Genomic DNA, 47530 nt, shown 5'->3' on the forward strand with positions numbered 1-47530 from the left:
TTTTATAAAGCTGCATAGAATTCGATCCCCCCTAGCCCCCCTTATAAAGGGGGGAACCAGAAAAACATATCAAAGTCCCCCTTTTTAAGGGGGATTTAGGGGGATCTAGATATGTGTAACTTCACATTAAATTGGTATTAACTAATTACTATTAAATTTACTTACTAATAGTTTAGCAATGTAATTATTAATTACTGTCATATCAAAACGCTGACTAGCACTAATCCTAGCATTCTTAGCTATAGTTGCAGTTATTTCCGTCTCCTGTAAACAAGTGATAATTACTTCTGCAAGTTCCTGGGGTTCTCCTGGTGTGACTAAAAAACCATTAAGTCCATGTTCTACTAACTCCATTGCACCTCCAGCTTTGGCTGCAACTACAGGTTTTCCACATAGCATTGCCTCTACAATCACTCTACCAAAGGGTTCTGGCGAAGTAGAGGTATGTGCCACTAAGTTACAAGCTGCCATTAACTGGGGAATATCAGAACGAAATCCTAAGAATTTGACGCGGTTTTCTAATCCCAGTTCGCTAACTTGTTGGTTTAACTTGTGGGCATAATCTTGTTCGCCAAACAGTGCATCACCCACTAAAATTGCTATCACATTATGCGGACATTTAGTAAGGGCATCAATTAAAATATGCTGCCCTTTCCAAGGTGCAAGACGGCTAAAGTGTCCAACGACAAATTTTCCTTTGAATCCTAACTGTTGCTGTAATTGTTTAATATCAGACTCGTCAGTTTGATAAATTTTTGGATTAAAGCCGTTATAAACAACTTCGATAATATTTGAGCGTCCTCCTGCTTGTATAAAGGCAGATTGACTAGCTTGAGAATTAGCAATTACTAATGATGCAAAATGATTAGCTAAGTTAACAGCAATGCGAAGATTAGTTGTGCTAAAATGTTCTGTGGAAAGAATATCATGTAAATGATAAACCAGAGGGCGACGACTGAAAAAACTTGCCAATGCACCGACAACTAATGCTTTTTGGGTGTTGGCATAGATTAAATCGTATTCACGCGCTTTTTTAACTACCTTAGTAATCAGAGGTACAAGTTGTCCCAAACTCTTGAATCCTTGTAGCAAACTGCTTTCTTTGCGAACTTGGATTGCTTGAGTTGCAAGGACTTCTACTGGGATATGATTTTGCTGTAATAAATGTTTAAACGATCCATCTGCAAATAAACCTACTAAAGCGCGATCGCCATAAAATTTAGCAATATCTATTAAACATAATTCTGCACCGCCTGGTTTACCGCTTTGATCTAAAAAAAGAATTTTCATTAAATTTCCTTATAATGCAATACGATCTCAGTAGAGATGCAAAATTTTGCCTTTCTACTTCTTTAATTTAATAAAACATTCCGTACTTGCTGGGCAATTTGATTCCAGTCGTAGTATTTTGTGGCATACTTACGACAGGTGGAGCGTGAAGGTATACGGATATTTCCCAAAAGCACTTGTTCTAATTTATTAGCAATAGCTAAGGTATCTGTTGAAGTCGTAATTAAATCGGGTGAAAATCCTGATAAAATTTCTGGCATACCCCCAACTGGAGTACATAAAACAGGAGTACCACAGGCTAGAGATTCAACTATTACTAATCCAAATCCCTCGAAAGATTGACTAGGCATAATAGTCAATTCAGCAGCTTGGTAAGCTATAGGTAATTGTTCATCAGGAAGAAAACCTAAAAATTTAACGTTGTCTTCTAGTCCTAATTCTGTAGCCTGTTGTTTTAGTGCAGCTTGAATGTGACCGCGACCTGCGATCGCCAGCCAAACATCTGGTATTCTGGGCTTAATTATAGCTAGAGCTTGCAATAATTTGTCAACTCCCGTTCGATGTACTAAGCGGCGTGATGTAAATATAATCCGGCGATTAGTAGGCCAGCCTAGCTTTGCACAAGCCTCTTGGGGTGATAAATTTGGTTGAAACCAATTAATATCAACTCCACCGGGAATAACATGAATTTTGCTCCACGGTACTTGATATCGATCGTGTAAAATTTTACCAAATGCTTTGCTCAAAACAATGAAGCGATCGCAACGATTATAAGTGTTTTGTTCTATTAACCAGTGCTTGATTAAAAGACTGAAATTTTTATTAACTACCTCTTGCTGACTCTCAGAAGCCCAAGGGCCATGAAAGTTAAAAGTAACTGGTACTCCCTTTGGTAAAATATCTAAAATCGGAAAGCTGTATAATGCAAAGTGCAAATTAATAGCATCTGGTTTGCTAGTTCTTGTTTTCTGGAAATTCGTGCGAATTGACCATAATCTTTGCCAAATAGCACTATCGGGGCTCGCCAAGTTAGTCAGCTTAATGGGCGAATTTATCTCAGCCTCTGGTAGACCGACTCCACATAATTCAATCTGGTCTTGATTTGCTGCTAATTTATGAGTTAGTTCGTAAATATACCTTTCTAGTCCTCCGGGACTTTTAGGAAACCAGCCTAATCCCAGAGTGAGAATAGATGCAGATGATGAAGTAAAGTTTTCTAGTTTATTTTCCACTATGTATCGCCTATAAATATACTAAAACAAGCGCATATCTGTACGCTTTTACATCTGTATTTAAACCTGAATCAATAGAATTTATGAGTACACATTACCAATAATAACTTTTGTATATAAAACCAATTTATAAACTATTTATATATCAACGTCAACAAGGATTTAAACCTGTATTTTTATTAACCAGATAACACTGATATAGCTATATATAATACCTATTAATTCAGAAATATGAATGCTATATAGGGAGAAAGCAAAGCTGATATAAAGCAAAAAACATAGAACATTTTTGTATTAATGCTTACCATTGTGATGTAAAAATAAGTAAATATTAATACCTTAACTCGACTATATTCATTTTTGTTGCAACCCAAACATAGACTGGATATTAACCACTTAAAAATAGTTGTATTTTTTTACGGATTTCATAAACAATGATTGTATATAAATAATTAAAACCTGAAAATTATATGACAAATAAATTACTGACGCAGTTCAAAAAACTCCGTTATTATCTCAATCACTACATCAAAAAATTATCTAATACTAAATATTTACAAAGAAATAAAACTTTCAACTTTTTACTCAGTCTGACTATTGGAGTTATTGTTACTACCCTTGGAATTACAACAGACTGGGCGACAACTGGAACACGCACGCTTACACATAATACTATTGGCAGCGAAAATATTCGGGTAGAAAATAATACTGAAATACACCCGCTTAAACATAAAATCTCGTCAACAAATAAGACTATTGCCAGCCAACATCTGTGGATACAAAACAATACTGAAATACTCACGCTTACACACAAAATATCGCCAACAAGTAATACTATTGGCAGTGAAAATCTGCGGGTACAAAACAATACTGAAATAGCCGCGCTTAACTACAAAACATCGTGGATAGGTAACACTATTGGTAGTGGAAATCTGCGGATACAAAACAATATTGAGGGCATGTATGTTGCTCCTGATGGCACAGTTTATACCAACAGTCATTGGGATGAGGCGGCAATGGAGGCAGGAATATATAAAGATGGTAAGGTTATTGCTGCCCTTAGGGATACTCACGGCTGGAGTCGTGGTGGTGGCAAAGCTGTAACCGCAAATAGTAAATATATTTACATTGCCATGACTCAAGGTTCGAGGGGCGATACAAAAGAAGATTACCCACCAGAAGGAACAACTTGGTATAATGTTAGACGCTATGACTTGTCAGGAAAACCTGCGCCGTTTCCGAATGGGCGTGGTTGGGATAAAAGTATGTTGATTACCAGTACTAAAAGTGAAATCACTGGATTAGCAACTGTAGGAAGCGAGTTGTATGTGAGTGATTTTGCTGCTAACCGGATTCGTGTTTATGATACTGAGACGATGAAGGAACTCTGCAGCTTTACCGTTGTAAATCCGGGAGCAATAACTATCGATCCACAAAAAAATCTGTGGATTATTCAAAGCAAAAATGGTAGTAAGCCGGCAAAAATTTTACATTATTCCCAAAGTGGCAAGCAATTGCTCCAACAGATTGCAGATATCGTCGAACCAACTGCGATCGCTATTAATTATCAAGGTAAGCTGTTAGTAGCAGAAAATGGCCCGCGTCAGCAAATGTTGACTTATGACATTAAAGATAAACCAGTGCAGGTAAGTAGTTTTGGTTCTAAAGGCGGTATCTATGCAGGAGTTCCTGGTGAAGTTCGAGATTTGAAACTTTACGGACTTACCGGAGTTGGTACAGACGCTTCCGGCAATATCTATATAAATAGTAATGGTTTCAACAAATCAGGAACAGATTTGCGGAAATTTTCGCCATCGGGAAAACTAATGTGGCGATCGCTGGGATTGATATTCGTCGATAATGCAGATGCCGATCCTAAAACTGATGGTGTAGATTTATTCACCAAACAAGAACACTATCTGATGGATTACAGTAAACCTGCTGGTAAGCAATGGAATTACAAAGCCTACACCTTAAATCCTTTCAAATATCCTCAAGATCCACGTCTGCATACATCGCCAGATGGAACCTTTGTTCGCCGCATCCAAGGGAAGCCGTTTTTGTTCCTCACAGATATGTATAACAGCTTTCTGCAAATCTATCGTTTTAATTCCGCCACAGATGGTAAAGTCGCCATACCCGCCGGCATGTTTGTTGGTACTAATAGCAAAGATTTACCATTTATCACCGGAAATTGGCCGCCACATCAACCAGAAAAAGGAGAATGGATCTGGCGCGATCGCAACGGTAATGGCAAATTTGAAAAGAACGAATACGATCGCAGCAAAGACTATCCTTATCTCGGCGGTTGGTGGGTAGACAGCAAAGGAGATGTTTGGAAAGCTTTGCGAACAGAAGATGGCATTCGACATTATTCTTTACAGGGAATAGATTCTAAAGGCAACCCCATCTACAGCTATAGTTCGATGGAAAAGCAAACTACTCCCAAAATATTTAACGACTTGCGCCGGATCGAATATTTTCCTGAAACAGATAGTATGTATTTGTCAGGTTTTACGGTAGATCGCCCTGCATTTAGTGACGATGCTGGAGTTGCTGGATCTGAGATTGCCCGTTTTGACAATTGGAGTAAAGGAAATCGTACTCCTAAATGGCGGATTGTAATTCCCTACGACAGCACCGGGAAGCGTGAAGTGTCTACAGCAGCAATCAGTGTCACGGAAGACTATGTATTTGCCGTGACAGTCAAAACCGCAGAGGTATATGTCTACAATGCCAAAACCGGAGCGCAAGTACAACAGTTAAAACCAGGCCCAGAAGTTGGCGGCGAAAGTGGCTGGATTGATATACCCTACGGTATTCGCGCTTTTCGGCGTTTCAATGGTGAGCATCTAATATTTGTAGAAGAAAATTGGAAAGGAAAAGTGATTATGTATCGGCTGGCGGGGTGAGTATTTATGGTAATTACGACATAACACAGCTTTCAATACTGTTCGGTTAAGAATTTTAAATTGAAATTTGGTTTGGGGAAAAGGGAAAAGGGGAAGAGGTAAAGCTATGAAATTTTCCCTTCCCCTTTAACCTTTCCCCAGTCTAGTATTGCTATATGTACAAAAATATGCGATTAAATGTATCGCAGATTTAGTGTCAATTATTTTGTCATTTCTTATTTAGCCTGAACCCGCGCCTGCTTCACCATTGCAATCAAAGTTTGATGAGCATCTTCGGCATCTACTAAAACACGATCGAATTGAATGCGAACTGGTACAGTTTCCCCATTTACTTGCGCTGTTAAATCCATACCCTGTGCATCAATTGACAGCATTTCGGCTGCATTGGCATCTGTGACACCACCAAAAGCTTTAGCATAAATAACTACAGCATCAGCATGATCGTCATTCATGTGCTTGCAGATGCGCGAACTAATTTCAGCAGAAAAACCATTAGACATGGTGAACTTCAAAATGATGAATATGGCAAGAGCCTAAATTCTCGGCTAAGTAGTTTAAATTAGCAGAAAAAGCTAGTCTTACGCCATCGTTATTATAAGTTATATCTGAAAAACAATTGCTGTTGTATATATTTGATAAGTTAAGTTTATTACTGGTACAAAAATTAAATTAAAATAAGCATTATCCAGTATTTTTACCTTTCATTGCGGAAACCAGACAGCGTAAACTGTAGCAGAAGTATTAGCCAAAACTATTGCAGCTAAGAGACAATGAGCGAAATTAGCCCCAGACGAATTGTAATTGGGGATGTGCATGGACACTATGAAGGTTTAATGACACTGTTGGAGGCGATCGCCCCCACGTCAGAAGATCGAGTCTATTTTCTGGGAGACTTAATCGATCGCGGCCCTCATAGCGCACAAGTAGTTAATTTTGTCAAACAAAATAACTACCCATGTTTGTTGGGAAATCATGAGCAGATGTTATTAAGCATTCTGACGAATGAAAGGACTTCCTCCTCGACGATGCAGGCATGGCTGTTTGGTGGAGGGCAAGCTACCGTGGCCAGTTACCAAGAGGCTCCCATTCCTGATGACCATCTGGATTGGTTAAGAGCTTTGCCTACATACATTGACTTGGGAGATATTTGGTTAACTCATGCTGGTGTTGACCCTTCCAAATCTGTGACAGAACAAACTGCCGATGAACTGTGCTGGATACGAGAGGAATTTCACAGCATTGAAAAACCCTACTTTCCAGATAAGCAAATTATCATCGGTCACACCATTACCTTTACCCTGCCTGGTGTTTCTCCTGGTAAACTGGCCCAAGGAAAGGGATGGCTAGACATAGATACTGGCGCTTATCATCCCCGCAGTGGCTGGTTGACTGGACTAGATGTCACAAATCAGTTGGTTTATCAAGTTAATATCTTTAAAAACTATATCCGTACCCTGCCTTTAGAAGAGGTTGTAAGTACAGTCGATCCAGCCAAAATTAAAGTCGCTCGCCGCAATCGGAATTGAGCAATGTTTGAAATGAGGGGAAGTGGGGAGTGGGGAAATGAGGGAGATGAGGGGACAAGGGGACAAGGAGATAAACAAAACTCCTAACTCCTAACTCCTAACTCAGCACTCATTACTCAGCACTCCTAATGCCCAATGCCCAATAATGCCCCATGCCCAATTTCCTCAAGACTTCGCTAATGGTCGAATATTTGCTTTATAACTAGCATTATCCAAGCCAGATTTTCCATTACTAGGTTGAGAGTTAATTGCACGTCTGAGGGCTTCAATGCGATCGCTAGTTCCTGGGTGTGTACTCAAAAATGTCGGAGTGGAACCACCTTTTTTCAGCAGCTTTTGCATAAAAGAGACCATTGCTGACTGAGCATAACCAGTACGTGTCAAAGTTCGTAGTCCTCTTTGATCGGCTTCAAATTCATTTTTACGACTGCGTGGTAAGTCTCGCGCTAACTGTACACCAATTTGCACTGCGGAATTTCGATCTAAGCCAGCCGCCGTTAATAGACCACTTTCGAGGGCTTTTTGCTGCATCTGCTTGACTACGTGTTTCCCGCCAATATGACCAATTTCATGAGCGAGTACACTTGCTAGTTCCGCTTCATTGTCTGCGGTTTTCAGCAAACCCGTGTGGACATATACATAGCCACCCAAGGTCGCAAAGGCGTTAATAGAGTCATCTTGAACTATCTGGAAAGTATAGGGTAGATCGGGGCGATCGCTATTCGCTGCTAAACGCCGACCAACTTGTTCTACATAACGATTCACTTCGGGATTGCGGTAAAGTCGGACTTGACTGCCGACCAATTCCTGATTAATCTGCTTACCAAGATCAACTTCTTGATTAGGGGATATATTAGAAAGCTGAAATGCCTGAACTCCTTGGAGTAAAAGAGGTAAGAAATCTAAAGTTCTTCCAGGCAAGGGTGTACTCAGGCACAGACTCAGGGCGACTACCACTGAAATTAGGGGATAAAACCAGCGACGCCGCCATACACGGTAATTTGCAGCAAAACCTTTCCAGTTGAACATAATACGCTTTGAAGATTATTTTGGAAGAACATAAAATGAGGGGACAAATTATGAGACGGATTTAAAGTATTCTAAGTTGCATTCTTAACTCAATATCAAAGGAGTTGTTATACAGATAATCTTGACTCAAATCTACCGAACTGCGGCAGGCTAGAGATTCTCTCTAGAGATAGCCCTAAACACTAGATTTTACTTTCTAGGCGCGTGAGGATTACAGCAGAATTCACAATTCAAGAGTCAAACACGCTTTATATATGGGTAACAGACGCGAGCTTGTGTACCTCACTTTCCTTGAAATCTGCTATAACAGGTAAAATTTTTAGGGTTAGCTACTGGCTCCTCGGAAATTACGAACTCGTGATAAACTGTCGCATAACTGCAACCCTTGAATACTTTGAGTTATTACCAAATAGGGAAAATTACTGTTTCCATCGAAAACTTTCTAACTACAATCGATTACTTCGCTATTACCTCGGAAAACTTTTTATGGCTATTTTAGATTCAAAAGGTCGCTTGTTTGGCAAAATCAATCTCCTAGATTTAGGTGCTTTACTGGTAATTTTGCTAGTTATCTTTGGCATCTTTATTTTTCCTGGCACTTCTGGTTCTGTTGCCCAAGTTGGCGCGAAAACAGTACCCATAGAAGTAGACTTAGTAGTTCGTGGTTTGAATGTACGCGACCCGGAAAAATTAATCGACAATGGTTTAAAAAAAGGTGGGAAAACCAATGTGATTATCCGCAATCAGCCTTACGGACAGATTGAAATTAAATCCATTCAACAGCTACCTAGAACAATCAATGTTTCCCAACCTGATGGCACTGTTAAAGAACTGCCAGATCCTAAGAGCAATAATTATAGTACAGATTTTCTTTTAACTTTAGATGGCAAAGCCCAAGTTACTGAAAACGGACCAGTTTTGGGTAACAGTAAAGTTAAAATTGGGATGCCATTTGAGTTAGAAGGCTTTAACTACAACTTCAATGCAACTGTCATTGATATCAGATTGAAAGACAAATAGTATTATCACTTTTGTTGATAATATTTTCTCTAGAAATCTTATTAAACATCTGGTGAAAAAGAATGTATAGACGCGTTTGCCCCACTACACTAACGCGTCTCTACTACTCATGTTAATTAAGCAAAGGCAAAAATTTGCGAATTAACCCAATTGTCACTGCTGGCAATTCTAACTGTGGTGTCAATCCGACATCTTCCAACTGTTGAAAAAATCGGATCGCTAAGGGATTGATTTCAGCAAGGCGGCGACCAATTGAGGGGCCTGTAAATTCTGATTTTTGTCCCCAAATAATTGCAGTGGGAGTGACTAATTGTTGAATGTAAAGGGATAAATCAAAGCACAAATCGCCACGTACAAAGGACAGTGCTGCATACTCAGCATTAGGTTGTTGGGCAGATTGTAGATAAGCATCTACAATTTCTTCGTAAACTCGATTCGATTGAGCAAATTGCCGTTGTTCTAAAAAGCTGCGAATACCACCACTAGTAGCAATTCCAGTGCTGTAAAGTAAACGATCGACAATGGGAACGCTAACTAACTGGGCAAAAAAACTCCTAGAGTAGTCTTCACCAAAGTCAGAAAGTCCGGCGGGGGTGGTAAGAATTAAAGACTTGAATAAATCAGGATGATTTGCTGCTACCCGAATTGTAAATGCTGCGGTCAAAGAAGAAGCGATCGCTGTTACTGGCCCAGTACAAGTCTGCTCAAAAAACTCCCGAATCGTGGTCAAATAATCCTCAATTTTGTAACTCCGTGCTGGGTGTTCAGACCTACCCCAACCGAGCAAATCTGGCGCAATGACCCGATATTCAGCCGCAAAAGCCGGATAAACTTTCGACCACTCATAAGCAGAAGACCCACCACCAAAGCCGTGCAAGAATACCAAAGTTTCGCGATCGTCTTTGGCAGTCACATTATCCTCCCAAGGCGCTCCAGCAGCAGTGTAATATACGATTCTACCTAGTGAGGTATCTATAGAGCGTTGTTCAAATCCTAGTGGTTGAAGCATAAGTTTTTTTGTTGACTGTAGTGATTCGTTGGCACAAGTAAGACACCATACCTGGGGCGCAGGCGCACGAAGAGAAGATTCGATAATTTCTGTGCCTCCCCTTTAGTCACCCTAGATGTTTACCGCATTCAGTGCTGAGTAAATTAAAAAGCACTTAATATTTGTGTACTTAGTAAGAACAACATCCTTTGTAGGCAGTCTTTTCACTCAGCACTGTTCATGTGTCTAGTTCAAACTCCCCACTCATTGTTATTATCAGCGAACCAATCACTCTCAGACTTCTCGCTAGCGTCAGATTAAGTAGATATAAAATTACTGGATTACTTGTAAAGATTTGGTGCTTTTTTTGATAAAAATAAAATAACGGAACGTTGAAATTACTGTTTTATAAGGGTTTTTCATGGTGGCGAGGATCGCTCCAGCGTGAATCTAGCATAAGTTTTTATGGTAGTCTATCAGAAAACCGATAAATAATTTTGAGCGTCAACACGTCAAAAATAGTTAAGACGCTTATTTTAATAAGCTGTTAATTCTACTTATATATGTAGAAGCCACAGCATTTAATGTATAAATAATCTATTTTTATCTAAGTAATAGTAAGGCGGAATGTCATGGTAAAGCAGGCTACTCTTCAATCAAATAAACTACCAACGATTGAAGACGCTAAATTTGCGCTTGACAACTTGAATATAAAAAATGAAATTAAAGCTTCAGCTAGGCGGGGTGAGGTTGAACCAGCTCTTGATGCTACTAGACTTACTGTACCTACTTGTATTTGTTTAGACTTAGAAGACTTGAAGTGTTTTGAAGCGGTAGAGCGCCAATATGAACGTTGGGGAGTTATTTTTCACAATTGTCTAGCAATACAGCCATCAAATCCAGCATTTCCAACCTATTCAGGGCTAATAGTCTTAATGGGAGCGCCCAAAAGCGGATTTTTAGAAGCTACTTTCTTGCATCCAGTGAACTCAGTTAGCGCCTTTGTCACTAGTTCGCAACGGCTAGTGCTTTCCGCCTACGATCGCGATCGGCAACTACTCGCTCAAACTGCACTACCAGGCTCTAATCTTGCCAATTCCGATTCGGCAATTTCCCCCAATACCTTATTATCTATAAATGTGAATAACATTCACAGCGTTACCTTTTGTACTTTTGATGGGCAATTCACCCTTGATAACTTTCGTTTTTGTCTTTAATTAAGACTTACGTACAAGATGCCCTTGCTCTGAGCGATTGAAAATGGTATGTTAATTGGCGCTGTGCTGTATTAGTCTACTATCCGTCTATAAAATCGGGCATTTTGTGGTTTGAGCCTTCATTCTTTCTTCATCCATAGTAAAACTTATACAATAAGTAATTTCATAATCAAGTAGGTAAACACTGTGGGACAGGCTTCGTCTTCTTGGCAGCAATCGATCAACCAAATCCTCAACTGGAACTGGTCGCTTCCAAAATTCAAGACAAAGAAAGCCATAAAGCAGCAAACATTTAAACGTTTCTCCGGCCCTGGGGGCTTTCTTGGGTTCCTGACAATCATCATTGCCATGTTGTTATGGAACTGGAAACTGCTACTGGCTCTTTTTATCGGCATTGGAGTAATGGTATTGGTTTACTCAATGCAAGAATGGGACTGGCAATTGCGCTGGTCTAAAATACGTAAATTCTTAAATAGTTCAAATCGTCGGTTGGTTTTAGCAGTCATCAGTGGTGGTATTGCTACTGTCAGCACTTACATAGCAGCGGCAATATGGGTCGACTCTCACAGTCACTGGATTGCTGTTGGTGCGATTGTACAAGGTGTAGGAACCCTGTTAACTTTAATTTTATTGGTATGGCAAATTGTCAACTTCTCTGAAAATCGAGAAGAAGACCACCTTGATCGCTTGTTGATGAATTTAACAGAAAAAGATCCATTGAAGCGGTTGATTGCTCTAGGTCAACTAAGTAAATTCATCAGCCGTAAGCAAGTTGACTCTTCAGTGCAGCAAGATATTGTGCAATGCTTGCAACTCCTACTCAGTCGAGAGGAAGAAGTTGTAGTCCGAGAGGCAGCTTTTAAGAGTTTACAAGCCTGCGATCGCCTACAAGTGCTACCCCTCAAAACAGCAGTACCTTTCGTACCCGTATCATCAAAAGTCAAACACCACGTTTATTAGTTATTTGTCATTTGTCATTTGTCATTTGTCATTTGTCCTTGGTTAAACAACTAGTCCTAATTAATGCCCAATGCCCAATGCCCAATGCCCCATGCCCAACACTTATTTTCGAGACAACGTTCCATTACGAACTTGCACTACTGGATGATTGCACCGCCGTACTAATTGTTCATCGTGGGTGGTGACAATTACCGTAGCCCCAAAGGAATTTAACTTCTGGAGAATCTGGATTACTTGCCAGGAATTATCTGGATCGAGATTTCCAGTAGGTTCATCGGCCAACAGTAGGGGTGGTGTACCAACGATCGCACGGGCAATACTCACCCGCTGTTGCTCTCCTCCAGACAGTTGATCTGGAAAGCAGTCAGCTTTACTCAGCAAACCTACCAGCTTTAAGGTTGGTTCTAAACGTCGTTGAATTTCTTTACGGGTATACCCTTGGGCTTGCAATACAAAAGTGACATTTTCTGCTACTGTTCGTTGGCTAATCAGTTTGTAGTCTTGAAACACAATACCAATCCGTCGCCGCAATAATGACAAGCGATCGCCCCGCAAATCCGCTACATTACATTCATCAACAATTACTTCTCCCTGTGTAGGAAACTCCTGGCCATACAGCAGTTTCAAGAGCGTTGATTTACCAGAACCACTTGGCCCCGTGATAAACAGAAATTCTCCCTTTTTTACCTCAAGGTTTGCATTCAATAAGGCGTGAGTGCCGTTAGCATAAGTCTTGGTTACAGATTGCAATTGTACCTTTGTAGTAGTATTGCTACCGTGCTGTTGAGTTTCACTGTCTTCTCCGTGAACGGAAAAGTCTTTCTTAACTTGAGTTGTTAATACTGGCATTGTTAAACTTTCCTCATACCCACAACTAAACAGTTTGCCTGCTTAGATGTAACATTCTCCCCAAAATAAGGATTCCCAGGTTTCGCCTGGGAATTTAAATTTCAACAAAGAAAATTTAAAAATTTTTCAAGACTTTAATACTAACTAAGTAATAACGCCCAGAATTCAGCACTCAGAATTCAGAACTCAGCACTCAGCACTCTTAACTAATTGCACCTCTTGCTGTCAAACGATAAACAAACGCTTTCACAGCAAACGCTGGCAAAGCCAACATCCGCCGCCAGCGCCAAGGTTCTTGATAAAGGCGATACAACCATTCCAAATTATTATTTCCTAACCAGGCGGGAGCGCGAGTTTTGGTTCCCGACCAAATATCAAAACTACCACCAACGCCAATCCAAATTGCTTGGGGACACAAATGGCGGTTTTCGGCAATCCATAACTCTTGACGCGGCACTCCCAAACCAACAAAAATCACTTGTGGCTGCAATTGAGCCAGAGTTTGTCGCAATTGTGCTTCTTCTTCTGGAGAATGGTAGCCTGAGTGAGTGCCGACTATATTCAAATCTGGAATTTGCTGCTGCCAAAAATCTGCCGCATTTGCCGCCACTCCAGGCGCTCCTCCATAGAAAAATATCTTTGTCCCTGTCTTTTGTTGTCCAAGGGCTTGCAAAAGTTTTTCTGCTAATTCAATCCCTGGAAACCGCTGCACTTTTTGCCATAACAGCCATCGTAAATACAGAACAACCCCAGCTCCATCTGGAATCACCAGTTCAGCATTTTTAATCACCTGAGCTAATAATTGATTTCGCTCTGCCTGCATAGTCATTTCTGCATTGAGCGTTACGACATGAGTTCCTCTGCCTGTGTGCAGGCATTCTAACAACCAGCCTGGATAGTCAGCCATCACATGAACTGGTATTCCCAACACTGAAAATGCTTGATTGCCGTTAGACATAGCCTATTCTTAAGTAATACTCACACCAGATTTTGCATGAATGTTAAGTTTATCAAATTTTTTTATATTAGAACTTAGGCAAAAGAGATTCCCCTTTGCCCTGCAACGAGAGTAAGCATAATTAAAAGACATAAGAGTGAAGGAAGAATGTATATACGCAGCCCTACTACGTATATATAAGGGTTTTAGATAACAGATAATTAATTTCACTCTTCTGTCTATTAATCTTGGGCGCTTGTACTTGGGCTGAACCAGTCCAACTTTTATTGTTAAAGTGTAATATTCACTCAGTATAAAACGCTCAACTCGCAACTCTGGTTCCGGGAATAGAAGCCTACACTATACTGCACTGCTTGCAGCTAGTGTGGGAGTATGTCACGAAACTCGACTTTATGGTTATAGTGTAACGGGCTGAAGTTGGCTATGAGTAAAATTCGTATCGCTCTGATTGAAGATCATGACCTAACTCGTGTGGGTATTCGTACAGCACTACAGCAAAAGGATGAAATTGAAGTTGTAGGTGAAGCTGCTAATGCTGCTGATGGTCTAAAAATGTTAAAAATGCTACAACCAGATATTGCCATTGTCGATATTGGTTTACCAGATAAAGATGGCATTGAGTTAACACGGGAGGTAAAATCTACTACTAATGACCAGCAGCTATTTACAAAAGTGTTAATTTTGACGCTGCGGGATAACAAAGAAGCGGTGTTGGCAGCTTTTGCCGCTGGTGCAGACTCTTACTGTATGAAAGATATCAAATTTGATAATTTGCTGGAAGCAGTACGAGTAACTTACAATGGCAACGCTTGGATCGATCCAGTGATCGCTCGGATTGTATTACAACAAGCGCAACAAAATCCTCAAAAGTTGGAATCGGCTTTGGTCGATTCCAAGACTATTGCTCCTAACCCAGATTCTTTTGAGAATCTGGAAGAAATTCAACCTTACACCCTGACAGAAAGGGAATTGGAAGTGTTACAGTTGATTGTCGAAGGTTGTAGTAATGCAGTAATTGCGGAAAGACTTTACATCACAGTTGGCACTGTTAAAACTCACGTTCGCAATATTTTGAATAAGCTATGTGCCGATGACCGTACCCAAGCAGCAGTCCGCGCCTTGCGTTCTGGGTTAGTTGGATAAATTTAATTTTGGTGTGGATCGATTGAGGATAATCAAGGGGAACTCACAACGCCTGAAAAGTTATATTTTCAAAGTGAATGGCTTCTCTGGTTTTCTCTTATTTATTAGGTGGGATAAACATCGCGTTATCTCGCCATTCAAATATATAAAAGCAAAAGTCAAATATGGCTGAGATTGGTACGGACAAACCTAAGCTCATGGTGGTAGATGATGAGCCAGATAACCTAGATTTACTCTACCGCACTTTTAGGCGAGATTTTCAAGTATATAAAGCCAATCATGCTTTTGGTGCTCTGGAAATCTTGGATCAATTTGGCGAAATGGCGGTAATTATTTCTGACCAAAGAATGCCAGAAATGAATGGGACTGAATTTTTTAGTCGCACCGTAGAGCGCTTTCCAGACACGATTCGGATTTTGTTAACTGGTTTTACTGATGTCGAAGATTTGGTAGATGCGATTAACTCCGGTCAGGTATTCAAGTACATTACCAAACCCTGGAATCCAGAACGGCTCAGAAGCTTAGTCGAGCAAGCTAGTGATACATATCGCCTAGTTAAGAAGCGCACCCAAGAGTTGCGTCGGGCCCTACGGCGAGAATCTTTGTTTAATGCGGTAACAACAGCGATTCGGGAATCTTTAGACTACGATAGTATGCTGCAAAAAATTGTCGCAACTATTGGAGAAACATTTAAAGCTACCAGTTGCTTGCTCAAACCAGTAGAGGGCGATCGCCTCACACAAGACGAGTTTTTCTACCGCGATCCGAAATCTGATGTATTAGATTCCTTCTTCGACTCCAGTGTTTTAATCGAAAAGGTGCTGGAAACCCGTCATTATCAACTTGCCCAAGATATATATGACGGTAATCCTGGTCATCACCTAGTTGTGCCACTTAGCTACCATCAACATCTGTTGGCTGTGCTAACCCTCCACCAATGGGGACGCGATCGCCCTTGGGAAGACGAAGACATCCAACTAATTGCAGGTGTTGCCGAACAAGCAGCCTTAGCTCTTTCTCAAGCAAAACTCTACCAACGCCTCCAAGAAAAGCAACAGCAGATTCACACTGAGTTAGAAGTGGCTCGGCAAATTCAATACAACCTGCTACGCCAAAGTTTACCTGACATCAAAGGTGTGAAGGTACAAGCTTGTTGTTATCCGGCGCGAGAAGTAGGAGGCGATTTTTTTGAAGTTTTTGTCCATCCTAAAGGCGACTTGTGGTTGGCGGTGGGTGACGTTTCTGGCAAGGGCGTCCCAGCAGCTTTATTTATGGCTAGTATTATTTCAGTTTTGCGCCGAGAATTATCTCAAGAGACACCAGCAGAGCCGAATCTGGTTATGCAGAACCTCAACCACGCTCTCAGTGAAGATTTAATTGGCAACAATTATTTTGTCACTCTTGTGTTAGCTTGTTATACCCCTAGCACAAAAGAACTGGTCTACACTAATGCCGGTCATATTTACCCAATATTATGGTCACGCCAAGGTGCTTTAATCGAAAATCCCAATTACCTGAAAGTTCGCAGCGTTCCTTTGGGGATTTTGCCTAAGTGGCAGGCACAGTCTGGTCGCTTGGTTCTCGCTGCTGGAGACACATTGTTACTAGCCAGCGATGGAATTACAGAAGCAATGGTATCAAATAATCCTGATTCAACAGTAAAAACTGAGGTTGGGGTTGAGTCAGTAAACCGTTCGATGCTGAATCAAGATGGTCTTTGGCAACTCTTACAACAAGAGCAACAACCACTTTCTCTTAACCATTTACTAGCTCGCATCCAGGCAGATAATCACGTTCAAGAAGACGATCAAACTATACTTTCACTGGAGATTTTGTAAGTCATGAAAAGTGAGCTTCATGTACCAAGCGACTTGAATTTTCTGAATATTGTTGAAAACTGGTTGTTGGGATGTTTGAAAATTCAGCTAGGGGAATCTGTGGATTGGTCGCGACAATCAAGTCGTTTGAGACTGGCTTTAGTGGAAGCCTACTCTAATGCAGTCCGTCATGCCCACAAGGAGCAACCAAATTTACCCATATTGCTGCGTTTAGAAGTGAAAGACCGGGATTTTGCCTTAGAAATTTGGGACTACGGCGAAGGCTTTGACATGTCTAACTACTATGCTCCAAACCCGATGGAAAAGCAAGAAGGTGGTTATGGTTGGCTGATTATGAATCGTCTCATGGATAAAGTAGATTACAAGTTGCAGGTTAATGGTGCTAACTGTCTGAAGTTAGAAGCTACTTTACCTGAATTAGTCCCATAGACAAAAGTTATACCAATTCAAAATTCATGCATTAAGAAAGCCAGACAGAACAAAGGTATGTCCCTATGTATCTGTCGCATTCTTTTTTCAAATTGGTAAGCTGTTAGGCAAAAAAAATTGCACATTAACTAGTGGGTGTTGTCCTTTGTCCTTAGAACACAAATGACTAATGACTAATGACGGTCTATACGGAGTTTGTGCAATATATAGGCGCATTAGCTGATTACTATTTTTCAAGTCATACATTTATGAGGAAGAATTCAGAATTCGGAACTCAGGAGTCAAAATAAAGCCATGAATCCTGTGTAACTGGGTGATAAATATTGGTTGAAAACTTTGCCCTTTGTAGTTATTTGCTATTTACTTTTCACGACGTAAATTAAGTAACTCTTGGGGGGAAGCTAAAAGCTTGATTCTAGTATAAGAAATTTGCCGTTGTTGGTTGAGAATAAATAACCACAAGACATTGACACTACACCACGAAGTTTGTGCTTTGCCTGTTACCTGGACTTGGATCTCTCCATTTTCTAAAGTCTCGGCTATTCCTGTGTTCGGGTAAGCTTTGATGTTTTGACCTTCTTGTTTTAAGTAGGCTGCGATCGCATCTGTCCCGACAATATCAGATTCAAATGGCGGACGCATCACACCATCTATCGCAAATAAAACAGCAGTTGCCTCAAATTCTCCTGCATTTAAGGTTTCAAAATAACGCAGTACGTTTGATTCTGTAATTCCCTCAATCTGGAATTCTTCTTTAAACTGCGCTGGCGATATAAATTCAGCAGAGGTCATAAAATTACCTGTATTATGCTATCTGAATATTAATTTCAATACAAAAATAAGTAAAAAAAAAGCTGCTGTTGAGATAGATTGCTACATATTAATAAATCTTCCTGACGATGGAAGTCTTGAGCTGCTACGCAACTTAAGACAGGTTATATATTAGACTTCTTGGCATTTGTCGGGAAAAGGGGAAGGTGGGGCCCCAAGAAGGGGATAAGGGGCAGGGGAAAAGGGTAAGGTTTTGTATTGTCCCCTTCCCCAATAAAAATGAGTCCCTTTTCCCAACTCTTGCAAAAGTGTTTTTTGCATGAGGTCTATTGATGAGTAAGTAACAAATCTTAATTAAATGTATTAGTTACATAATATATAATTAAAACGCCTTTATTTGGGCTAAAATCCAGATAAAAAAATGAATCAGTATTCTGTAACGAGCAGCAGTCTGGTGAAAGAAAAAGCCAGCGAGTTGGGCTTTCACAAAGTTGGAATTACTGCTGTAGATCGGGTAAATGCCACAGAAGCGCAGAGGTTGAAAGCATGGATTGAACTGGGTTATCACGCTGATATGAAATGGATGGCTAATCCAAAGCGTCAGGATATCCGCTTAGTGATGCCAGAGGTGCGATCGCTAGTGTGTGTAGCGCTGAATTACTACACACCACATCAACGTCCTGAAAGTAAGGAATACGCCAAAATTTCCCGTTATGGTTGGGGAAGGGATTATCACAAGGTGATGCATAGAAAACTCAAGCAGCTATCTCTATGGCTAAAATCACTCGATCCAGGCGTATTAGCTCTTTATTATGCAGATACTGGCCCGGTGCAGGATAAAGTGTTGGCTCAACTTGCCGGAATTGGTTGGATTGCCAAGAATGGTAATGTAATTACACCAGAATATGGCTCTTGGGTATTTTTGGGAGAAGTGTTGACCAATTTAGAATTAGAGAGCGATCGCCCACACACAGAACACTGCGGTACCTGTACTCGTTGTCTTCAGGCTTGTCCTACAGGTGCAATTACTCAGCCTTTTGTTGTTGATGCTAATCGCTGCATTGCTTATCATACCATTGAAAATCGCGACAAGGAATTGCCAGAGGCGATCGCACCTCATTTGCAAGGTTGGGTTGCTGGTTGCGATATTTGCCAAGATGTTTGTCCTTGGAATCAACGTTTTTCCCAAACAACTGATATTGAAGAGTTTCAGCCAAATCCAGTGAATATTGCTCCTCAGCTGCTAGAATTAGCCCAAATCTCAGATCGGGAGTGGGATAAACGATTTCCAGCATCTGCCTTGCGGCGGATTAAGCCAGAAATGTTACGACGCAACGCCCTAGCTAATCTTGACGCATCCAAGCAGAAGAATGACCCAGAAAGTAATTATTTTTGATTTTGATGGCACAATTGCTGATACAGTAGATGCCCTTGTAAGTATTGCTAATCGTTTAGCTATAGACTTTGGTTATAAACAAATAAGCCCAGAACAATTAGCCTTTCTCAAAAACTTAACATCTAGGGAAATTATTAAGTACTCAGGAGTTTCTCTATTTAAGATCCCTTTTCTAGTTAAACAAGTTAAAGGGGAATTAAAAAACAAAATACCAGAATTAAAGCCCATTCTAGGTATTAAGGAAGCATTAACAGAACTCCAAAATCAAGGATATAAACTGGGTATTATCACTTCTAATTCTAAAGAAAATGTTACACAATTCCTCACAATCAATGATTTAAATCACTTGTTTGATTTTATTTACTCAGGAATTACAATTTTTGGCAAGACAACTATTATAAATAATGTCTTGAGGCAAAAGCAACTCAAACCTCAAGAGGTTATTTATGTTGGAGATGAAACCAGAGATATAGAAGCATCAAAAAAAGCAAATATCCAAGTGATTGCAGTCACTTGGGGCTTTAACTCACCGGAAGTACTAGCCAAGCAAAATCCAGATTATTTAATTCAGCAACCTAGCGAACTACTAGAAGTGATGAACAGTCGCTAATTAATAAATAGTCAAATAGTCAAAAGCGGATGAACAATCGATCCAAACACTAGAGTGGGCAATGTCTACCAATACTGAGAACTTCAATTTTCATATTCGTGACATTGCCCATCTGACAAAATAGCAAAATATCAGGGAAAATTAATTTTTCCGTTCGCCCTTTTCTAAAGCTTCTTCTACTAAATCATCACTAACATCGGTTACAACCTCAGTCTGAGAATCCCCAACTTCTTTTGCTGACTCTATAAAATCATCAGGATTGCCAGTAGACTGTGTTTGAGTTGTTGTCTTTTGTGGCTGAGAGGTTTTCTGTTCAGGTGCAGTAGCTGCTTCGGCTGCTGCTGCACCTTTACCTGTGCGATCGACTTCACTAACGCTGAATTTTTGTGCAGCTGCATAATCACTATCAAAATCCACCGTTGGCGTTTCTTCTTCACCACTAGCTATGTTATCGGCAGCTAATTGTGCATCCTGGGTGGAAGCTTCATTTAAATTGGGCTTCACTTCTTCATCAGGCATAATTAAAACCTTAGGTAAATTTTTTATTGCTAGAGCGATTGTAGCCAAGTAATGTGCTACTTTCTTGCTTCCTGGGGGAGACTTTTACCTCTATTAAAAGGTAGATTAAAGCTAAAATTTCAAATTAATTTAACTATTTCTATGGGTAGTAGAATCTGGTCTTTAAACTCTGGTAACACTTAGTTTGGCTTGTTACATTTTCTGGGAAACAAATTTATGACTGCAAGTTACGATAAAAATATTTCTCAAGCTCAGAGCAATGAAACTCAAAAATTAGTGGATGCGTTTAACGCCTTAGATACCGATGCCAAATTAGCCTGGTTCTATTTTGTTTATAAAAAAATGGGTGATTCCATTACGCCAGCTGCCCCTGCTGCGGCCGAACCAGAGTTAGCACCACTTCTACTAGGAGATTATTTTAAATTATCCGACGATCAGCAACTAGAAATTATGCGGGATATTGTTAACCGCAAAGACACAGAATATTCTCGTGCTTATGGGGCGATAAAAGAAAATAACCAGTTGCTAGTTTGGTATGCTTGGGCGGTAGCTATGGGAGATAAAGTGGTTGGAATACCAGCTAGCTACCAGCCAAGTAAGGCAGTTAACGATCTGCTTTCCCAAATTGAAAAACTAGATTTTGAAGAGCAAATGTCAGTGTTTCGGACAATAGCTGGTGAAGTGGGTTACACCGATGTTAAGCCAATCGCAACGCAAGCAGAAACTGGGAAAACGTCAAGTTTGTAATCAGCTTTGGCGATTAGAAGTCACTGCAACACAAACTAAAGTCCGCCTCTGCGGACTTTTAGAACTTACGAGACAGCTAACTGACTCAAGTCGGCTGGGGTGAGGTTGGAGTGTACTACTTGACCATCACGGAACCAAACGATGCGTTGAGTTTGACGCGCGACTTCTGGTTCATGTGTCACCATGACAACTGTAATTCCACTGGCATTGAGTTCGCCAAAAATATCTAAGACTTCTTGGGTTGTGCGCGAATCAAGTGCGCCTGTGGGTTCATCGGCGAGGAGTACTACGGGACGATTAACGATCGCCCGGGCGATCGCTACTCTTTGTTGTTGTCCACCAGATAGTTGAGTTGGTTTGTTATTAAGGCGATTTGCTAAACCAACTCGCGTCAAGGCTTCTGTTGCGCGATCGCTTCTTTCTTTGGGATTCACACTAGCATAAACCATTGGTAGCATCACGTTTTCTAATGCTGTGAGTTGGGGTAATAAATGAAATTGTTGGAAAACAAAACCCAGCTTTTTATTACGGATGTGTGCCAAGGATTTATCATCCATTTGCGCCACATCAATATTATCTAAGTAATAATGCCCACCTGTGGGTCGGTCTAGACAACCGATAATATTCATAGCTGTAGATTTACCTGAACCAGACGGTCCCATAATTGAACAATATTCACCCTCGTGGATAGTCAAATTCACATCGTTAAGTGCTTTAACTTCAGTTTCGCCACTGCCATATACTTTAAAGATATTCTCCAAACGAATAATTGTTGATTTAGGGACGGGATTAGGAACTAGAGAATCGGTAATTGAAATAGTGTTTGCCATAAGGATTTAGTTATTAGGTGGTAGAGATGCAATTATTATAAAAATTTGATTAATCTATAAGACGGACAGGTTAACTAAGGAATCATTGCTACCTTAATTACTTTACGCGCCTTCATATCAGAAAAAACCTGTTCTAAATCTTTTAATGGTCGCTGTTTGCTAATAAGTAACTCAAAGGGAATTTTGCGACTAGCTATCAGTACAAGGGCCGATCGCACATACTCTGGTGTATTATGAAACACGCCTTTGATGGTAAGTTCGCTATAGTGTAGCTGTTCTGTACTGACGGTAATGCTGGTATCCCGTGGACATCCACCGAATAAGTTAACTGTTCCACCAGGACGGGCGCAGGCGATCGCAGTTTCCCAAACACTTGGGACACCAGTAGCTTCAATTACTACATCTGCGCCCCATCCTTGGGTTAGTTCTTTCACTACACTGGGAATATCTGAGATTTGATGATAATTAAAGGTCTGGGTTGCACCCAATTTCTGACCAATTTCTAGTCTGTGGTTATTACCTCCCCACAGCAAAACCTCAGCTTTCTCACTCAACGCCGCCACAAACATCAGCCCGATCGCCCCATCTCCCAACACGACGACTTTATCTTTGGGCTTAATATTAGAACGCGCTACACCATGCAACACACAAGCCAAAGGTTCCGTCATCGCTGCCAATTCCCACGGCAATTCATCGGGAATCTGCAACAAATTATGTTCTACTATCGGTGCAGGAATTTTCAAGTATTGGGCAAAAGTCCCATTATTCCAAGTCAAATTTGGACATAAGGAATATTCTTGACGTTGACAAAAAAAGCATTTCATGCATGGAGCGGAATTATTAGCGACGATGCGATCGCCTACTTGCCAATTTGTCACTCCTACACCCAAGGCAACAATCTGCCCAGCCGCTTCGTGACCAAACAGCGTTGGCGGGATCAGCATCCTGGCATGACCGCCACGCCGCCAGACTTTTAAATCTGTACCGCAAGTTGTTGCTGTCCCCACTTGCATCACGACTTCGCCAGCCGCCGGAGTGGGGTCAGAAACTTCCTCTAGGCGTAAATCTTCTTGACCATAAAGTAACGCTGCTAACAAAACTTTAAACCTATTAATTAGCTCCATCCGATTTTACCAGTTGAGGCTTATTGATAGGTTTAAACTAAATCAGTATTGATTTTTAGTAGGTTTTATATATTGAAAAACTAGCTATTCACAGCTGGCTGGGGAAGCACACCGGTATTCCGAGTTTCCACATTAGGCAGGCGAGTAGCAGTTAATAGTGGTACTTCTTGTCGGCACGATAGGCAAAACCAATATAGTTCACCATGACGGGCATGACGCAGGAGGGAACCACCACAGCATGGGCAAGTGTTAGCTCTCGTACTCATACCAATGTCCTCCTTAAAAAATTGTTGTTTTAAACTAAGTCAAAAAAGCAGTTGATTAAAACTGAATGTTAGCTGCATGAATGCGGCCATTCGATTCTATGCGGTCTTTTATAATTTGTCTGTAAACAGCTTCATATCCGTTAACCATTTGGCTAACGCTAAAGTTGTTTTCTACATATTTTCGACAGGTTTGACGATTGAGTTCCAAAGCTGGTGGAATCATTGCCGCCATTTCTGCGTAGCTATTGCAGATAAAACCTGTTTTACCGTGGGCAATAACTTCGGGCACAGAGCCAAAATTCGTGGCAATTACTGGCGTACCAGTTGCCATTGATTCAATCATTACTAAGCCAAAAGGTTCTTGCCAGTTAATGGGGAAAAGAGTGATGGCAGCATTACCTAGAAGTTCAGTTTTTTGGGCATGGTTAATTTCACCGAGATATTCGATTTGCTTACCATCAATGTGGGGAGCAATCTCTTGTTCAAAAAACTCTGAGTGTACAGCATCAACCTTCCCTGCCATCTTCAAACGCCAACCACTTTGTTTAGCAATGGCGATCGCATGTTGCGGCCCTTTATCTGGCGAAAAACGACCTAAAAACGCTAAATATGAAGGTTCTAATGGTTGGGCTACAAATGGGTAATCTGCTAGCTCAATTCCGTTATAAACCGTACCAACATAATTAAGATCGATTTGACGCTGCGAGTTACTAATGCTGATGTATGGTTGCTTTTGGTAGTAGCTAAATGCGTGACGATTGTCAGTTGTAAAATTATTGTGCAAAGTATGGACTGTAGCAGTTACTGTTATCAAACTCGCTAAAGGTAATGCCGAAATCCCTACATGAGAATGGATAATATCGAATTGGTCAGCACGCTGGTAAACTTGGCTTAGTTCTAGCATTTCGTACACTGCATACTCTTTCACATTTTGGTCTAAGCGTAATGCACGTGGATAAACTGCTTCTAAGTTAGCCAAAGTTTGAGAATCACCAGAGGCAAATAAAGTTACCTCATGACCGCGACGAACAAGTTCATCAGTCAAGCGACTCACCACCAATTCTATTCCTCCATAATTAGGAGGTGGAACCCTTTCCCATAAGGGGGCAACTTGAGCGATTTTCATAAGTTTTTCTGGTTCAGTCTATGAAATTGTCCTCAATAATGAACTAGATCATTATTTTATGAGTAAACAGCATTTGTACTTACTCTTTTGACATTTAAATTAACCTTACAGGCTATCAAAAGCGCAATAACGGTTAACCCTATCGCAAATTTTCTGCCAACAAATCTAACTGACTATCGGCAAAAGTCAACTCTGAGCTACACTTCTAACCGTATAGCTATCTATTATTTGTTGCATCTGTCTTGGGGATCATAAAGAGGTAGAATGTTTTGTAGTAGAACTTACAAAATTGAATATTTAGTAGCTGACAATACTAAAATATTCAATGGGATCAAGCCATTAAAGCTTCATTTAAAGGTAATTGGGAAAGATAACAGAAAATATAAATATTAAGAAATTGTACAATAATTACATAATTTGTAATTAGTAATTTACAAAAATTCTGATAATTAACTAATGAAAATCGCTACTTGGAACGTCAACTCAATTCGCACTCGCCTAGAACAGGTTATCGATTGGTTAACCCTAAATCCTGTTGATGTTCTCTGCTTGCAAGAAACCAAAGTTGTGGATGCTGAATTTCCGCGATCGCCTTTTGAGCAGTTAGGGTATAACCTTTATATGTCAGGGCAAAAATCTTATAACGGCGTAGCCCTGATTAGCCGCCAGCCACTTCTAAATGTCAGTAGCGGGTTTAGGGCGATTTTGTCAGATTTACATCACGAATGGGACGAGCAAAAGCGCGTGATTACAGGTGTAATTGATGGCGTGCGGATTGTAAACTTATATGTTCCTAATGGCGCAGCGGTAGGAACGGAGAAATACGAATACAAACTGCGTTGGTTGACAGCGTTACACGAGTATTTGCGATTGCTGGTGTTGTCAGAATCCGCAATTTGTGTGTGCGGCGACTTCAATATCGCCTTGGAAGATAAGGATATTCACGAGCAAGTGAGTACAGAAAATCACATTATGGCAACAGAAACAGAGCGCCAAGCCTTACGGGATATTCTGAAATTGGGATTTGCCGATGCTTTTCGCAAATTCACCACAGAGGGTGGAAATTATAGTTGGTGGGATTATCGCTCCGCCGCTTTTCGTCGTAACTTAGGTTGGCGAATTGACCATCACTATCTCACGCCCATCCTGTATGAGCGTGCTACAAGTTGCATTATTGATGTCGCGCCGAGAAAGTTAACTCAACCTAGCGACCATGTGCCAGTAATTGTAGAATTTTGAATTGGGGATTGGGGATTGGGGATTGGGGATTGGGGATTGGGGAAAAACTTGCTGTAACTTTTTCTATACTCCCTTATCCCTCATCTTCATACCCGATGCCCGATGCCCGATGCCTGATGCCCGATGCCCGATGCCCCATACCCCATGCCCGATGCCCAATCCCCAATTAATCAATCAATTTAATGGCTTATATATATCTTCAGAACTGGGATTGAGATAAGGACGCTGCAAATCTATTAGATGCCGCGCAAAGTGTTGGTCAATAACCCTCATCCGCTCCTCCATTGCATTTTTACCTTTTTGCCAAGCTTCCAACAAAGCATTAGCGACGATTTGGCAACGGTTCATTCCAAAACTTTCTTGTGCTGCAAATTTTTGGGTTGGTTCCTCAGCTAAACCTAACCCTGGAGCTAAAAATTTGGTAAACAAAGGAATTTCGGGCTGGAAATGAAATTGATTTTCGATATAAACAGTCTGAAGGATTGTGCGGATTGCTGGATAGTCGGGGAGTTCAAAGTAAAGTAGCCCCGAATCATAGCGTCCGTATGCAGAGGGGTTGTGGAGAACTTGAAAGCTAAAGGGAATCGAGGCTGCATTAAGTTGCAGCGTCAAGCTTTCCATGAGAGCGATCGCACCAGATGCCGTAAAGTTAAAGTAGATTCGCCCTGCTCCTAAATCGGCGTCTGGGTTGCTTTGCCGTTCCTGTCCAACATTACTAACTGCTAAGTAACAGCCATTTTGCAGTCTATTTTTGGGCATCCAGATTGCTACCATATCACCCACTTTGGTAGATTTCTTACTAGATTCTAGATGGCAATCTGGCTCAACATAAAGTGTTAAACCGCCTTTAGTCACCGCCATAGTTCCATCAGGTTCTTTCCGCAACACCTGCCATCGAGGGTCAAAGTAACCTATGCCGTGATTACTGGCGTGCAGTTGCTCGTAAAAGTCCCAGTCAATCTCTAAAATAGAATTATCTGCTAAATTATGCTTTTGCGGGCGATTAGTATTATCAGTAGTGACTGCCAAAGTATTTTGCAGGGAACCATTGTAATAGATTCCATAGAGAAAATTTCGCAGCAGGAGAGTGAGATACTTTTGTTGTAAATCTACGGAATTTTGCTGAAATCTATCGGCTATTTTAGTCGGCAGACCGAAGGGTTGATAATTGGGATGGTAAATACAAAAATTAGACTCAATCTGGATATTCTGAGCAATATCAAATAGAGAGTTGAGCGATTGATTGATAGAGGAATTTAGCATTAATTCATTCAGAAATCAAACTTTAACAAAATAGAATTCAGGAGTCAGAATACAGAATTCAGAATTGTGTGTTCTTTTTAAATTGTTCTACTACTTATTACTAACAACCACGCAGCCGAGTTTTTTCGTAATAAATCCGAAGTAACTGCTGCTCCTTTACAGGTTGAGGAAACTTATGAATCTTTGCCACAGGATTTAGGATTTCTGACTCTGACATCCCAAAAATGGTCAGTACAGCTTGCTCTGGCATTACAAGTAAACTTTTAGCTACTTGCAACATACACAGTTCAGCATTATTAAAGTGTTTCCAGCAGGTAATCATCTCCTGAATTTGATGAATTAGTGCCAGCCCCGCAAACTGGATAACCCGCGAAATAAAGTCACTGCGGTATTCCAAAATCATTGGGAAAGCATTTATATAAGCCCTAATTAAGGCAATAATTGAAGGCTGTAAAATCTCTAACGGTGTTAACGCCAAATGTAGAGATTCTTCTAACTCAATGGTGGGGTCTACTACCAGACTTTTCAGCCAAATTCCTAAATAGCTTGCCAGTAAAGTTCCTAAATCAAAGGCTGGGTCTCCCCAAGAACAAGCTTCCCAGTCAATTAGTCGTATAAGACAATTGTCTAATTGCTCCCATCTGGAATGAACCAAAATGTTGTTCAATTTCAGGTCGTTATGAGTTAAACAGCAAGGATTCCAGCTATATGCCAAATCTGCGATCGCAGATGACAAACTCTCGTACTGTTGATAGAGAACATAGAATTTTAGTGCATCCGTGGGAACGGTCGCAAAAATCTCCGGCCCAATCGACCCTACCCCTTGGGCTGGATTGTAAAACCCGTAGCGAAACTCTCCTTGGGGAGCAGTTGCCATAAAATCCTGATATTCTCGGCGATTGTAGGTGGCGCGATGCAGTCCCGCCAAAGTTATGCCGATGGCAGAAGCAATTTCTTGTGGAAAAATCTCATTATTGTGGTATAATTCTGCAAGCTCTAGATATTCATTCAAGTAGCTACGGACAAGAATCGAATTTTCTTCGTCAAAATGCACTACCAATGGCGCGATGGCTGAAGTATTACCTAGAACTGGAAACTGTTGTAGCAACTGGTGAAACAGCCACTCCTGAAACAATTCATGAGGCGCACCGTCATTGTTGCTAACGTGACGTTCTTGTTTAATGAGCAGCTGGCGATTATCTGCTAAAGTCACTAGTAAATTGAAATTTTTCTGACTACTTCCTGGCAACTCAGATTTGTCTGATGGGCCATCTTCTGAGCCACACAGACCCGCGTCTTGCAGATACTGGATAACGTTATGAGAAGACAGTGATAATACCATGTATTATTTCCTACTTCATTAAATTACTTAAACTTATCGTGTCAAATTTGCTTGGTCTTAAGAGTTTTAGTAGATAGGAACTAATGCAAGAAGAGAGATGTGAATAAGAATAAAGATTTCTACAATCTACTAATATCTCATATTTGAGAGAAAAACTTGCCAAATTGGCACCAATTCCTTTGCAATTCCTTTAAAATTGGCTGCCAGATACCGTGACATCTTTACACTTTATCAGCATAGTTACTTAGATACATCTAGAGTAAGTTTTGTGGTAGAGCCTTTTTTTGTAGCAAAGAAGCATCCCCAGCAAAAAACTGATTGGTAGCAGATGTTGTTTGATGTTTAGTAGTCATCTAGACAGCAGCGAAGAATTTCAGTAATCCTTCGCGGTACGAAGCACGTGATTCAATAGTATTACTTTTATTTATCATCACAAAGCCAAAAAAACCGGAGTTTTTTAGCAATTAGTAATTATTTTTTGATTTAATTTTCAGAATTGATGTCTGGAAAGCTTATTTTCACGTTATTTTCGTCACCTACAAATTGTAGATGACTAGGGGCGATCGCAAACAAAGCCTACATGAGCGTATCTTATGTAAGTGTACTTTTGTCAAGCTTGAAACACGGCATTTTTCAAGTATGATTTGTGATTACTAGTTGGCGGATAACTTTTAAAACTTTAACCTGAGAATGCACAAGCCTACTTTGAATGGAACGCGTTGTTAAAACCGGATTGGGTTGGCGTATTGGCTGGAACCCCGATACACCTGAGTTTAAAGGTTTAGTTGGTACAGATGATTGGGCAATTGAGTTAACCGAAGCCGAGTTAAATGATTTTTGTCGTCTACTAGCACAGCTAGCAGACACCATGAAGCAACTCGCAACTGAATTGATGGAAGAGGAAAAAATTACTTGTGAAGCCGAAAGCGATTTATTATGGATGGAAGTGGAAGGCTATCCTGATGATTATAGTCTGCGCTTCATCTTAAATACAGGGCGATGTGTAGAAGGTAAATGGAATGCTTCTGCTGTTCCAGATTTACTGCAAGCTAGTGGGATGCTTAAGGTTTTTTAAAATAGCCTCTTGATTATCCTACAGTTTTGTTATATGATAGGAATTCTGACCGGGGCGTAGCGCAGCTTGGTAGCGCGCCACTTTGGGGTAGTGGAGGTCGTGGGTTCGAATCCCGCCGCTCCGATTGATGATAAGCCATGCCTGCTAGTCTTTTTAAAAGATTAGCAGGTTTTTTCATGGCTTTTTCCTGAAAAAACCTAATCGAACAGTAAATAGGGATGTTATACCAATTTGAAAAATGATTGCGACAGATGGAAAACTGAAACACTTATCCAATGGATGTTTCACTATCCAAAATCTAAAATCCAAAATGGTATTACCCGCACAATCAAATTTTGTCAATGATAAGTAATTAGGCGGACTTAATATAAAATCTCTAGCAGATTAGTAGGTAGATTGGCATGAGTGAAACTACAGAAACGATTTTCAGCAAAATCATTCGTCGGGAAATTCCCGCTGATATTGTTTATGAGGATAATTTAGCCCTAGCATTCAAAGACATCCATCCCCAAGCGCCCGTTCACATCCTCATCATTCCCAAAAAACCCATTGCGACATTAGCTGAGGCTGAATCTGAGGATCATGCTGTGTTGGGACATCTTTTGTTAACTGCTAAACGTGTTGCAGAAGAAGCTGGACTAAAAAATGGTTATCGAGTTGTGATCAATGCTGGTGATGACGGCGGTCAAACAGTCGATCACTTACATTTGCATATTTTGGGAGGACGGCAGTTAAATTGGCCTCCTGGTTGATTAGAGACAGGGGGTAGGGGGCAGGGGGATGAGGGGACAAGGAGATAAACAAAACTCCTAACTCTTAACTCAGCACTCAGCACTCCTAATGCCCAATGCCCAATGCCCCCCTGCTCCCCTGCTCTCCTGCCTTCTAGTATCAAGGATCGTAGTGCCAAATTCTGGCAGCGCGTTTTCACTTGACTGTGCGGTAGTGTAAAAACAGATTGCTTCCAACCTGACGAGTTTCTATGAGTTCTAGATGAGGAGCAGCATCGGGAAGAAAACCCTCTCCCTCCACTGGGCTAGGGGCGTTCTTTCCCCCAAAAATGAGCGGCCAAATGGTCAGCCACCAATCGTCAATTCGCCCTGCCTGAACTAGAGCAGCTGTTAAAGAGCCACCTCCCAAAGCAACGACTTTGTGAATACCTCGCTCTGCCATCAAGGTGTAGGCCCGATCCCAGTCTAGGTCTGTATCTCCCAAATCAATTAATTCAGTCAGTTTTTGCAAAGTTGTTGTATCAGAACTGCGCTCTAAAGCAGTCCGTGTGGTAAATATCCATCGCTCAATGTCCTGACTCAAAAAAGGCAAGTCCGGCGATAAGTTAAGGGAACCTGAAACAACGCAAGTTATCGGCTGAGGAGACTGGCCGCGAACCTCACGTGCTGCCAACAGTTCGCGATCGCTAATTGCAAAGGTTCCCCCCTCAGCCCGAATTGTCCCTGCTCCTACCAGCACTAAATCGGCAAGGGAGACTTGATACTCCAAGTGTGCTCGATCGACTACATTGGGTTCACGAGGCGCTTTCGGATCTACGGCACTAATTTTTCCATCGGCCGTCATTGCCAGAACCATAGTTGTTTGGATGGTTGACATGATTATGTTGTAACGATTCTTTATAATTTTACCTTTTTGAATCCCCTCCATACTTGAGAGTGAATAGTTGTTGCATTGTGCTTTAAATTACTTTGTTAAGTATGGCTCAAGGTGGTAAAAAACTGTTGTTGAATGATTCTCTCTAGACAAGAGTTTTTTTACGCCTCAGAAACTATCATGCCTAACCACATATCTGCAATCGTCGTATTTGTCTTAATTTTAATTTTGGGGTTTGCATCTCCAGTTCAAGCTGCAACTCCCCGTTCGACTTGGGTGGTGAATGAAATTTACCAATATAATCATCCCTTTGCTTCTCAATTGCCTCAAGAACTGGCAACGAAAATGCAAAAGATGACAGCTAAAGATAGCTTTTTCACTTTTTATCGGGGGACGGCTCACATTTTTTATCGTGATATGCAGACCTTACCAAGTTCACGATTTGTAAACTCTTCAACCTCAGCCGTCTGGTTAGAAGGAGATATGCATCTGCAAAATCTTGGAGCGATAAGAGATAGCAAAAACAACAACGTTTTTGACACCACCGACTTTGATGAAGGCTATCTTGGCCCTTACGTTTGGGACTTGCGACGGATGGCAGTCTCTATTTTGTTGGTAGCTAAAGAGAATGGTTTTAATTCAACGGATGCTGAGGATGTTGTGCGAAACTTCTTGGATGCTTACTTCAATAAGATGAATGACTTTAAGGGAAGCAATGATGAACTGTCATACCGTTTAGAATCCAGCAATACGAACGGTGTAGTCAAAGATTTGATTCAAAAGGCATCAGATAAGAGCCGTTCTAAGCTTTTAAAAAAGTACACAGTGCTAAATAACAGTAACAATCGCCTCTTCAAGACAGCCTCAGAACTCCAGCCTGTATCCAGCAGCACCTATTCTGATATTGCTGGGGCTATGAGCAGCTATATCGCCTCAATTCCTATCAGTAAGCGCTACAACGACAGTTACTATACCCTCAAGGACATTCGGCTTAAATTAGGTTCAGGTGTTGGTAGTCTTGGGAAGTACCGATATTACTTGCTGATTGAGGGGCCAAGTTCAGCAACCGACGACGATCGCATTTTAGAGATGAAACAGGAAGGCAGTAGCGCAGTGGCGATCGCAGTTCCAGGTCTGTTGCCGAGTTCAGTCTACGGAAATCAAGAAGGAGCAAGGGTGACAATCACTACGAAAGCGATGTTATCCAATCTCGATCCCTTGGTTGGTTATACTACTGTCAGTAGCATCTCCTTTATGGTGCGTGAAAAATCACCCTACCAAGTGGACTTTGACTATAAGTTGTTAACCAGTAAGTCAAAATTCATGGATGCAATGGGGTACGCAGGGAAGGTGGTTGCCAAAAACCATGCAATCTCCGATCGAGATTATGATGCTGCGATTATTCCTGTCAGCGTTGACAAAGAAGTAACTGATATTGTGAGTGGTAATAAAGCTGTATTCAAAGACGAAATTTTTAACTTTGCTGTGGACTATGCAACTCAAGTCGAATATGACTACACAAGTTTTGTAGATGCTTATAAACAAGGGGTGAAACTCTACTAGAACATCAAATAATTGCTCTAATCAATTCACCTGATTGTACATCAGACCTGCCTTAAAAATAGGGACTGGGGACTGGGGACTGGGGACTGGGGATTGGGGACTGGGGACTGGGGACTAGGGACTGGGTACTGGGGACTGGGGACTGGGGACTGGGGACTGGGGACTGGGGACTGGGGACTGGGGACTGGGGACTGGGGATTGGGGACTGGGGATTGGGGACTGGGGACTGGGGAAGAGATATTTTTATTGTTCCTTGTGAGTTCCGCTCATGGAGTCTCTTGCAAAAATGACTTTTGCAAGAGGCGGGAAAAGGGACTCATGTTTTTTATTGTTCCTTTCCCCTTTTCCCCTTACCCTTTTCCCGACAAATGCCAAGAAGTCTATTACTTTAAGTTATCACCAATCTACAGAGCATGGGAACGAGGAAAGCTTACAGCCAAGCGCGATCGTATTGAACAGGCCAGAGTTTATCGTGTCCCAGTTGTTTGGCTGCCAGGTGTGGCCAGTAAGGATTGCGGAGTAGTTCGCGTCCTAATAGCACTATATCAGCTACTTCTGTACGAATAATCTCGTCAGCTTGTTCAGGGGATGTAATTAAGCCCACGGCTCCTGTATGAATATTAGCTTCGCGGCGGATGCGTTCGGCAAACTGAGTCTGATAACCAGGTTTAATTGGGATATGAACGCCCGGTATAGTACCGCCTGATGAAGTATCGATGAGATCGACTCCTAAAGACTTGAGTTTGTCACTTAAAGCAATACTTTGCTCAATGTCCCAGCCATCATTATCTACCCAATCAGTGGCGGAGATACGTACCCAGAGTGGATGTGTTTGAGGCCAAACCTCTCGGACTGCTTGAACTACCTCTCTGAGCAGACGAGTCCGGTTTTCAAAACTGCCACCATAATCATCTTGACGATGGTTAGAAAGAGGTGAAAGAAATTGGTGCAGTAGATAACCGTGGGCAGCATGGATTTCCACTACCTTGAAACCAGCTTGGAGAGAACGTTTGGCTGCTTGAACAAAGGCGTCAATAATTTCTTGAATTCCCTCAAGAGTGAGAGCTTCTGGAACTGGGCTATCTTTGCTAAAAGCGATCGCACTGCTCGAAACTATGGGACGCCAACCTTCCTGAGATTCATCTAATGCTTTCCCTCCCTTACTCGGTTTGGCAGTGCTGGCCTTTCTACCTGCATGAGCAAGTTGAATACCTGCAACAGCGCCAAAGTTATGAATTAATGTCACAGTCTTGGCTAAAGTTTCGATATGTGAATCCGACCAAATTCCCAAATCTTGCGGGCTAATGCGTCCACGCGGCTCTACAGCTGCCGCCTCTGTGAACACTATACCTGCACCGCCAACTGCACGAGAAGCTAGATGGATAACGTGCCAATCATTAGCATATCCATTTGTACTGGAATATTGACACATCGGTGAAACGGCGATGCGGTTGCGAAAAACAACTTCACGAATCTTGAATGGTTCAAATAGATGTGCCATTAATCTTGATTCCTTCTCTTGCTACGTAAAATAAATTGGGGAGGGATTTGCAGCATGAATTCGATTTTGCATTAATTAAATAGAGAAGTCAAAATTTAGAATGCAATCAGTGGGGAATTTAGACCCACCACTTGATAGTTTCCTACCAAATTTTGAATTTGCTGGGAGATTTAAACCCTTACTCTCAAAGCCGAATTTACCGCCGTAGGTATCGCAGTAGTTCTTGCGTCAGGCAGTATTACTCCAGCCGACGCTCTTGCTAGCTTGCAACTCTTACAGAGTAGGCGGATTCGCTGCTGCTACGCTATCTTGCCTTACGCAAGAACTACCTCTTTTGTTAAATATTTGTTGAATGACTAGAGTCATCATAGAGATTTGGATAAATAGGCAGATCGTCAGACTTTTGAGACTGCAATTCCCAGATATCGCGTTTTCCTAGTTCTCGATCCACTAATAACTGTAGATGGTCTGGTAATTTAGTTGTTTGCCAAATTGACCAAATTTCTTCACTAAATAATTCTTTTTCGATTTTCCCAGAAAACATGATTTGACCTCCACGAATGTTCAATTTTCAGTTTAGTAAGTCCTAATTTAGGAAAGACGAAGTAACAAAATTGTCCTTCTTCATTCTTTCGCTATCTTTAAAATACAGGTACTATTCGCCCTGAATACTGCTTGTTAAGAAAATCTCTAACTTGTGCATATTTAAGTAACTTTTCATTACGGATATTGTCGATGGTATCGCGTCCTGTAAGGGCAATAAACCGTTGAAAAAAGCAAACGGATGAGCGCGATCGCTACCAATTTCTCTACTCAAAATTAAATGCAAATCCAGGGTTAGAAATCAGCAAAGTTGCCTGACTAGCAGCTTACAGAATAGACTTCTTGTATAAATCAAATGTCCTCACCCTCAATCTCTCTTTGAAGCTGGGAGATTACGTATCAAGCGCATATAATCATGAGCTTCTTATAGCGCGACGACTAGGACGCCCTTCGTCATCTACGAGGCAACCAGTACCAGAAGGTGCTGTTGCTCTACTGGTACCGCAGTAGCCTTTATCTACGAGTATCACTCTTACCTCTTGAGCAGCATTCCAAGTTGCCCAAGTTGCTGATGGATCGCGGCTTATGACTAGAACATCAGTTTCTAAATTCAGTTGCGAAGTCGAACTATTGGCTGACTCAGATTGATATGTACTCACGATTACATTTCCTAAAAAGTTTACTTGGCACTAAATTTTGAGTTGATTGGCTAACCCACCTAATTTTTTTGGTAAACTACGATAAATATATTGACTTACCGTATTATGTATTTATGAGATTTACATAGATTGTGCTAAAAAACAAGAGGCTATTAAAATTTATTGATATTACTCTTGAATAAAATGCAGCCTGTGGCGAAAACTTTCTCAAAAAAATAAAGGACAAGAACTATACTTGTCCTCAATGGTTAAAATAATATATCCTGCATCGAAAGTTTTAATTAATACTCCTAACCTCCTGTCCGGTTGTTGAGCGTAGCGATGCACTGCCTCCTAACTCCTGCCTTTTTTGTAACTTGTTGGCGTAAACTCTACGCGAACAAAACTAATAATTAATCTTGCTTATAGTTCAATACGCTTAATTTCAGGGTTATTGGTGTAGATAATTGGTCTTTCCAGACGCAATAAATAAATCGCGTCTCTACATCTAGGTTTTGGGTTTATCTGAACTATATTCGCTGACAGTTTTCTGCAAAAAAGAATTGAGCAATGAGATTGTAGACAATCTAGTTGCTCTATTAAAACCTAACGAAATAAGTATTTGTTGGCAAAGTTTGAGCAGTTCCTACATTTGTAGCCAAGTCATTTTTTTTATTATCTGTTTTGATTACTGCAAACTTATCAGTAAATAGCAATACTTCACCATTTCCCGGTGTTACCCAAGCGTGGCGAGTCATTAGGTTTTTGGAGACAACTAAAAGAGATGCATCTCCACGGTAAGGCGAGATGGGTTTACCCATGAAGGTTTGATTATCTCTATTGGCGATCGCATAAGCAGCAGAAGAACCCACAAAAATTGTACTGCCATCTGAGTAAATAGTTTTAGGGAAATTGCTACTGCCGTCTCCCATCCCCGCAGTTGTCGGCTTTCTTGGAATACTTAGCTGTCCACGCTCGACAGTAAAATTAGTTAGATTAACAGTTCCTATATAAACCTTTGTTTCATCACGGGTTTGTGCAGCATTGGTATAGGCGTCTGTGGTAATCAAAGTCTTTGTTAATAAGTCTTTGCCATTCCACCTGTAGATTGAGTTACCCCCATAAACTGAACCAAGGACATAAAGCTTGTCTTCAACAATCTGTAATCGGTTAAGTCTTGTGTCTGCCATGTCGTGAGCAAGATCGGCAGAATTGTAGCCCCAAAGCTTGCCTTGGTTATTTCCTGCTAAATTTGCCAAAGCAAATATTTTTGCTCCGTCGAAAACCATCCGGTAAAGAAAAGCTATCTGAACGGGAATGCCTAACCTCTTTTGTTGCTGGTAGCCACTAGTGTAGAGATAGCCGTTTTTATACTCAAAATCCATTACCTCAGTTACGCCATAGCTCTGTTTGGCTTTAAAGTTGAGGTTTTTATCATAAATTGATAGAGTATTTGCAGACTGGTAAATAATCCAATTTTGCAAAAATTTTACCCGTGTCTTTGAATTAGCTGTATTGCTAACTATTTTTTGCCTAGTTCCGTCAGTTTTTATTTTTACTAGTCCTGTTGGAACAGCTAAGACATAAGTTTTGCCGTCAATTGCTACAATGTCACGAGCATCGTAATTAGAGTTTGGGATTAGTTTTTTCGTCCCATTACTTTCTACTTCCCATACACCTTCAGTATTGATAACCGCAACTTTGCTGCCGTTAGTGCAAGCTGCTCTTGGCGAAGAAATATTAAGATATGTAGCTAAAGCGGGGGTAGAGTAATCAAACATTGTACAGTCCTAGATAAGGTTGACTGAAAAGTATTGGCTGTTCAATTAAGGAAAAAATTTTGGGAGTTTTTGCGCGTTTTTAAGCTAAACTCGTCTTCAAAAGTGCAAAAAATATCGGCTACGGTAAACTCAAACTCAAAGGTTGAGTAATCCGCAGAATATGCATATCTGCAAACATCGCTAAAATTAGAATTGAATTGTTTGTGGTTATGTCGTAGCGATAACCTGTTAATTGGGGGAAAGTAACCTTCAATTAATTTGCCTTTCAGGCTGCTTTCTAATTCGATAAATACTTCACCGACACTTTCTGCCCCAGCTCGCCCATCTCCTTTAACATCCCCTCAATCTTTTGCATAGCTAGAGATGAAGGCTTGGTATCTTCTTTCTCCCAACGGTTTACCGTCGAATAAGTTATACCTAAAGATGCTGCAAACTGTTCTTGGGTAAGACCAGTTATGCCACGAAGTTCATGGATGAGCTTTCCAACTTCCGGTTGCTTGATTAGCAAAGGTTTCTTAATAGTCATTTAGCTAAGAACGCACCTGTTAATCTGGCGAGTGATATGTATTCCGCTACATCCTATTGGGGCTAATGCCAAATTGATAGGCGAAAATATACTAGAGTTTTTATACTTTCTTGGTTTGCTAACCAAGTAATTACACGTCGGTAGATACGTATTTCCTAATGAGATTTTTAAGGCAATACGCTTGGGTTAAAGGTTGTTGGTGTAGATAATTGGTCTTTTAAGACGCAATAAATCGCGTCTCTACATGAAGGTTTTGTTGCTCATTTTGAACTGTATTGTTTTAAGGAATCAATTACGCACCGAAATAAGCAAGTAGGAGTTTTATAGAACGTTTCATTTTCCCAAACCCAGGTGATTTTGTAATGCTTGACGCATCACTTCTACAGGCAAAGTTTCCTGCTGCAACCAGATTTTTAATGCTGCTACCCCTTGTTGAACTAGCATTTCTAATCCATCGATCGCAATTACGCCTTGTTTTTGTGCCTGCTGGAGAAATTGCGTTGGTTTAGGAATATATATTAAATCGTAAGCGATCGCACCCATTGGTAAATTCGCGATTTCTTCTGCATTCAAAGGCGATTCATCGACTTTGGGATACATCCCAATCGGAGTTGTATTTACCAGCAGATTTGCTTGAGGAATTAGTTTTGGTAATTTCTCCCATTGATGAACCTGGAATTTCTCAGCAAGGGGCGAATTGCTCCAACTATTGTGGAATTCTTCTAATTTCTGCATATTGCGCCCAACAACATGAATTTGGGCAAAACCTAACTGAGTACAACCTGCGACAACAGCTCTTGCTGCACCACCATTGCCTAAAATTACCGCTACTTTCTGACTCCAATCTTGTTTATATGTTGTCTGCAAAGGGGCGATAAATCCTTCTATATCTGTATTTGTGCCTACCCATTTGTTATTTTGGCGGCTAACAGTATTCACGGCTCCAATAGTTTGAGCCAAAGGTGTAATTTCTGAGAGTAAGGGAATGATTGCTTGTTTGTGAGGTATTGTCACACTAAAGCCGACAACCCCAACAGCAGCAAAACCTGCGATCGCCACTTCTAGATTCTGTGGTTCAATCGCAAAAGGCAGATAAACGTAATCTAATCCTAATTGTGCGATCGCTGCATTATGCATCACTGGCGACAGCGAATGCTCTACCGGATGCCCAATTACCCCTAGTAGCTTAGTTTTGCCTGTAATTTTTTTTGTCATTTGTCATTAGTCATTTGTCATTTGTCATTGGGAAAGAGGAGACAGAAGGCAGGAGTTCTTTAATTTTGAATTTTGAATTTTGAATTTTGAATTGATTGCTCCCCTGCCCCAATTCCCTCACCTAGCCTACAATTATTAAAAGCTCCTTAACATTTCTTTAAATCATGCAGGCAACAACAGCCTCCTCTACAACTCCAATTCCTGGCAAATATTGGCAGTGGCGCGGGCACAAAATTTACTACGTGCGTGCGGGAGAGAAACAAACGCAACGTCCGCCTTTGCTTTTGGTACATGGATTTGGTGCTTCTACAGACCACTGGCGCAAGAATATCACAGGATTGTGTCAGGATTTTGAAGTATTTGCGATCGACCTTTTGGGATTCGGGCGATCGGCAAAACCAAAATTGCAGTATAGTGGCGACTTGTGGCGCGACCAACTCCATGATTTTATCAGCGAAGTGATTGGTCAAAAAGCAGTATTAGCAGGTAATTCTCTTGGTGGTTATGCTTGCTTATGTGTTGCAGCCCAACGTCCTGACAGTGCGGCGGGATTAGTGTTGCTCAATAGTGCTGGGCCTTTTAGCGAAAGCCAACCGACATCGGAACCGGAAGCTTTGCAAAGCGAAATTCAGCCACCCAAAAAACCCTCTTCTTTAGAGAAACTTCTGGGTGACTCAGTTAAATGGATTTTTCAACAACCTTTAGCTCAGTTTGTGTTATTTCAATACGTACGACAACGTTGGGTAATACGCCAAACCTTAGAAAAGGTATATCTTGATAAAAGTGCAGTTACAGATCAATTGGTAGAAGAAATTTATCGTCCTGCTTTTGATCCGGGTGCATTGGATGTATTTGTTTCAGTTTTTAGCAGTCCTCAAGGGGAAAAAGTTGATGTACTACTAAAGCAATTAACTTGTTCTCTTTTGATGTTATGGGGAGAAGCCGATCCGTGGATGAATGCTAGAGAACGTTCTCAAAAGTTTCGTCAATATTACCCAGAATTGACAGAGCATTTTTTAACAGCAGGTCATTGTCCCCACGACGAAGTACCCGATAAAGTAAATCAACTTTTACGCGATTGGGTTTTGTAAAGGTTAATACAGTTCAGAATGAGCAACAAAACCCTCATGTAGAGACGCGATTTATTGCGTCTTGAAAAACCAATTATTTACACCAATAACCCTTAACCCAAGCGTATTGGATTAAAGGTTTGTAGTAAGCAAGTGAAGCTGCTTACTACGAATAAACTTATTTAAAAACGTAAGATTTAATTTCTTGCTCTATTTGATCACTAATAATCTCAGTTCCCATACCAATTTTATCGAGGTTAACCCTCACAAAATTTGTTTTGTCTTCTTTTGTAAACTTTTTATCATTATCCGAGTCTTTAAGAATTTTGAGAAAAATTGCATTTTGACCTGGAACAACAACCCAACTGATGATTCGAGTATTATTTGGGGTAATTTGCTGGAGGTTCTTACCTGATACATCAGAAAGATAACCAATAGTAGCATCTTCGCTATTAAGTTTTTTATCTATATTTGTATCTTGGTCAATGATTTTATATAACCAAACTCTTGTAGTGGGTTTGTTTACCGTTTTTACTTCCAATAAATCGAAGGAAGCGATAATGGCCTTTTTATTTAATAAAAGATGAGCTTCTTTACCTTGCTTTTGATAAAAGATGATGTTATACAATTGATTATTTCTTCCGCTTTCATAAGAACGTGAAAGGTTTAAATCAACTCCTTTATCTTCATTCTGCTCTGCAAGACTAACAGGAATCATCAGATAATCTGATTGTTCTTTAATAATTAAATCGCCATAGATAAGATTTTGTTGTGGCTTCGGTTTCTCAGTTGCTTTTGCCTGTTCTGCATTTTTGCTAACAGAAGATTTGCAGGAAAAAGAAAGGGCAGCTACAATCATAGCTGTAGTAATCTTATTTAAAAAGCGATAATTTTTCATCAAATTTTCCTCGCAGGATATGTTGCTGTCTTATTTTATTCCCTGCTGGAAAATTAGCTAGAGTCCAATACGCTTCAATACAGTTCAGCTAAGACTAAAAATTATACTGATGTAGGCTGGGTTTCGTTCCTCAACCCAACAAAGCCCCACCCATAATTGCTGCCGCACTGAGAAAATCATATTACAATAAAATGCCAAAAACCTGGTCGAGGTTGACCAGGTTTTATCGAGTTTACAGGTTTCAAATTTTAAACTGATTAACTAACTGAAGGTTAATAACTAGGGTGGACTAAAAAAACTAACAAACTCAGCATTCTTGCGTTTTTCCGCTTTAGGATTTGGCTTTGCCCTCTACATTAGGCTTTTTGCCACTTTTATCACATTTGATATGCTGAAATTTGCTTGGGCTGATGACGAGGGGACACTAAGTCCTTGACCCTTTTGTTTGGTTTTATTTTGTTTGGTGTCCTACTATCTAAATTATCACTTACATTTGTGAGTTGCAACCCTTGGTTTACGAAAGTTGACGTTTTGTTAGATTTTGCAATCTAGAGCCATAAATTTGATCCCCGACTCTCTTTTGAAGAAAGTTAAAGGGATCTTGGATAGATTAAACATAGAAAGCAAACTACATTGTCATCAATTGCACATAATCTGATTGTCATCCAAATGGTCGGTGACAATAGGGCCAATGGCATCAATTTCTACCAATTCGGCTGTAGAAAGCTTGATTTGGGCGGCTAATACATTTGGCGACAAGCCGCTATGACGCGTCTGTGCGTTTGTTTGAGGTTGAGCAATTAATCAGGCTAAAGCTAACTGAATAAGGGTACAATTATTAAGAAGAGTTATAGGACGCAGTTTTTCTAGCAGTTGTTGGGCAAGTTCAAAGTTTCGCCTTGAAACAGTTTATTTTTAGCACGGTTATCTGTTGGGTCAAATTTATGACCGAGAGCAAATCTTCCTGTTAATAACTCCTGTGCTAAAGGCGAATAAGCAAGGATAGAAATATTGTTTTCGATACAATAGGGCAATGCATCTTGTTCTACCTGTCTCCAGAATAAAGAATAGGGTGGTTGTAAACTATCAATACGTCTATAACTTGCTGCTTCTGCTAACTGGACGCCAGAAAAATTGCAAACACCGATCGCTTTCCTAATTTATTGCCTTGGACAGGTTCACACTTTATCAGTCTTAGCTTCAAATTCAATCAGAGTTACAGTAGATACCGATGGAATTGACTACAACTTTTCATGCTCTCAAAGAATGGGCAGTTGCCATAAATGCCTTGGAAAGTGGCAAAACAATTATGTTGCTCCGCAAAGGCGGTATCCACGAACGAAATGGACATTTCCAAGTTGCTCACAAGCAAATTCTGCTTTATCCTACTTATGAACATCAACAAGCTTTCATGCTGAAAGCTGAATATGCCAATAATGTCTATCCAGTAACATCAGGCTGGCATCCTGAAACAATTCGCATTGGTAGTTGGGCTGAAATTACAGATATTTTGCCCTGTAGTGACGAGTCTATTGTCAACAACTTACTTCCCTTCCATATTTGGAACGAGCATTTTATTAGCGATCGCCTCAAATGGAAAGCACGTCAGCCCCTTTATATCCTCCTCCTACGGACATATAAACTACCCCTTGAGCAAGAAATTCCCTATTATGCCAAATACGCTGGCTGCAAGTCATGGATTGATTTAGAGCGAGAAATTCAGTTACAAACAGCACAACCAGTTTTATCTAACTTTGCATACAGCCAACTAGTAGAGACAATTCGCGAGATTGTCGGCGATAAGTTGTATGTTCCATCTTTCTAATCAACTAACTTGTTGCCCAAATCCCCGACTTGTTTAAAAGTCGGGGATTTAAATTTAGCTTATAGATAAATACGAAATTGCTTCTCGCGATCAAACAGACGATTGTATACAACCAACATCAAAATAGATTTTATATTGTTTGCTCAGAGTGTTTAATCAACGAAACTTTATAACTAACTTCTAGAATCTGCGCTTATATATCTCAACAGAAAAACAAATAGTCTGATTCCGAGCCTCAGCCAAAATAGTAGTGATTGTTACACACGATCGCAAAAAACGCGGATAACATGAGAAAAATCTCACCCAATAAACAAGGTGAGCCAAGGCTGTTTATCTTTATGTCCCGTTAGCAGCTGTCTTCCAGGCTATGAGTTATTAAGCAATTATCTCGCAGTGGATAGAACTTAATTACATTTTGTCTAAAGTACTAGGCAAAAATTATCCCCAAGGGTGATAATTAGCTTGACAAAGATCAGCTATTGTGCATTATTAGCTAAAAGCAAAGGAGTTTGCAATGCATCGACAAATGTGCTGGTTATCTAAGTCTGGTGGCGATGGAGAGAAAATTTTGTATTTGCAGACAGAACCCAATCAACCTTGGCGTCCTTACACAGCTTTTGGACATTTTGCAGTCCCAGATTATCAAATACCAGGTGGCTCTAAAGGTTGGGCAACTTATCAAAAACTTTTGAAAGCAGGTTGGACACTAGTACCTAGCGCACGGGCAAATGAGTTTGGCAGCAGTAGCTACGCAGAGTCAACAATCCAAAATCAATAGTCATTTATCATTTGTCACTTGTCATTAGTTATTTTTTGCGTCCTGGCGTCTTTCTCACAAACCTCTGGGGGAACCTTCGCCGCGAGGATCGGCGGCTCCTTCTAAAATTCCATCAGATGTAATAGCGATCGCGTTACCATTACCCCAAGGAGTAGTTTCCTTAATTTTGTGCCCCCGACGGCGTAAGTCTTGCAAAGTCAAAGCATCCAAGCCCCAGGATTCAACGCGCAACTCATCTGGCAGCCATTGATGATGTATGCGTGGAACAGAAATAGCCGCACCAACATCCATGTTGTATTCCAGCACATTCAGGATTACTTGCAAAACCTGGGTGATGATGGTGCTACCACCAGGCGCACCCGCTGCCATCCGAAAATGACCATTTTCTGTGACAATTGTGGGGGTCATACTGGATAGAGGAGTTTTGCGGGGTGCAATGCTGTTGGCATCATTACCAACTAAACCAAAAGCATTAGGTACTCCTGGTGCAGCGGCAAAATCATCCATCTCATTGTTGAGAATAATTCCAGTTCCCGGTGTCACTACACCAGCACCAAAACTGAGATTAATGGTGAAAGTCAGACTTATGGCGTTGTGTTGTTCATCCACAACATTCAGATGAGTGGTTTGGAGAGATTCATGCGGAAGACAAGGGGATGAAGGAAGACGCAGACATTTTGAATTTAAATCTCCTGGCTTGACTTCGGTGGAAGGTCGAGCCATTTGCATATTAATTTCTTGACGGCGTTTTTTGGCGTAAGCTGGACTGAGCAGTTCTTGTACAGGGACTTTGACAAAATCAGGATCGCCTAAATATTTTGAGCGATCGCTATAAGCAATCTTCATTGCTTCTACCATTAAATGTATCGCGTCTGGATGATGCCATCCTAAAGATTTTAAATCGGTGTCACCGATAATATTTAAAATCTGCAATAGGTGAACGCCTCCTGATGATGGTGGTGGCATTGAGCAAATTTTAGCTTTGCGGAAGTTGCCACAAACAGGAGTGCGCCAGATTGGTTTGTAGGCTTTCAGGTCTTCCAGAGAAATTAACCCACCATTTTTTACCATATCAGAAGCGATCGCCCGAGCAATACTTCCGGTGTAAAAACTTTGGGGATTTTCGGCAATTGCTGTTAAAGTGCGTGCCAAATCGCGCTGCACAAGTTTTTCCCTTGGTTGATAAAATTCACCATTGCGAGTGAAAATTTCTCGCGCTGCGGGATTCTTGAGAATTGCTTCTTGGCGCTGGTTGAGCCTTTCGGTTAGCACATTGCCAAGAATAAAGCCATCTTTAGCGAGTGCGATCGCAGGTTTCATTACCTCTTGCCAAGAAAGCTTACCATAGCGACGATGCACTTCATAAAGTCCTGCTACCGTTCCTGGTGTCGCAACTGCCAAATAACCATTAATACTTGCATTCGGACGCACTTTTCCTGCTGCATCTAGATACATATTTTTTGTGGCTTTTAGGGGTGCGCGTTCGCGGAAATCTAACGCTTTCATCTCGCCAGTTTTCTCAGAGTGCATCAGCAAAAATCCGCCGCCGCCGATTCCGGCTGAAAAAGGCTCAACTACAGAAAGTGCAAAGGTTGTGGCTACAGCTGCATCCACTGCATTACCCCCTTTGTGTAACATCAAAATTCCCGCTTCACTTGCTAGGGGATGGGCTGAAACCACCATTCCCTTCTTGCTGCGTAAGGGTAAAGTTAAGGCGGCTGATGCTACTTGGCTGTAAAGTAAGACAGTGAAAGAAAAGATTACGCTCGCAACTCGCTTGGGTTTAGTAACAGCAAGCTTTTTTATACCATTCCTCATAAAATTTTATATATTTTTAGCATCTTGGTGTACTTAATTTATCAGATTTTGATTACCATTGTTTGCGTAGTTTGCTGCTGTAAGCATTGCTCTCCTAACCCCGCGATTACAAATATGAAGAGTATGCAAAGATTTTTTGAAAAGATAGACATCTAAGTAAATATTCGATATTTAATTATTGTCAGGTTATTTTGATGTTTCCTATTTTCCAGATAGAAATTCAAGGGCGAGGTCTACGGCAGCAAGCTACGCTGATAACGAATGCATAAAGATTTCCTGTTTTATGCTGTCTCAAGTGTTCTCTATTTATTTTGAAACTAGTAAGACTTATGCATTGACAAACCAACTAAATTTTGTACAGTGCTTAAGACTTAGATAGTCCTCAACACTGGGATAAGTAATGTTTGCAGTGAATTAAAGAGGAAATCTTTAATGAACAATTTGCGACTCTATCTAAAGACTGAATAAAGTATGCCGAAAGCTTCAACTTTTGGCAGATTATTTGTGCCATCAAACAGCACTAACTCGATTATTGACAACTAAAGTTACTCCAAAAATCGATCCAGGTAGGAAAAACTTATGGCAATTATCATTGGAACTAGCGGTAACGACACCCTACAGGGCACTTCCGATTACTACGATAACTACGACACCCTAACTGGTGGCGGTGGCAACGATATATTTCTTTACGGCGGCTCAAACTACATTAATACGATCCCCGATTTCGGTGGAGTAGGTAAAGGAACAAACCCAACAGCAGCAGTCATTGCCGAAGTGGATATCCTAAGTTTCCAGAACTACAGTGGCTTCACTGCTCAAAACTTGCTCCTCACCCAGAATGGCACAAGTTTGTCAATCAACTTTCAAGGGTTGGGTAATACCGGATTTATCCTGGAAAACTTTGCCCTATCCAACCTTGATAACCTCAGCAAATCCACTGGGGGCACTGTAGACTTAGGCAATATTCTGTTTTATGGGCAAACTACCACCACCGACAGCTTTGATGTCTTCGATGCTAACTCCACCCAAAGCACTGTCTTTAAAAAAAACACAGTCACCTTCCTAAACGACCTAGACAACAATATTAGTGGATTTGACAATTCAAATGATGTCATCAATGGTCAAGGAGGTGATGACATTATTGAAGGCTTAAGTGGCAATGATATTTTGAGGGGTGGTGCAGGCAATAATACCCTCAACGGTGGTGTTGGTGACGATACTCTGTATGCTGACTCTCCCCCAAGCAATAATCTGTTTAATGGTGGCGATGGCAATGATTTTCTCTCCACCTCTGGCAGCTACAACTACTATTCCTACGCACCAGACTACGACGATCGCTCTTTAGGCAATAATACCCTCAACGGTGGTGTTGGTGATGATACTTTAAATGCTAGCGGTTCATTAGGCGATAACCTCTTAGATGGAGGCGACGGCAATGATTCTCTTTCCATCTCTGGAAGTGGAAGCAGTGGAGAGTATTCAGCGTCTATCTCTGGCTCAGAAGGCGATAACACCCTCAAAGGTGGTGCTGGTGATGATACCTTGAGCGCTAGTGGATCGTCAGGCGATAACCTGCTTTTTGGAGCCGATGGCAATGATTTTCTAGACATCTCTGGCTATGTTTACCAATCTTTTGACTCCTACTTCGGCTCTCGGTCATCTGGCAAGAACCTGCTTTCTGGAGGCGATGGCAATGATACTCTAACAGCCTCTGGTGCCACTGGTAATAACACCCTCAACGGTGGTAATGGCGATGATAGCCTTACAAGCGGTGGTGGGAAGGATAGCCTCACAGGCGGCGGTGGTAAGGATAAATTTGTTTACAAAGGCTTAATCGGAGACACGACTGGCGTAATAAGCACAGACCCAATTAATACTGGCACTTATACGATCGCCGATTTTACTGGAGTAGGTAAGGGAATAAACCCGACAGCAGCAGTCATAGCCGAAGTGGATACTTTGATATTCCAGGACAATAGTGGTTTCACTGCTCAAAACTTGCTTCTCACCCAGAATGGCACAAGTTTGTCAATCAGCTTTCAAGGGTATGGTGATACCAGATTCATCCTG

At 40.9% G+C, this 47530-nt stretch carries 43 protein-coding genes, 1 tRNA gene and 1 pseudogene; 20 read left to right on the plus strand and 25 right to left on the minus strand.

Annotated features, from left to right (window positions below):
• Positions 1-141: 141 nt before the first annotated feature.
• Positions 142-1290 (minus strand): glycosyltransferase, encoded by a 1149-nt coding sequence (locus RMY32_RS00005; protein ID WP_322708665.1) that lies wholly within the window; start codon positions 1288-1290, stop codon positions 142-144.
• A 62-nt stretch (positions 1291-1352) separates the two neighbouring features.
• Entirely contained in the window at positions 1353-2522 is a 1170-nt protein-coding gene (locus RMY32_RS00010) for a glycosyltransferase family 4 protein (protein ID WP_322708666.1), read from the minus strand.
• A 470-nt stretch (positions 2523-2992) separates the two neighbouring features.
• Here RMY32_RS00010 and RMY32_RS00015 point away from each other — a divergent pair, with 470 nt between their 5' ends.
• Positions 2993-5434 carry a hypothetical protein gene (locus tag RMY32_RS00015; protein ID WP_322708667.1) on the plus strand — a complete coding sequence of 814 codons (2442 nt, stop codon included), beginning with the start codon at positions 2993-2995 and terminating at the stop codon, positions 5432-5434.
• 215 nt (positions 5435-5649) lie between these two features.
• Here the strand turns inward: RMY32_RS00015 and RMY32_RS00020 are convergent, their stop codons facing one another.
• Complete coding sequence (locus tag RMY32_RS00020; RefSeq protein WP_322683694.1) at positions 5650-5934, minus strand: DUF2470 domain-containing protein; 285 nt, start codon at positions 5932-5934, stop codon at positions 5650-5652.
• Positions 5935-6204: 270 nt separating this feature from the next.
• Here RMY32_RS00020 and RMY32_RS00025 point away from each other — a divergent pair, with 270 nt between their 5' ends.
• A complete protein-coding gene (locus tag RMY32_RS00025; RefSeq protein ID WP_322708668.1) occupies positions 6205-6960 on the plus strand; it encodes a metallophosphoesterase family protein in 756 nt (251 codons plus the stop codon).
• Positions 6961-7125: 165 nt separating this feature from the next.
• Here the strand turns inward: RMY32_RS00025 and RMY32_RS00030 are convergent, their stop codons facing one another.
• Complete coding sequence (locus RMY32_RS00030) at positions 7126-7989, minus strand: M48 family metallopeptidase (protein ID WP_322708669.1); 864 nt, start codon at positions 7987-7989, stop codon at positions 7126-7128.
• A gap of 486 nt (positions 7990-8475) precedes the next feature.
• Between RMY32_RS00030 and RMY32_RS00035 the strand changes: the two genes are divergently transcribed.
• Positions 8476-9009, plus strand: a complete 534-nt coding sequence (locus tag RMY32_RS00035; protein WP_322708670.1) for a DUF4330 domain-containing protein — start codon at positions 8476-8478, stop codon at positions 9007-9009.
• Between the two features lie 112 nt (positions 9010-9121).
• Here the strand turns inward: RMY32_RS00035 and RMY32_RS00040 are convergent, their stop codons facing one another.
• Positions 9122-10018: an alpha/beta hydrolase gene (locus tag RMY32_RS00040; RefSeq protein WP_322708671.1), complete on the minus strand. Its 897-nt coding sequence runs from the start codon at positions 10016-10018 to the stop codon at positions 9122-9124.
• 611 nt (positions 10019-10629) lie between these two features.
• Here RMY32_RS00040 and RMY32_RS00045 point away from each other — a divergent pair.
• Together RMY32_RS00045 and RMY32_RS00050 are read left to right on the plus strand one after the other, a co-directional pair.
• Positions 10630-11214, plus strand: coding sequence for a hypothetical protein (locus tag RMY32_RS00045; protein ID WP_322708672.1), 585 nt, complete (start codon positions 10630-10632; stop codon positions 11212-11214).
• 186 nt (positions 11215-11400) lie between these two features.
• Entirely contained in the window at positions 11401-12174 is a 774-nt protein-coding gene (locus tag RMY32_RS00050; RefSeq protein WP_322708673.1) for an armadillo-type fold-containing protein, read from the plus strand.
• 102 nt (positions 12175-12276) lie between these two features.
• On the opposite strand, the gene ftsE is transcribed toward RMY32_RS00050, so the two are convergent.
• On the minus strand, positions 12277-13023 hold the full coding sequence (gene ftsE, locus RMY32_RS00055; RefSeq protein WP_322700746.1) for a cell division ATP-binding protein FtsE: 747 nt from the start codon (positions 13021-13023) through the stop codon (positions 12277-12279).
• Between the two features lie 202 nt (positions 13024-13225).
• Positions 13226-13981 (minus strand): WecB/TagA/CpsF family glycosyltransferase, encoded by a 756-nt coding sequence (locus tag RMY32_RS00060; RefSeq protein ID WP_322697238.1) that lies wholly within the window; start codon positions 13979-13981, stop codon positions 13226-13228.
• A gap of 423 nt (positions 13982-14404) precedes the next feature.
• On the opposite strand from RMY32_RS00060, the gene RMY32_RS00065 reads away from it, so the two are divergent.
• The 3 genes from RMY32_RS00065 to RMY32_RS00075 all read left to right on the plus strand — a co-directional run bounded on the left by RMY32_RS00065 (position 14405) and on the right by RMY32_RS00075 (position 17391).
• A complete protein-coding gene (locus RMY32_RS00065; RefSeq protein WP_322708674.1) occupies positions 14405-15124 on the plus strand; it encodes a response regulator transcription factor in 720 nt (239 codons plus the stop codon).
• 164 nt (positions 15125-15288) lie between these two features.
• A complete protein-coding gene (locus RMY32_RS00070) occupies positions 15289-16962 on the plus strand; it encodes a SpoIIE family protein phosphatase (protein ID WP_322708675.1) in 1674 nt (557 codons plus the stop codon).
• A gap of 3 nt (positions 16963-16965) precedes the next feature.
• Positions 16966-17391, plus strand: coding sequence for an anti-sigma regulatory factor (locus tag RMY32_RS00075; protein ID WP_322697241.1), 426 nt, complete (start codon positions 16966-16968; stop codon positions 17389-17391).
• 360 nt (positions 17392-17751) lie between these two features.
• On the opposite strand, the gene RMY32_RS00080 is transcribed toward RMY32_RS00075, so the two are convergent.
• Positions 17752-18183 (minus strand): ketosteroid isomerase family protein, encoded by a 432-nt coding sequence (locus RMY32_RS00080; protein ID WP_322708676.1) that lies wholly within the window; start codon positions 18181-18183, stop codon positions 17752-17754.
• Positions 18184-18583: 400 nt separating this feature from the next.
• Here RMY32_RS00080 and queG point away from each other — a divergent pair, with 400 nt between their 5' ends.
• Positions 18584-19558, plus strand: coding sequence for a tRNA epoxyqueuosine(34) reductase QueG (gene queG, locus RMY32_RS00085; protein WP_322708677.1), 975 nt, complete (start codon positions 18584-18586; stop codon positions 19556-19558).
• Entirely contained in the window at positions 19533-20168 is a 636-nt protein-coding gene (locus RMY32_RS00090) for an HAD-IA family hydrolase (RefSeq protein WP_322697244.1), read from the plus strand. The genes queG and RMY32_RS00090 overlap by 26 nt, the downstream gene beginning before the upstream one ends.
• 141 nt (positions 20169-20309) lie before the next feature.
• Here RMY32_RS00090 and RMY32_RS00095 read toward each other — a convergent pair whose 3' ends face one another.
• Positions 20310-20687, minus strand: a complete 378-nt coding sequence (locus RMY32_RS00095) for a hypothetical protein (protein ID WP_322708678.1) — start codon at positions 20685-20687, stop codon at positions 20310-20312.
• Positions 20688-20903: 216 nt separating this feature from the next.
• Here RMY32_RS00095 and RMY32_RS00100 point away from each other — a divergent pair, with 216 nt between their 5' ends.
• Positions 20904-21434 carry an orange carotenoid protein N-terminal domain-containing protein gene (locus RMY32_RS00100; RefSeq protein ID WP_322708679.1) on the plus strand — a complete coding sequence of 177 codons (531 nt, stop codon included), beginning with the start codon at positions 20904-20906 and terminating at the stop codon, positions 21432-21434.
• 65 nt (positions 21435-21499) lie between these two features.
• Here the strand turns inward: RMY32_RS00100 and RMY32_RS00105 are convergent, their stop codons facing one another.
• The 4 genes from RMY32_RS00105 to RMY32_RS00120 form a co-directional block, all read right to left on the minus strand.
• Positions 21500-22264: an ABC transporter ATP-binding protein gene (locus tag RMY32_RS00105; RefSeq protein ID WP_322674853.1), complete on the minus strand. Its 765-nt coding sequence runs from the start codon at positions 22262-22264 to the stop codon at positions 21500-21502.
• A gap of 74 nt (positions 22265-22338) precedes the next feature.
• Complete coding sequence (locus RMY32_RS00110; RefSeq protein ID WP_322708698.1) at positions 22339-23361, minus strand: zinc-dependent alcohol dehydrogenase; 1023 nt, start codon at positions 23359-23361, stop codon at positions 22339-22341.
• Positions 23362-23468: 107 nt separating this feature from the next.
• Complete coding sequence (locus RMY32_RS00115) at positions 23469-23654, minus strand: hypothetical protein (protein WP_194043989.1); 186 nt, start codon at positions 23652-23654, stop codon at positions 23469-23471.
• 55 nt (positions 23655-23709) lie between these two features.
• Positions 23710-24780 (minus strand): glycosyltransferase family 4 protein, encoded by a 1071-nt coding sequence (locus RMY32_RS00120; RefSeq protein WP_322708680.1) that lies wholly within the window; start codon positions 24778-24780, stop codon positions 23710-23712.
• Positions 24781-25236: 456 nt separating this feature from the next.
• Here RMY32_RS00120 and xth point away from each other — a divergent pair, with 456 nt between their 5' ends.
• Positions 25237-26019 (plus strand): exodeoxyribonuclease III, encoded by a 783-nt coding sequence (gene xth / locus RMY32_RS00125; protein ID WP_322708681.1) that lies wholly within the window; start codon positions 25237-25239, stop codon positions 26017-26019.
• Between the two features lie 174 nt (positions 26020-26193).
• Here xth and RMY32_RS00130 read toward each other — a convergent pair whose 3' ends face one another.
• Positions 26194-27282, minus strand: a complete 1089-nt coding sequence (locus tag RMY32_RS00130; protein ID WP_322708682.1) for a T3SS effector HopA1 family protein — start codon at positions 27280-27282, stop codon at positions 26194-26196.
• A 100-nt stretch (positions 27283-27382) separates the two neighbouring features.
• Positions 27383-28624 carry an aminoglycoside phosphotransferase family protein gene (locus RMY32_RS00135; RefSeq protein ID WP_322708683.1) on the minus strand — a complete coding sequence of 414 codons (1242 nt, stop codon included), beginning with the start codon at positions 28622-28624 and terminating at the stop codon, positions 27383-27385.
• 709 nt (positions 28625-29333) lie between these two features.
• Between RMY32_RS00135 and RMY32_RS00140 the strand changes: the two genes are divergently transcribed.
• The 3 genes from RMY32_RS00140 to RMY32_RS00150 all read left to right on the plus strand — a co-directional run bounded on the left by RMY32_RS00140 (position 29334) and on the right by RMY32_RS00150 (position 30451).
• Positions 29334-29699: a DUF1818 family protein gene (locus RMY32_RS00140; protein WP_322674860.1), complete on the plus strand. Its 366-nt coding sequence runs from the start codon at positions 29334-29336 to the stop codon at positions 29697-29699.
• A 50-nt stretch (positions 29700-29749) separates the two neighbouring features.
• Positions 29750-29823: transfer RNA gene (locus tag RMY32_RS00145), tRNA-Pro, on the plus strand.
• A gap of 277 nt (positions 29824-30100) precedes the next feature.
• Entirely contained in the window at positions 30101-30451 is a 351-nt protein-coding gene (locus RMY32_RS00150) for a histidine triad nucleotide-binding protein (RefSeq protein WP_322708684.1), read from the plus strand.
• Positions 30452-30626: 175 nt separating this feature from the next.
• Here the strand turns inward: RMY32_RS00150 and RMY32_RS00155 are convergent, their stop codons facing one another.
• Complete coding sequence (locus RMY32_RS00155; protein ID WP_322708685.1) at positions 30627-31307, minus strand: RibD family protein; 681 nt, start codon at positions 31305-31307, stop codon at positions 30627-30629.
• 132 nt (positions 31308-31439) lie between these two features.
• Between RMY32_RS00155 and RMY32_RS00160 the strand changes: the two genes are divergently transcribed.
• The gene (locus RMY32_RS00160) at positions 31440-32867 is read left to right on the plus strand and encodes a DUF2252 domain-containing protein (RefSeq protein WP_409882147.1); all 1428 of its coding nucleotides are present in this window, start codon (positions 31440-31442) and stop codon (positions 32865-32867) included.
• Positions 32868-33297: 430 nt separating this feature from the next.
• On the opposite strand, the gene namA is transcribed toward RMY32_RS00160, so the two are convergent.
• From namA to RMY32_RS00190, 6 genes are all read right to left on the minus strand, one after another.
• The gene (gene namA, locus RMY32_RS00165; RefSeq protein WP_322708687.1) at positions 33298-34368 is read right to left on the minus strand and encodes an NADPH dehydrogenase NamA; all 1071 of its coding nucleotides are present in this window, start codon (positions 34366-34368) and stop codon (positions 33298-33300) included.
• A gap of 337 nt (positions 34369-34705) precedes the next feature.
• On the minus strand, positions 34706-34912 hold the full coding sequence (locus RMY32_RS00170) for a hypothetical protein (RefSeq protein ID WP_322708688.1): 207 nt from the start codon (positions 34910-34912) through the stop codon (positions 34706-34708).
• Positions 34913-35324: 412 nt separating this feature from the next.
• Positions 35325-35570, minus strand: a complete 246-nt coding sequence (locus RMY32_RS00175) for a hypothetical protein (protein ID WP_322708689.1) — start codon at positions 35568-35570, stop codon at positions 35325-35327.
• A gap of 578 nt (positions 35571-36148) precedes the next feature.
• Positions 36149-37330, minus strand: a complete 1182-nt coding sequence (locus RMY32_RS00180) for a hypothetical protein (RefSeq protein WP_322708690.1) — start codon at positions 37328-37330, stop codon at positions 36149-36151.
• Positions 37331-37607: 277 nt separating this feature from the next.
• Entirely contained in the window at positions 37608-37856 is a 249-nt protein-coding gene (locus RMY32_RS00185) for a helix-turn-helix transcriptional regulator (protein WP_322708692.1), read from the minus strand.
• Between the two features lie 333 nt (positions 37857-38189).
• Entirely contained in the window at positions 38190-39071 is an 882-nt protein-coding gene (locus RMY32_RS00190) for a shikimate dehydrogenase (protein WP_322708693.1), read from the minus strand.
• A gap of 164 nt (positions 39072-39235) precedes the next feature.
• On the opposite strand from RMY32_RS00190, the gene RMY32_RS00195 reads away from it, so the two are divergent.
• A complete protein-coding gene (locus tag RMY32_RS00195) occupies positions 39236-40162 on the plus strand; it encodes an alpha/beta fold hydrolase (RefSeq protein ID WP_322708694.1) in 927 nt (308 codons plus the stop codon).
• A 157-nt stretch (positions 40163-40319) separates the two neighbouring features.
• Here the strand turns inward: RMY32_RS00195 and RMY32_RS00200 are convergent, their stop codons facing one another.
• Together RMY32_RS00200 and RMY32_RS00205 are read right to left on the minus strand one after the other, a co-directional pair.
• Positions 40320-41039: a hypothetical protein gene (locus RMY32_RS00200; protein WP_322708695.1), complete on the minus strand. Its 720-nt coding sequence runs from the start codon at positions 41037-41039 to the stop codon at positions 40320-40322.
• Positions 41040-41678: 639 nt separating this feature from the next.
• Positions 41679-42193 (minus strand): annotated as a pseudogene (locus RMY32_RS00205) (aldo/keto reductase); the annotation flags it as partial.
• 77 nt (positions 42194-42270) lie between these two features.
• Between RMY32_RS00205 and RMY32_RS00210 the strand changes: the two are divergent.
• Both RMY32_RS00210 and RMY32_RS00215 read left to right on the plus strand, forming a co-directional pair.
• A complete protein-coding gene (locus RMY32_RS00210; RefSeq protein ID WP_409882148.1) occupies positions 42271-42864 on the plus strand; it encodes a DUF1802 family protein in 594 nt (197 codons plus the stop codon).
• A 514-nt stretch (positions 42865-43378) separates the two neighbouring features.
• A complete protein-coding gene (locus RMY32_RS00215) occupies positions 43379-43642 on the plus strand; it encodes a hypothetical protein (RefSeq protein ID WP_292785151.1) in 264 nt (87 codons plus the stop codon).
• A 54-nt stretch (positions 43643-43696) separates the two neighbouring features.
• Here RMY32_RS00215 and ggt read toward each other — a convergent pair whose 3' ends face one another.
• Positions 43697-45460, minus strand: a complete 1764-nt coding sequence (gene ggt / locus RMY32_RS00220; protein WP_322708696.1) for a gamma-glutamyltransferase — start codon at positions 45458-45460, stop codon at positions 43697-43699.
• A 579-nt stretch (positions 45461-46039) separates the two neighbouring features.
• Between ggt and RMY32_RS00225 the strand changes: the two genes are divergently transcribed.
• Positions 46040-47530 (plus strand): calcium-binding protein (locus tag RMY32_RS00225; protein WP_322708697.1); only part of this gene is annotated, 1491 nt, incomplete at its 3' end.

The sequence above is a fragment of the Nostoc sp. ChiSLP03a genome, assembly GCF_034531215.2.
GTDB lineage: Bacteria > Cyanobacteriota > Cyanobacteriia > Cyanobacteriales > Nostocaceae > Nostoc.

Coding starts and splice junctions, on each gene's coding strand:
- RMY32_RS00005 (WP_322708665.1), bottom strand. CDS start 1,290: ATGAAAATTCTTTTTTTAGATCAAAGCGGTAAACCAGGCGGTGCAGAA.
- RMY32_RS00015 (WP_322708667.1), top strand. CDS start 2,993: ATGACAAATAAATTACTGACGCAGTTCAAAAAACTCCGTTATTATCTC.
- RMY32_RS00020 (WP_322683694.1), bottom strand. CDS start 5,934: ATGTCTAATGGTTTTTCTGCTGAAATTAGTTCGCGCATCTGCAAGCAC.
- RMY32_RS00025 (WP_322708668.1), top strand. CDS start 6,205: ATGAGCGAAATTAGCCCCAGACGAATTGTAATTGGGGATGTGCATGGA.
- RMY32_RS00030 (WP_322708669.1), bottom strand. CDS start 7,989: ATGTTCAACTGGAAAGGTTTTGCTGCAAATTACCGTGTATGGCGGCGT.
- RMY32_RS00035 (WP_322708670.1), top strand. CDS start 8,476: ATGGCTATTTTAGATTCAAAAGGTCGCTTGTTTGGCAAAATCAATCTC.
- RMY32_RS00040 (WP_322708671.1), bottom strand. CDS start 10,018: ATGCTTCAACCACTAGGATTTGAACAACGCTCTATAGATACCTCACTA.
- RMY32_RS00045 (WP_322708672.1), top strand. CDS start 10,630: ATGGTAAAGCAGGCTACTCTTCAATCAAATAAACTACCAACGATTGAA.
- ftsE (WP_322700746.1), bottom strand. CDS start 13,023: ATGCCAGTATTAACAACTCAAGTTAAGAAAGACTTTTCCGTTCACGGA.
- RMY32_RS00060 (WP_322697238.1), bottom strand. CDS start 13,981: ATGTCTAACGGCAATCAAGCATTTTCAGTGTTGGGAATACCAGTTCAT.
- RMY32_RS00065 (WP_322708674.1), top strand. CDS start 14,405: ATGAGTAAAATTCGTATCGCTCTGATTGAAGATCATGACCTAACTCGT.
- RMY32_RS00070 (WP_322708675.1), top strand. CDS start 15,289: ATGGCTGAGATTGGTACGGACAAACCTAAGCTCATGGTGGTAGATGAT.
- RMY32_RS00075 (WP_322697241.1), top strand. CDS start 16,966: ATGAAAAGTGAGCTTCATGTACCAAGCGACTTGAATTTTCTGAATATT.
- RMY32_RS00080 (WP_322708676.1), bottom strand. CDS start 18,183: ATGACCTCTGCTGAATTTATATCGCCAGCGCAGTTTAAAGAAGAATTC.
- queG (WP_322708677.1), top strand. CDS start 18,584: ATGAATCAGTATTCTGTAACGAGCAGCAGTCTGGTGAAAGAAAAAGCC.
- RMY32_RS00090 (WP_322697244.1), top strand. CDS start 19,533: ATGACCCAGAAAGTAATTATTTTTGATTTTGATGGCACAATTGCTGAT.
- RMY32_RS00095 (WP_322708678.1), bottom strand. CDS start 20,687: ATGCCTGATGAAGAAGTGAAGCCCAATTTAAATGAAGCTTCCACCCAG.
- RMY32_RS00100 (WP_322708679.1), top strand. CDS start 20,904: ATGACTGCAAGTTACGATAAAAATATTTCTCAAGCTCAGAGCAATGAA.
- RMY32_RS00105 (WP_322674853.1), bottom strand. CDS start 22,264: ATGGCAAACACTATTTCAATTACCGATTCTCTAGTTCCTAATCCCGTC.
- RMY32_RS00115 (WP_194043989.1), bottom strand. CDS start 23,654: ATGAGTACGAGAGCTAACACTTGCCCATGCTGTGGTGGTTCCCTCCTG.
- RMY32_RS00120 (WP_322708680.1), bottom strand. CDS start 24,780: ATGAAAATCGCTCAAGTTGCCCCCTTATGGGAAAGGGTTCCACCTCCT.
- xth (WP_322708681.1), top strand. CDS start 25,237: ATGAAAATCGCTACTTGGAACGTCAACTCAATTCGCACTCGCCTAGAA.
- RMY32_RS00130 (WP_322708682.1), bottom strand. CDS start 27,282: ATGCTAAATTCCTCTATCAATCAATCGCTCAACTCTCTATTTGATATT.
- RMY32_RS00135 (WP_322708683.1), bottom strand. CDS start 28,624: ATGGTATTATCACTGTCTTCTCATAACGTTATCCAGTATCTGCAAGAC.
- RMY32_RS00140 (WP_322674860.1), top strand. CDS start 29,334: ATGGAACGCGTTGTTAAAACCGGATTGGGTTGGCGTATTGGCTGGAAC.
- RMY32_RS00150 (WP_322708684.1), top strand. CDS start 30,101: ATGAGTGAAACTACAGAAACGATTTTCAGCAAAATCATTCGTCGGGAA.
- RMY32_RS00155 (WP_322708685.1), bottom strand. CDS start 31,307: ATGTCAACCATCCAAACAACTATGGTTCTGGCAATGACGGCCGATGGA.
- RMY32_RS00160 (WP_409882147.1), top strand. CDS start 31,440: ATGATTCTCTCTAGACAAGAGTTTTTTTACGCCTCAGAAACTATCATG.
- namA (WP_322708687.1), bottom strand. CDS start 34,368: ATGGCACATCTATTTGAACCATTCAAGATTCGTGAAGTTGTTTTTCGC.
- RMY32_RS00170 (WP_322708688.1), bottom strand. CDS start 34,912: ATGTTTTCTGGGAAAATCGAAAAAGAATTATTTAGTGAAGAAATTTGG.
- RMY32_RS00180 (WP_322708690.1), bottom strand. CDS start 37,330: ATGTTTGATTACTCTACCCCCGCTTTAGCTACATATCTTAATATTTCT.
- RMY32_RS00185 (WP_322708692.1), bottom strand. CDS start 37,856: ATGACTATTAAGAAACCTTTGCTAATCAAGCAACCGGAAGTTGGAAAG.
- RMY32_RS00190 (WP_322708693.1), bottom strand. CDS start 39,071: ATGACAAAAAAAATTACAGGCAAAACTAAGCTACTAGGGGTAATTGGG.
- RMY32_RS00195 (WP_322708694.1), top strand. CDS start 39,236: ATGCAGGCAACAACAGCCTCCTCTACAACTCCAATTCCTGGCAAATAT.
- RMY32_RS00200 (WP_322708695.1), bottom strand. CDS start 41,039: ATGAAAAATTATCGCTTTTTAAATAAGATTACTACAGCTATGATTGTA.
- RMY32_RS00210 (WP_409882148.1), top strand. CDS start 42,271: ATGGAATTGACTACAACTTTTCATGCTCTCAAAGAATGGGCAGTTGCC.
- RMY32_RS00215 (WP_292785151.1), top strand. CDS start 43,379: ATGCATCGACAAATGTGCTGGTTATCTAAGTCTGGTGGCGATGGAGAG.
- ggt (WP_322708696.1), bottom strand. CDS start 45,460: ATGAGGAATGGTATAAAAAAGCTTGCTGTTACTAAACCCAAGCGAGTT.